This window comes from Mesorhizobium sp. Arg314 (assembly GCF_053714275.1).
This window is the reverse complement of the sequence record NZ_JBSKBP010000001.1, coordinates 102372-159616: the sequence shown is the minus strand read 5'-3', so window position 1 is coordinate 159616 and position 57245 is coordinate 102372. Positions and strand designations below refer to the sequence as shown.

The 57245-nt window shown below is 63.3% G+C and carries 51 protein-coding genes, 3 tRNA genes and 1 pseudogene (1 of these 55 only partly in view); 11 read left to right on the top strand and 44 right to left on the bottom strand.

What is annotated here, in order from left to right; translation table 11 throughout:
• The 17 genes from ACWGS9_RS00740 to tssA all read right to left on the bottom strand — a co-directional run.
• Positions 1–565, bottom strand: the 5' portion of a protein-coding gene (locus ACWGS9_RS00740; protein WP_454503424.1) for a DUF2169 family type VI secretion system accessory protein. It extends 521 nt beyond the left edge of the window; only the first 565 of its 1086 coding nucleotides appear in the window; its start codon is at positions 563–565; its stop codon lies beyond the left edge, outside the window.
• 4 nt (positions 566–569) lie between these two features.
• A complete protein-coding gene (locus ACWGS9_RS00735) occupies positions 570–1058 on the bottom strand; it encodes a hypothetical protein (RefSeq protein WP_454503423.1) in 489 nt (162 codons plus the stop codon).
• On the bottom strand, positions 1058–1450 hold the full coding sequence (locus tag ACWGS9_RS00730; protein ID WP_454503422.1) for a hypothetical protein: 393 nt from the start codon (positions 1448–1450) through the stop codon (positions 1058–1060). Before ACWGS9_RS00730 ends, ACWGS9_RS00735 begins: the two co-directional genes overlap by 1 nt.
• 6 nt (positions 1451–1456) lie before the next feature.
• Positions 1457–2290 carry a DUF4150 domain-containing protein gene (locus ACWGS9_RS00725; RefSeq protein WP_454503421.1) on the bottom strand — a complete coding sequence of 278 codons (834 nt, stop codon included), beginning with the start codon at positions 2288–2290 and terminating at the stop codon, positions 1457–1459.
• Positions 2291–2292: 2 nt separating this feature from the next.
• The gene (gene tagF / locus ACWGS9_RS00720; protein WP_454503420.1) at positions 2293–2835 is read right to left on the bottom strand and encodes a type VI secretion system-associated protein TagF; all 543 of its coding nucleotides are present in this window, start codon (positions 2833–2835) and stop codon (positions 2293–2295) included.
• On the bottom strand, positions 2817–6353 hold the full coding sequence (gene tssM / locus ACWGS9_RS00715) for a type VI secretion system membrane subunit TssM (protein ID WP_454503419.1): 3537 nt from the start codon (positions 6351–6353) through the stop codon (positions 2817–2819). The genes tagF and tssM overlap by 19 nt, the downstream gene beginning before the upstream one ends.
• A 1-nt stretch (position 6354) precedes the next feature.
• Positions 6355–7683 carry a type VI secretion system protein TssL, long form gene (tssL, locus tag ACWGS9_RS00710; RefSeq protein ID WP_454503418.1) on the bottom strand — a complete coding sequence of 443 codons (1329 nt, stop codon included), beginning with the start codon at positions 7681–7683 and terminating at the stop codon, positions 6355–6357.
• A 4-nt stretch (positions 7684–7687) separates the two neighbouring features.
• On the bottom strand, positions 7688–9022 hold the full coding sequence (gene tssK, locus ACWGS9_RS00705; protein ID WP_454503417.1) for a type VI secretion system baseplate subunit TssK: 1335 nt from the start codon (positions 9020–9022) through the stop codon (positions 7688–7690).
• A 92-nt stretch (positions 9023–9114) separates the two neighbouring features.
• Complete coding sequence (tssJ, locus tag ACWGS9_RS00700; protein ID WP_095765815.1) at positions 9115–9567, bottom strand: type VI secretion system lipoprotein TssJ; 453 nt, start codon at positions 9565–9567, stop codon at positions 9115–9117.
• Positions 9568–9570: 3 nt separating this feature from the next.
• The gene (tagH, locus tag ACWGS9_RS00695; RefSeq protein ID WP_454503416.1) at positions 9571–11028 is read right to left on the bottom strand and encodes a type VI secretion system-associated FHA domain protein TagH; all 1458 of its coding nucleotides are present in this window, start codon (positions 11026–11028) and stop codon (positions 9571–9573) included.
• Complete coding sequence (gene tssG / locus ACWGS9_RS00690) at positions 11025–12092, bottom strand: type VI secretion system baseplate subunit TssG (RefSeq protein ID WP_454503415.1); 1068 nt, start codon at positions 12090–12092, stop codon at positions 11025–11027. The genes tagH and tssG overlap by 4 nt, the downstream gene beginning before the upstream one ends.
• Complete coding sequence (gene tssF, locus ACWGS9_RS00685; protein ID WP_454503414.1) at positions 12056–13930, bottom strand: type VI secretion system baseplate subunit TssF; 1875 nt, start codon at positions 13928–13930, stop codon at positions 12056–12058. Before tssF ends, tssG begins: the two co-directional genes overlap by 37 nt.
• Before the next feature lies 1 nt (position 13931).
• Positions 13932–14684 (bottom strand): type VI secretion system baseplate subunit TssE, encoded by a 753-nt coding sequence (gene tssE, locus ACWGS9_RS00680; protein WP_320216158.1) that lies wholly within the window; start codon positions 14682–14684, stop codon positions 13932–13934.
• The gene (locus ACWGS9_RS00675) at positions 14671–15120 is read right to left on the bottom strand and encodes an Hcp family type VI secretion system effector (RefSeq protein ID WP_164772067.1); all 450 of its coding nucleotides are present in this window, start codon (positions 15118–15120) and stop codon (positions 14671–14673) included. The genes tssE and ACWGS9_RS00675 overlap by 14 nt, the downstream gene beginning before the upstream one ends.
• 72 nt (positions 15121–15192) lie before the next feature.
• On the bottom strand, positions 15193–16698 hold the full coding sequence (tssC, locus tag ACWGS9_RS00670; protein WP_010910844.1) for a type VI secretion system contractile sheath large subunit: 1506 nt from the start codon (positions 16696–16698) through the stop codon (positions 15193–15195).
• A 3-nt stretch (positions 16699–16701) separates the two neighbouring features.
• Entirely contained in the window at positions 16702–17238 is a 537-nt protein-coding gene (gene tssB, locus ACWGS9_RS00665; protein ID WP_320216159.1) for a type VI secretion system contractile sheath small subunit, read from the bottom strand.
• A gap of 6 nt (positions 17239–17244) precedes the next feature.
• Positions 17245–18408: a type VI secretion system protein TssA gene (gene tssA / locus ACWGS9_RS00660; protein WP_454503413.1), complete on the bottom strand. Its 1164-nt coding sequence runs from the start codon at positions 18406–18408 to the stop codon at positions 17245–17247.
• Positions 18409–18740: 332 nt separating this feature from the next.
• Here tssA and tssH point away from each other — a divergent pair, with 332 nt between their 5' ends.
• From tssH to ACWGS9_RS00645, 3 genes and pseudogenes are all read left to right on the top strand, one after another.
• A complete protein-coding gene (gene tssH, locus ACWGS9_RS00655) occupies positions 18741–21572 on the top strand; it encodes a type VI secretion system ATPase TssH (protein WP_454503412.1) in 2832 nt (943 codons plus the stop codon).
• Between the two features lie 902 nt (positions 21573–22474).
• Entirely contained in the window at positions 22475–27304 is a 4830-nt protein-coding gene (locus ACWGS9_RS00650; protein ID WP_454503411.1) for an autotransporter domain-containing protein, read from the top strand.
• A 245-nt stretch (positions 27305–27549) separates the two neighbouring features.
• Positions 27550–27994 (top strand): annotated as a pseudogene (locus ACWGS9_RS00645) (invasion associated locus B family protein).
• Positions 27995–28352: 358 nt separating this feature from the next.
• On the opposite strand, the gene ACWGS9_RS00640 reads toward ACWGS9_RS00645, so the two are convergent.
• From ACWGS9_RS00640 to ACWGS9_RS00595, 10 genes are all read right to left on the bottom strand, one after another.
• A tRNA-Phe gene (locus ACWGS9_RS00640) sits at positions 28353–28428 on the bottom strand.
• A gap of 391 nt (positions 28429–28819) precedes the next feature.
• Positions 28820–29041: a DNA gyrase inhibitor YacG gene (yacG, locus tag ACWGS9_RS00635; protein ID WP_454503410.1), complete on the bottom strand. Its 222-nt coding sequence runs from the start codon at positions 29039–29041 to the stop codon at positions 28820–28822.
• Complete coding sequence (locus ACWGS9_RS00630; protein WP_454503409.1) at positions 29038–29664, bottom strand: Maf-like protein; 627 nt, start codon at positions 29662–29664, stop codon at positions 29038–29040. Before ACWGS9_RS00630 ends, yacG begins: the two co-directional genes overlap by 4 nt.
• Before the next feature lie 130 nt (positions 29665–29794).
• The gene (infA, locus tag ACWGS9_RS00625) at positions 29795–30013 is read right to left on the bottom strand and encodes a translation initiation factor IF-1 (RefSeq protein WP_006200926.1); all 219 of its coding nucleotides are present in this window, start codon (positions 30011–30013) and stop codon (positions 29795–29797) included.
• A 311-nt stretch (positions 30014–30324) separates the two neighbouring features.
• Positions 30325–30777: an arsenate-mycothiol transferase ArsC gene (locus ACWGS9_RS00620; RefSeq protein ID WP_454503408.1), complete on the bottom strand. Its 453-nt coding sequence runs from the start codon at positions 30775–30777 to the stop codon at positions 30325–30327.
• Positions 30778–30877: 100 nt separating this feature from the next.
• Positions 30878–31363 (bottom strand): UPF0262 family protein, encoded by a 486-nt coding sequence (locus ACWGS9_RS00615; RefSeq protein WP_454503407.1) that lies wholly within the window; start codon positions 31361–31363, stop codon positions 30878–30880.
• A 2-nt stretch (positions 31364–31365) separates the two neighbouring features.
• Positions 31366–32658, bottom strand: coding sequence for a histidinol dehydrogenase (gene hisD / locus ACWGS9_RS00610; RefSeq protein WP_454503406.1), 1293 nt, complete (start codon positions 32656–32658; stop codon positions 31366–31368).
• A gap of 6 nt (positions 32659–32664) precedes the next feature.
• Positions 32665–33096 carry a DUF2948 family protein gene (locus tag ACWGS9_RS00605; protein WP_454503405.1) on the bottom strand — a complete coding sequence of 144 codons (432 nt, stop codon included), beginning with the start codon at positions 33094–33096 and terminating at the stop codon, positions 32665–32667.
• A 348-nt stretch (positions 33097–33444) separates the two neighbouring features.
• Positions 33445–34737, bottom strand: coding sequence for a UDP-N-acetylglucosamine 1-carboxyvinyltransferase (murA, locus tag ACWGS9_RS00600; protein WP_454503404.1), 1293 nt, complete (start codon positions 34735–34737; stop codon positions 33445–33447).
• Between the two features lie 140 nt (positions 34738–34877).
• Complete coding sequence (locus tag ACWGS9_RS00595; protein WP_454503651.1) at positions 34878–35174, bottom strand: hypothetical protein; 297 nt, start codon at positions 35172–35174, stop codon at positions 34878–34880.
• Between the two features lie 225 nt (positions 35175–35399).
• On the opposite strand from ACWGS9_RS00595, the gene ACWGS9_RS00590 reads away from it, so the two are divergent.
• Both ACWGS9_RS00590 and ACWGS9_RS00585 read left to right on the top strand, forming a co-directional pair.
• Positions 35400–35474: transfer RNA gene (locus tag ACWGS9_RS00590), tRNA-Thr, on the top strand.
• 77 nt (positions 35475–35551) lie between these two features.
• A tRNA-Cys gene (locus tag ACWGS9_RS00585) sits at positions 35552–35626 on the top strand.
• Positions 35627–35919: 293 nt separating this feature from the next.
• Here the strand turns inward: ACWGS9_RS00585 and ACWGS9_RS00580 are convergent.
• Positions 35920–36666: a GGDEF domain-containing protein gene (locus ACWGS9_RS00580; protein ID WP_454503403.1), complete on the bottom strand. Its 747-nt coding sequence runs from the start codon at positions 36664–36666 to the stop codon at positions 35920–35922.
• A gap of 265 nt (positions 36667–36931) precedes the next feature.
• Positions 36932–37639, bottom strand: a complete 708-nt coding sequence (locus tag ACWGS9_RS00575) for a thermonuclease family protein (RefSeq protein ID WP_454503402.1) — start codon at positions 37637–37639, stop codon at positions 36932–36934.
• Between the two features lie 207 nt (positions 37640–37846).
• Between ACWGS9_RS00575 and ACWGS9_RS00570 the strand changes: the two genes are divergently transcribed.
• A complete protein-coding gene (locus tag ACWGS9_RS00570) occupies positions 37847–38380 on the top strand; it encodes a hypothetical protein (protein ID WP_454503401.1) in 534 nt (177 codons plus the stop codon).
• A 25-nt stretch (positions 38381–38405) separates the two neighbouring features.
• On the opposite strand, the gene ACWGS9_RS00565 is transcribed toward ACWGS9_RS00570, so the two are convergent.
• The 11 genes from ACWGS9_RS00565 to ACWGS9_RS00515 form a co-directional block, all read right to left on the bottom strand.
• Positions 38406–38960 (bottom strand): hypothetical protein, encoded by a 555-nt coding sequence (locus tag ACWGS9_RS00565; RefSeq protein ID WP_454503400.1) that lies wholly within the window; start codon positions 38958–38960, stop codon positions 38406–38408.
• Entirely contained in the window at positions 38957–39550 is a 594-nt protein-coding gene (locus ACWGS9_RS00560; RefSeq protein WP_454503399.1) for a L,D-transpeptidase, read from the bottom strand. Before ACWGS9_RS00560 ends, ACWGS9_RS00565 begins: the two co-directional genes overlap by 4 nt.
• A complete protein-coding gene (locus tag ACWGS9_RS00555) occupies positions 39537–40700 on the bottom strand; it encodes an AAA family ATPase (RefSeq protein WP_454503398.1) in 1164 nt (387 codons plus the stop codon). Before ACWGS9_RS00555 ends, ACWGS9_RS00560 begins: the two co-directional genes overlap by 14 nt.
• Complete coding sequence (locus ACWGS9_RS00550; RefSeq protein ID WP_454503397.1) at positions 40697–41332, bottom strand: TadE/TadG family type IV pilus assembly protein; 636 nt, start codon at positions 41330–41332, stop codon at positions 40697–40699. The genes ACWGS9_RS00555 and ACWGS9_RS00550 overlap by 4 nt, the downstream gene beginning before the upstream one ends.
• A 1-nt stretch (position 41333) precedes the next feature.
• A complete protein-coding gene (locus ACWGS9_RS00545; protein WP_454503396.1) occupies positions 41334–41876 on the bottom strand; it encodes a TadE/TadG family type IV pilus assembly protein in 543 nt (180 codons plus the stop codon).
• A gap of 5 nt (positions 41877–41881) precedes the next feature.
• Positions 41882–43369 carry a pilus assembly protein TadG-related protein gene (locus ACWGS9_RS00540; protein ID WP_454503395.1) on the bottom strand — a complete coding sequence of 496 codons (1488 nt, stop codon included), beginning with the start codon at positions 43367–43369 and terminating at the stop codon, positions 41882–41884.
• Between the two features lie 109 nt (positions 43370–43478).
• Positions 43479–43772: a hypothetical protein gene (locus ACWGS9_RS00535; RefSeq protein WP_454503394.1), complete on the bottom strand. Its 294-nt coding sequence runs from the start codon at positions 43770–43772 to the stop codon at positions 43479–43481.
• Positions 43759–45204 (bottom strand): type II and III secretion system protein family protein, encoded by a 1446-nt coding sequence (locus ACWGS9_RS00530; protein WP_454503393.1) that lies wholly within the window; start codon positions 45202–45204, stop codon positions 43759–43761. The genes ACWGS9_RS00535 and ACWGS9_RS00530 overlap by 14 nt, the downstream gene beginning before the upstream one ends.
• Positions 45205–45261: 57 nt before the next feature.
• Positions 45262–46326: a Flp pilus assembly protein CpaB gene (gene cpaB, locus ACWGS9_RS00525; protein WP_454503392.1), complete on the bottom strand. Its 1065-nt coding sequence runs from the start codon at positions 46324–46326 to the stop codon at positions 45262–45264.
• Between the two features lie 99 nt (positions 46327–46425).
• Complete coding sequence (locus tag ACWGS9_RS00520; RefSeq protein WP_454503391.1) at positions 46426–46665, bottom strand: Flp family type IVb pilin; 240 nt, start codon at positions 46663–46665, stop codon at positions 46426–46428.
• 64 nt (positions 46666–46729) lie between these two features.
• Positions 46730–46969: a Flp family type IVb pilin gene (locus ACWGS9_RS00515; protein ID WP_454503390.1), complete on the bottom strand. Its 240-nt coding sequence runs from the start codon at positions 46967–46969 to the stop codon at positions 46730–46732.
• A gap of 498 nt (positions 46970–47467) precedes the next feature.
• On the opposite strand from ACWGS9_RS00515, the gene ACWGS9_RS00510 reads away from it, so the two are divergent.
• From ACWGS9_RS00510 to ACWGS9_RS00490, 5 genes are all read left to right on the top strand, one after another.
• A complete protein-coding gene (locus ACWGS9_RS00510) occupies positions 47468–48850 on the top strand; it encodes a CpaF family protein (protein WP_454503641.1) in 1383 nt (460 codons plus the stop codon).
• Positions 48850–49821: a type II secretion system F family protein gene (locus ACWGS9_RS00505; protein WP_454503389.1), complete on the top strand. Its 972-nt coding sequence runs from the start codon at positions 48850–48852 to the stop codon at positions 49819–49821. Before ACWGS9_RS00510 ends, ACWGS9_RS00505 begins: the two co-directional genes overlap by 1 nt.
• 78 nt (positions 49822–49899) lie before the next feature.
• Positions 49900–50790, top strand: coding sequence for a type II secretion system F family protein (locus ACWGS9_RS00500; RefSeq protein ID WP_454503640.1), 891 nt, complete (start codon positions 49900–49902; stop codon positions 50788–50790).
• Positions 50791–50844: 54 nt separating this feature from the next.
• A complete protein-coding gene (locus ACWGS9_RS00495; protein WP_454503388.1) occupies positions 50845–51393 on the top strand; it encodes a tetratricopeptide repeat protein in 549 nt (182 codons plus the stop codon).
• A complete protein-coding gene (locus tag ACWGS9_RS00490; protein ID WP_454503387.1) occupies positions 51390–51935 on the top strand; it encodes a prepilin peptidase in 546 nt (181 codons plus the stop codon). Before ACWGS9_RS00495 ends, ACWGS9_RS00490 begins: the two co-directional genes overlap by 4 nt.
• A gap of 11 nt (positions 51936–51946) precedes the next feature.
• Here the strand turns inward: ACWGS9_RS00490 and ACWGS9_RS00485 are convergent, their stop codons facing one another.
• The 4 genes from ACWGS9_RS00485 to ACWGS9_RS00470 form a co-directional block, all read right to left on the bottom strand.
• On the bottom strand, positions 51947–53179 hold the full coding sequence (locus ACWGS9_RS00485) for an ABC transporter substrate-binding protein (RefSeq protein ID WP_454503386.1): 1233 nt from the start codon (positions 53177–53179) through the stop codon (positions 51947–51949).
• A 503-nt stretch (positions 53180–53682) separates the two neighbouring features.
• Complete coding sequence (locus ACWGS9_RS00480; protein ID WP_454503385.1) at positions 53683–54363, bottom strand: lytic transglycosylase domain-containing protein; 681 nt, start codon at positions 54361–54363, stop codon at positions 53683–53685.
• Positions 54364–54695: 332 nt separating this feature from the next.
• Positions 54696–55064, bottom strand: coding sequence for a hypothetical protein (locus ACWGS9_RS00475; protein WP_224549243.1), 369 nt, complete (start codon positions 55062–55064; stop codon positions 54696–54698).
• A 72-nt stretch (positions 55065–55136) separates the two neighbouring features.
• The coding region (locus ACWGS9_RS00470) for a DUF5801 repeats-in-toxin domain-containing protein (RefSeq protein WP_454503384.1) at positions 55137–57245 on the bottom strand (2109 nt) is incomplete at its 5' end.

Sequence of the window (57245 nt, the reverse complement as noted above, 5' to 3'; positions counted from 1 at the left end):
TGCGGAAAGGTTCATTCGCATAGGTAATATTGGGCGCATGCGTCTTCACGGCCTTGTCCGCGGAGCGGGCATGATTGAAGCCGACGCCAAGCGGATTACGTGGATCGGTCCCCCCCTTGTTGTCGGTCCCGCCAAAGGCGCGTTCGTACATGACGGGCATCCTGGCGAATGGATATGGCTGGCTATAGGCGCCCGCATCGTAAAGGCGATCGCCAGTCACGTTGAGCACCTTGCGGATGCTAGCGAGCTTCAACCCTACCTGCATTTCATGAACACGTCCCTCGCGCGGCGCATGTGCTTGGCCGTTCAAGACGATGTCGACACCCGGCTTGATCCAAGCGATCTCGCCTTCATAACGGACCGACGAGCAGGCAGGGTCGCCGAACGATATGTCGCCGAAGCTTACAGGCAGTTGGTTGACGGCCGGCTGAAATTGCGTGGCTTCTTCCGGGATGTCGAAGCTGGCCGAGAAAATGGCCAGGAAAACTTCGTTGCCCTCGGCGTTTGCTTGCACAAAGGTGCTGGCAACGAACGGGGTGTGATTCTCGATCCAGACCGCATACATGTGGTCAGCACCAGTTGCCGTTTTCGTCCTGGCCGATCGGCCAATACGGCATGCAGGCGACCAGCTTGACCAACTCCTCATTGCCCGCGTCGATAAGCCATTGCAGCAGGAAGATCTCGGCCGCAACACCTGCACCCTCGCTGGCAGTGGCGTTGGCCGCGACGCATTTCAACCAATAGCGGCGTATGACCCACACCACATTCGGGCTGGATGCGGCACCTGCTATTCGGTCATTGAAGGCCTTCTCGAGGGCCTTTTCGCGGCCGCCTTGAAGTTCTTCCTCGGTGGAAATGATATCGGCCCACCACTCGGCCGCGATGTCGTAGGCTTCCTTCAGCTCCGCCACATACTCGACGAACAACGTTCTGTGTGCCGGGCTAGCCTCGTCGTGATTGTGAACGGCACGGATGTCCGATGCCGACGCTACGTCACGAGGCTGCGCGAGCAAGCGCCTGATGCCGAGTTCGGAACTGTAACGCGTGATCAGTGGCATTATTCGACCTCGTCTTCGAGATTCATAGCCATCGGCACGAAACACAAACCATCGATGATTGGTTGAAGCTCCGGCGCAAAATGCCGGACGTTGATGATGAGGATTTCGATGGGCCACTCGAAACTCTGGCTCTTGCCACCGCTGTCGATGCCCCACTTCTCCCCTGGCTCGTCACCCTCGGGACGTTGCGCATTGTTCCAGGCCACAATCTCGAGATAATGCTTGCGGAAAATCGCCATTACCCGCGGGTGCCCCGCTATTCCTGTCGGCCAGCGCTTCCAGACGGCCTGCCCTTCATCGGCAATCAGGTCATCCCACCAATCCTCCAGTTCGGGCTGGATAGCGAGCAGTTCGCCGATATAGCTGTCTCTGATTTCTTCTATGCTGCGCATGGCGCGTCACCCAATCCTCACCGGGATATCGTCGACGAAGTTCTTTGCGTAGCTTGCTGCCGGGGAGCCTTGCGACGTTGAGCACCTGCCACAATGGGGCTTGACCGACTGTGGCGTCGAAAAATGAGCTAGGAATGCGTCCGGTGATTTTTGCATGTTACATCCGCCCATCTCCCACGCTACGCAGAGCGGCGGTTGATGGTCATGAACCATCTCCTGTTTCATTTCGCCCGAAGGAGGCGTCGGAACCAGCTTCGAATAGCGACCCCGTCTGGTCTTTTTGCATTGCCAGCAGGCCTTGCCGTTAACCTTGGCCGCCTGGTCGTCGGTACGTGCGGGACGGTGTGCGACACGGTCATATTTCTTCGCGCACTTCGTGGTCTTCTGATCCTTGGTCAACGTCGCCAGGAACTTGTTGAATGCAGCCGGGTTGACGCAGTTGGGCGGTGGGTCGCTCGCGGTATTCTGGTCCATCGTATCGCCATGGCGGTCGACGCCCTTGCCTTCCGCCTTCACCGTGAACGACCAAAGCTTGAAGACGCCTTTTCCCTTGATCTTGTGGGTTATGACTCCTGCGCCGAGGCCTTGGGTGGCCGGCTCGTTACCGGTGCTGGTTGAGATTTCTGACGCATTTTCGATTGCTGTCGGCTCGCCATCGATCTTAACGCTCTTGGTGCCCTTAGTCAGGTCGGACGACGACAACATGTTGACGTAGGGTACCGGAACCGGACCCGCCGGCGGGGAGGGCGGCGAGAGGCACACGTCGCCGGGGGCAATGCCCTGGCCGTTGCTGCCCTTATGGAAGAAGCCCATTTTCTCGGCATAGACACTAAGACCCATGGTCAGAACTCCTGGGGTACGGCACGCGCCGCACGCATGGTCGGCAGGGCGTTGTCCGCAAGGTCGTGAATGTCGGTGAAGGCGAGTTCACGCACCTCCCAGTCATCTGTCCAGAACACGATGCGGTTTATCGTAGAAAATTCCTTTGGCGGCTCCAGCGCCTTCAGGCGCGCCGTGATATGTTGCTGGTCCCACAGTTCCTTCACTGTCAACTTGGCGATGTTGGCGATGCCGTCGAACCAGGGATCCGCTGTGTCCGGCATCGCGCCGACACTTACAACGGCGAACGGATAGCGGCGGCCGACCTTGTCCTGGCTCATACGCCAGGCTCCTGCGCATGGTTGTTCGCCAAAAATCGCACCCTGGATGACGAACCGCCAGGTCCGGTCGTCAACCTCCTCGCCCTCCTCTGGCCGCGCGCGCAGTTCCATCGACATCCATCGGTCCCAGCGGTCGATAAAGGTACGCGGCAGGTTCCAGGCCACGAAATCCCCCGTCGCTGGAATCTTGCCGAAAAAGCCGGTGTTCAGATCTGCGGCGGACATGTGAACTTCTTGAACATTTCGAGTGTGTAGGGGTTCTCGACGCTGGCCGCCTTGAGCTCGAAATCGGCCCACATCCCCTTGGTGCCGAGCCGCAGGCTGTAGACGTCGGTGAGCTTGGTCGCATTGAAGCGGCCGCCGCGCAGCATTCTCAGCCACGCCCAGCTGCCGGTTTCGTTGAGCATCACTTCGGGCGAGCCGTCGACCGGCTGGAAGGCCAGCGAGATCACGCCGGTGCCGTCCTTGCCCGGCCATGTCATCGGCTGCGGCCTGGTCGCGTTGTTGTAATAGACGAGATTCTGGCCATCGAGGTTGAGCGTTACCCGCGTCACGTTGGGCGACAGGTCCTTTGGCTCCAGCGTGAAGTTCATCACCGGGCCGGTGCCGCCGGGAAACAGGTCGTTACGGATATGCCTTGCCTGCTCGAACGCCGCGAGCGCTGCCGGATCGAGGCCGAAATCGGCGCGCCATTTCCAGGGCTCGCTGGCGGTGTCGACATAGTTGATCAGATGGTCGTTGGTGAAGGCATCGATCAGGCCGGTCGGCCCGAAGAGGCGTTGGAAGTCGCGCACATTGACGTCGACCGCGCTGTCGGGGCTGAACGGATAGCGGTTGTTGAGCGCCGCCTGGCAGAAGGGCAGGATGTCCGCCCGCCAGATGGCGTTGAGCTCATTGGTGACCGCCTTCTGCGACAGGCCGCTGGTGTCGCCGGCAATGCCGCCCAGCCAATCGTTGATCGGCGAAGCCAGGATCTGCGCCTGCCTGGCGACCGCGCCTGTCAATTCGGCCAGCCCGCCCTGCTTCTTGATCGCATCCTGCGGATTGGGATTGGCGGTTACCGTCTGCAGCACATTGGACAGCGCCGTCAGCGCCACGACGGCGGCGTCGAGCGCCGGCGGCTGGCCGTCGACCTGGGCGATCGTGCCCTTGAGCGGCTTGAAATGCTCGGCCACCAGGCTGCCGGTCATATCGACCTGGTTGGCGGAGCCGGCGCGCGGCAGGAGCTTCGCGCCTGTCGTCACCACCTTGCCGAGCTTGCCGAGCTTGCTCAAGAGCTTCGATCCGGTCTTGGCGCCGCTCTTGTCGTCGGCCGACGCGTCATCGGAGCGGGTGAGGTCGGTCTCCTGCACCACTGCCGTCAGCAGGCGCTTCAGCGCGGAGTCGGCGCTCGAGAGATCCTTGAGATTCTCGCTGGCGACGTTGAGGTCGGTCAGCGGCGCAAGCCGCATGTCGCGCAGGAAGCTATCCCACTGCGCGACATAGTCGTCGTAATAGAGCTTCAGGATGTCTTCCGACAGCGCCGAGACCGACGTCTCCGAATTTTCCGAACAGCCGCCGGCAAACACCGCGCGGTCGAGCGCCGCCTGGCCCGCGACATCCTCGACCCGGTCGAGGATCGCGTCATGGAAGCCGGCATAGGTGTAGGGGCCCGGAACGCCGACACGCAGCGTCTTGTCGGAGCGGCGCGCGAACACCTTCGCGCCGTTCGGCCCGGCGAAATTCGCCGGCACCCATTCCTTGACGGCTGCCACTTCCGGGTCTGCCAGCAGCTGCTTGTAGGCGCGCTCCGGCAGCGAGATCGTGCACACCGTCTTCAGCGCCTCGGCGACCAGCTCCTTGTCCGGCGCGATGTAGCTGTCGTCGACCGCCATGCGGCGGATCGCGGCGAGCTGGTGCTCTTCGGCGTCCGCGGTCGGGAAGGGCGGAGCCGGCGCGAATTGCGGCAGGTTGTTCACCCACCAGTTCTGGACGAAATCGGTGTCCATCTGCGACAGGCCGGTCATCATGCGGTAGGTCTTCAGCGCGCCGAGCATGAAATCCGGATCGCGGATCTGCCGCCACATCGTCGCTTCGAGCAGGGCGACCATATGCGGCTCGAGCACATTGCGCAGCGCATGGTCGTAGGTGTCGGTCTGCGCGCGCACCAACTCCGCCGAAGCCGTCGGGCCGAGGAGATTGTGGACGGCATCCGGCGGTGCGGTACGCGCCGTCGCCACCGCATCCATCGCCGCCAGCGCGCCGTCCATGGTCGGCTGCTCGACCGCGGCCGGCATGGCGGCTACGTCCGTCAGCGGCGCCTGCAACGCCTCGAATTGACCAGCCTGTTCGGTAATCGCATTGCGGTTGTCGAGATAGGACCAGGTGAACAGTCCGCCGGCGAGCAGGGCAGCGAGCGCACAGGCGGCGGCCGCCCCGCGCCAGATCCAGGCGCGGCGACGCTGCGCCAGCGGATCGAATGTACCGAGGCCGGCTTCCTTGAAGATCACTTCGGTCAGGAGATTCCGCAGGAAGAAGCTGCGTTTCTCGACACGCGCCGCTGGCATGGCGCGGCGCGGCGGCAGCCCGAAGGACGACGACAGCGCCGCGGTCAGCCGGTCGATGGGCGCGCCTTCCTGCGTCGCCGAGGTCAAATAGAGACCACGCAGCCAGGCGGCCTCCTCGTAGCGGCTTTCGCCGAACATCGCCTCGATCAGCACCTGGATCGGCTCGGAAAGGCTGGCCAACTGTGCCGGGAAGCGGAAGATCTCGGCACGCTGGCCAAGCTTGTCCTCGTCCTCCAGCCGCGGCACCAGCCGCCGCTCCAGTTCGGTGGCGAGCCTGGCGAGTTCCGTCTGGATCGTGCCGGCGTTGACGCGCGCGTCGAGCGGGAAAGTCGTTCCCCACACCTGCTCGCGCGCCGTCGTCGACAAGCCGCCGAAGAACGCTTCGAACCCTTTGATCAGGTCGGCCTTGGTCAGCATCAGGTAGACGGGCAGGCGAATCTCCAGCCGATCGTTCAGCTCCGCCAGCCGGCGGCGGATCTTGCGGCCATGCGCCTTGATCGCCTCGTCTCCCTCCGAAAGCGCATCGATCGACAGCGCGACGATGACGCCGTTGAGCGCGCGCCGGCCCCGGTGCTTCTTCAAAAGGTCGAGGAAGCCCAGCCATTCCGCCGCGTCGACATCCGGCTGGCTTTCCTGCTGGACATAGCGGCCGGCCGTGTCGATCAGCACCGCGTTCTCCGAGAAGAACCAGTCGCAATTGCGCGTGCCGCCGACGCCCTGCAAATCATCGGTGAGGTCGATCGGGAAATTGAGCCCGGACTGGCGCAACGCCGTGGTCTTGCCGGTGGCCGGCGGTCCGACGATCACGTACCAGGGCATCTCGCGCAGGAACTTGCGGCCGCCGAGCTTGCGCCGCTTCAGTTCCGCCATCACCTCGCCGAACTTGGCGCCGACCGCCGCGACGCTCTCCTCGCCGGGGGTTAGCTGCTTTTCCGCCACGGGCGCCGCGATCTCGGCGACGAACATGCGGTTGGCGCGGATCGCGCGGCGCTGCGCGAGGATCAGCCAGATCAGCCACAGGATGATCAGCCCCGCGATGATGGCGATGCGCACATTGTCGGATTCGAACGGCGCGTAAGGACCGACCTGCACGATCGGGCCGAATACCCAGATCAACAGCGAAAGCAGCGCAATGCCGATCAGCGTCCAAAGGAATCGCGAGGTGATGACGGCCCAGAGGAAGCGCAGGATGAACATCTCAGAGCCTCTTCTCGACCAGGACCTCGACGCGCCGGTTGAGCGCGCGGCCCTCGCGCGTCGAGTTATCGGCCACCGGTTCGGTTTCAGCGCGACCCTCGGAAGAGATACTCTCCTGCGGCACGCCGGCTTGCACCAGAAGCTTGGCTATGGTTTCGGCCCGCGCTTCCGACAGCCGCTGGTTGCTGGCAAACGGGTTGGACTTTTGCAGGCGCACATTGTCGGTATGGCCGACGACGGTGATTTTTCCGATCAGCTCCTTGTTGTCCCCGATCACCTTGGCGATCGACGCGATCAGCGGCTCGTAGCCTTCGGTCAGCGTCGGTCGCGAGGACTGGAACAGCTCTGGATTGGAGGACTGGATGATCAGCTTGGCCAGCGAGACGCTCTCGGTGCCGCTGAGCGCCCCCTTGAGGTTGTCCGGTGCTTCGGCCTTGAATTCCGGCAGCAGCGCGAAATCGACCGGCTGCGGCGCCTCGGGTTCAGGAGCATCCTGCTTGGGCGCCGCGCGGGTGACGTCGCCGCGCGAGGCCGGGGGCAGGGTGCGCACCAGTGCGGAGAGTTCGACCGCCTGGCTGCTCAAACCCATCGACAGGCCGATATAGGCAGCCGCGGCGACGACAACCGCGGCAAGCGCCATCACCCAGATCGGCACGATGAAGCGCTGTGGCTCGTCGGAGGCGATCACGCCTTTCCAGTTCGGCGACAGCGGCGCGCCCTCGGCATCCGCATTGCGCAGGAAGCGCGCCGCGGCCACGCGCACGGCATTGAGCGAACGGTCGCCGGCGCGGCCGGGGACCCGATACTTGCCGCGGAAGCCAAGCGCCAGGCAGTAATACTGCAGCTCCAGCATCTCGCGGTCGCGGTTCGGGTGACGCTCCAGCTCGTCAAGCCGGGTGAAGAACTGGGTGCCGGCATCGACGTCGCCGCGCAGCATGACCACAAGCGGCTGGCGCGGCCAGGCGCTCGCGCCGCCCCATGGCGTGTTGAGCGCGAGATCGTCGAGCAGCGCCGCCACCGCCCAGGCCGCCTGGTCGGCGCGCTCCAGCGACGAGCCCGCCGCCACCGCGGCGTCGCGGGCCCGCACCAGCTCGTCGAGCAGGCGCGTGCGCATAACCTCCGGGTTCTCGGGCGCTAGCGCACTTTCGAGCTCCGGTGCAAATTCGAGCAGCGGCGCAAAGATGTTGATGAGCGTGTTGGGATGCGCGCGCGCCCTCTTTGCCGGCGCTCCAGGCGCCAGCGGCGCCATCGGGCGGGGCGCGGCACCAGTCAGCCGGATGCGTGTGCGCTCGCGATCCTCCGACAGTCCGAAAGGATCATCCCGGCTCATGGCCTCACCTGTTCACCGAATAGCAGTCGACCTGCGGCTCGCTCGGCAGCACACCGGAAACGCCGATGACGAAGCCGGGGGCGTCGAGCAGCGAGGCCCAATGCTCGCTCTTCTGGTCGAGCTCCAGGCACAGCCGGTCGCCGTCATAAGGGATTTCGCGTGGCTGCGAATGGAGCGGCTTGAGCGGAATGCCGGGCAGGCGCGACTTCCACAGCCCTTCGAACTGGTCGGCGGCGCCGACCGTCGCCTGATTGACGAAGATCTTGCGCAGCGCGTCTTCCGACAGTTCCGATCCGACACGGATGACGATGCGGCTGGCGACCAGGAGCTTCGGGTTGTCGATGCGCACCTTCCAGACATTGGTCGCGTGCCGCATGACCGGCAATGCCCGCGATTTCGGCTCGATGTAGCGCAGGCTGAGGATGAGCGAACGCAAGGCGTCGGCCAGTGCCACATAGGCGGGGCCGGGCGCCATGTGGTCGTAGGCGGGCAGTTCGCCGAGCCGCCGCGAGCTCGAGCCGTAAGTGGCCATCTCGCCGGCGAGGCCGGCAAGTTCGAGATAGAGCTCGGCCGGATGGAAGACATCCTGCGCCAGCATATGCGCAAGCCGTGGCCGCGCGGCGTTGGCAAGGTGCAGCATCAGGAGGTCCTCCACGCTGCGGCCGGCCCCGCCCATCACCATCTTGCCATGCGCTTCCGCGATCTGGTCGAGGCCGGTGACGACCTCCTGCAGCAATTGCCGGTACCAATGGACTGCGCCGGTGATCAGTGTCGGCGGCAGGAACGTCTCATCGAGCGAGATGCCGCCATCGGCGCGGATACCCTTTATGTCGGCGATCGGCAAAGCGGTATAGCCGCCGACCGATTTTCCGGGTGCAAGCAATATCGCTTGCGGCCGGGCGATTTCGATGTCTTCCGGGTCGGCACCGCTCAGGACGGCGTCGCGCACCGAGACGATCTTGCCGTGATAGCGCGCGCCTGTCGAAGTCGCATGCGCCGGATCGAACCCGACGCCGCCGGGCGGTTCGAGCGGCAGGGCGACCAGCACCGGTCCGGCACCGGTGTCGGCCGTCACCTGCAACGGCTTTGGCGCGTCCATCAGCTCCGGGATGGAGAAAGGCGTGCCGTCCGGGAAGATGCCCCGGGCGGACACGATCGAGACTTGCCCGGCATCGAGCAGCGACTGGTCGAGCGTCAGTTGCTGGAAACCGAACGTATGGAGTTGGCCGGCCTGCAAGGCGCCGCGCACCATTCCCTCGAAGAACCGGTCCTGCTGCTGGAAGTGCTGGGTCCTGAGAAACAGGCCCTCCGACCACAGCACCCTGTTTGCATCGCTCATGCCGTTACTCTCTGCACGGAACCATCTGCTGTCGATTGGGTCAGGAGCATGATCTTTTCCAAAAACCGGTTCCCACTTTTTGGGATCATGCTCTAAGCGGAAATGCCGCCCTTGCCGAGGCTGACATTGATGGTGAATTTCGACCCCGGCGATACCGACTTTGTCGTGCGCCAGTTGCGTCCGCCGGGTTCGCGGATCAGCGCGACGAAGCCGAGCGCCGTCGCGTTCGGCTCGACCGTGATGGTCTTTGCCGCGGTCTTGCCCGGCGCGACCGAGATCGCGTCCGAGCCGATCAGGTCGGCGCCGAGCGCCGAGCCGGCATCGCCCTGCAGCGCGAAATAGTCGGCCGAATTGAACTTGCCGGTGCTGGCCAGCCGCATCACCAGCACGGTCACCGGCCGGTCGCCGCCGCCCGGACCCGGATTCATGCCGGCGCCACCGGTCACGTTGACCGATATGACCGATGGTTTCGGCGGGCCGCTCTGGCAAGCTGCAAGCAGCCCCGTCGCGCCGATGGCAACGATGAATTCGCGTCTATCGATCATGTCCTACTCCTCTTCATATGCGTCCCTGAAGTCGGCGCCGATCTCGCCCAGGAAGCTCGATTCCGCGCTCTGGGCGATGTCCCGGTGGCGTTTCTGGTAGAGCTCCCACAGCTTGGCATTGCGTCCGCCGGACAGCAGGTTGCCGATCGCGGAATTGGATTTGAGCTCTTCCTCGATCGCGGCAGGATCGAAGCGGTCGATCATGCGCCGCAGAGCTGCCTGCACGCCGCGCCACGCGCGCACGTGATGTTGCGCGAGGTCCTTCACCGCGTCGCCGATCGCCGCCTCGCCGGAGAGGAAACCGGGGCTGCGTTCCGCGACGATGGTGACGATGACATCCTCGACCGTCGGCAGGAATTTGAGCGGGTTGACCTCGGAGGCGCCGACCATCGTCTGAGCGACGCGCGCGCTTCCCTTTTCCTCGGCGCGCTTGCGCAGGAGTTGCATCAGGCCATCCAGCATAAGCCTGTATTCCCGCCCGAACTTTTCCATTTCGGCGATCGCGTCGCGCCCGGGAAAATCGGCTTCCTCGATGCCCATGCCGCGCAGGAACGCGGCGCGCAGCGCCATGTCGCTGGGCGCCGGTTGCGTCGGACGTGATGGCTTGGGCGGCTTGGGCACGGGGCGCGGCGGCGGAGCAGGGGGATCGGCCACCTGCACCGATATCTCCCATGGGCGAGCGGCTTGCGGCTTTTCGGCGGGGCGCTCGACACGACCAGCTGGATCGGTGCCGCTGCCGGAAGAGGGCGTCGCGGCTGGCCCGAAGCTGAAATCGTCATCGAAGCCGGACGGTTTCGGCGCGGGCTCGGCCGTATCGTTGCGTGATGGCATTTCGCCGAACCCGAACGGATCCGATCGGCCAGGCTCTTCGTTCGAGGCCGGCGTCGCCACCGGATCGAGGCTGAACGGGTCGTCGAAGGCCGGCGAGCTGCGCTGGCTGGAAGCTCGATCGTAAGCCCCGGGCACAGGTTGCTCGAACGGATCCGGCAGCCCGGCAGGGCGCGGCCGCTGCGGCTCTTCGTCGGCCTTGGCCGAGAAGAAGTCGTCGCCGCCGATGCTGGGTGGCGTCCGCGATCGGGGCGGTGACCATGCCGGCGCGGCATGGTTGGCGATCGGCGCCTGACCGACCGAAGTGTGGCCAGCGCCTGGCTGGACCTCGACATGGAGCACATAGTCGCCCATGCGCAGCCGCATGCCGCTTTGCAGCCGCGTCGACCTGCCGGTCCCCAGAGGGCTGTCGGAGTCGTCGATGAACAATCCGCTGCTCGACGTGTCGGTGACGAAGTAGCCGTCGCGGCCGCCGCTGATCTTGCAGTGGGCGCGTGAGACGAACATGTCCGGATCGTCGATCTGCCAGCCGGCATCGGCGCTGCGGCCGATCACCAACTCGCCCTCGTCCAGCCGGGTCTGCCTGATCACCTGCGAGCGCGGGCCTTGTTCCAAGGTCAGAAGCAGACTCATGCGGCTGCCTCCGCCATTTCCGGCCGCCAGCCGACGACGGTGTGCAACCTGAGATCGTCGGCGTCCCCCTCTTCGGCGGGGCGTGAAAGCCAGGAGGTTCGGCCGAGCTGGATGGTTCCCATGCGCGGCGGAGGCACGGCGTCGCGCGCCAGCACGAGGCGCAGATCGACGTCGAGCGCTTCCCCGATCATGTCGCGCACCGCCTTCTTGAGCAGGGCGAGGCGCCGTTCTCCGGGCAGGAACGACTTGAAGTCGTCAAGGCTCAGGGGTCCGATGCGCAATTCGATCCGGCTCTGCCGGCTGAAGACGCGCGGGCCGATCGTTGCCCCGCCGCCGAGCCCCGCATAGGCCTTGCCGATGCGGCTCTGCAGCGCCGTCGGTATGGTGATCCAGGCGGCGACGAATTCCTTGATCTGCACCGGCACCTTGAAGGCCGTGGCGAGGAACAGCGTCAGCCGCTCCGCACCGTCGACCTGGTTGGCCAGCGATCCAGCCTGGCGCAGCCGCACCACATCGAGCTCGGGATCCTGTGTGCCGGGAAGGCCGATACCGGCCATCGCATCAAGCATGGCGCGAACGCGCCCGCCGACCGAACGTTCGACCTGCACCGCCGGATGGGCGTCGGCCCATGCGCGGTAGTAGAGTGCGATCATGCGATGCTGCAGGATGTTGACGAAGTCGACGAAGGTCGTGTCGCTCGTCTGCTCGGCGTCGGCGCCGGTGAACCAGCGCTGCGACAGCCGGTCGAGCACCCAGCGCGTCAGATGCAGAGGCATTGGCCCTTCCGGCCCGAGCAGGCCGAGATTGGCGACGGTCACCCGTGCCGGAGCCTTGTCTCTGGCATCCTGGAATTTGACCACGTCCCTCGCCGAGAAGCTCAGGCGTACATGCTGGCCGAGCCTTGCCGGCTCGCGGTCGGCCTGGCCGGAATGGCCGAACAGTCCGCGTCGCTGCTCCAGGCGGCGCAGCAGCTCGAAGAAGTCGAAGCTCTCCGACAGCGCCTCGCCTTCGTTCGGCGCAGGCCGCGCTAGATCAGGTAGCGATTGCCGGGCGTCATCGGCCATGGCACATCCTCCTGCTTCTGCAGCAGCCGCGTACGGGTACGCACGAAACCGTTTATCCCGGCATGGCGGGCAAAGAGCCGCGCAAGCAGAGCCGAAAGCAGCAGCGAGCTTTGGCCTGCCAGCACCGACTGGTCGACATGCAACGTCACCTCGGTGCCGCGCCCGAAGCACATCGGCCCGTCGATCTTGAGCCGCTCGATGACCGGGCGCGAGTCGATGCGGGTAATTGAGTGCACGTTGCGGGCAAGGCTCGGATCGCCGCGGTCGGCATAAAGATCGAGCAATGCATGCAGCGGATCGACGCCGCGGCCTTCCTTGGCGAGGCTCAGGAAGTTGAGCGAGAGTTGCGCCACCAGCCGCCAGGCGAGATTGTCGGCGCGGGATTCGCCTTCCGCGCCGGCCGGCAGCGCCGCCGGGATCGCCGGCTGCGGCGGCCGTAGCGCGCCCAGAAACCGCACCGCTTCCACCGGATCGGCGGTCTCCAGCGTCAGCGCCGGCGTGTCGTCCAGGATCGGCAGATCGCGGTTGGTGCAGAGCGCCATCACGTCAAGCCGCTTCAGTGGCCGGTTGGGCTGGCTGCCGGCCGGACGCGAGATGGCGAGGAACACATCGTCGCCCGTGTAGGAGGTGCGGGTCAGGCCGTCGCGCCGCTCGTCTTCCGTTGCCCGGCGCGGGCGCCGCTCCGTCGAATAGACCCAACCGCTGCCGCGGTTCTGACCCAGGCTGAACAATTCGGGAATTATCGCCTCGCTGCCTTCCGCGTCGGCGTCTTCCACCCGGGTAATCCGGAAAATCTCGAAATCCCGCGCACGGGTGCGGTCGGCGTGCAGCACCTGGCGCGTCCGGCGCGGATCGATCTCGATGACGTTGCATTCGCGTTCGAAGAGATTGATGATCGGGGTTGCGAACAGCTCGAAATCGGCGACCGTCACATCGGCGAGCTCCGGCGCCGGACGCCGGAACAGGAAGATGATCTCTAGTCCCCCATCGCACTTGCGCACCACAGGCTGCAGGCCGGCGATCCGCACGTAGTGGAAGCGCTCGGGGATCATGAAATACTCGCGCAGCAACCGGTATCCCTCGAAGGTCGGGCGGGTGCGCGGCATCAGCGCTTCGTCGTCGCTTATGCCGATCATTTCGGGCTCGAGCAGCGCCGTGAGCGGATTGGTCTTGCCTTCCGCGCGCGCGCCGACGGCCGAGCAGGCGCCGAAGATGGCGTCGAAGATGAGCGGCGCCTTGGTGCGCCCGGCGAAATAGAGATCGAGACGGTCGAGCGACAATTCGCTGAGCTTGCCCTTTCCGGTTCGGGCGAGCGCGATGCGAAAGGCCGCTTCGCCGCGCACGCCGCCGACCGGCGCGATGCCGGCCGCCGCCAGCGCGCTGCGGTCCTGGAAATAGCTGACCGAATTGATCGCGATCGGCCACAACGTGACTTCCTGCGCGGTGGTGAAGGTCGAGCGCGTCGAGAGCCCTGGATGCAGGCTGGAGACCAGCCGCGTGCCGCGCGCGACGGCATGGCCGGCGATCATCGACTGCACCTGCTGGCCGGGTTTCAGCACGGCCATCGCCACCGCCGGCGCCGGCGTCACCAGGTCCGGATAGAGCACGTCGAGCACGGCGCGCGAAAAGCGCGAGCGCTCGGCGTCGACCTTCAGCCGCGTGCGCGCGGCAAGAAAGGCCACCCCGTCGAGCAGCCGCTCGACATAAGGGTCGGGGCAGGGGACCGTGTCGAGGGAAAGGTTGCGGGCGACCGCCGGATGCATGTCGGCGAATTCCGCGGCCAGCGCGCGGATATGGGTAAGTTCCTCTTCGTAATACTCCACGAAGACCCGATCCATCTCAGGTATCCCTGAATTCGGTTCGCGCCAAGCCGTTGTCGAGGTTGATCGTGGTGCGCAGCCGCATGCGTTCCGGCGTCGGCGTCATGATCAGCACGGCGTCGATCTCGATCTTGAGGCCGACGCTCTTGTCGCCAAGCGTGACATTGACCGTCGTGGCGCTTTCCTTGAGACGCGGCTCGAAGGTGGCAAGCACCGCGCGGATCTCGCGCGCCAGGGTATCGCGGTCGAAATCCCGCGACGAGCGGCCCGAAAAGGACGGCACGCCATAATTGACGACGCTGCGGCGCACTTCCGGAAAATCGGCGAGTGGCGGCAGTTCGTCCAGGGGCTGTTCGTGCTCGGCGTCGGAAAGCATCGGTACGGACTCGAAACGCTCGGTGTTGAACAGGGCCTCGATGTCGCGCCGGACGGCTTCCCGCAGCACACGCGCCGACACCACCACGCCCCGGCTTTCGATTTCGGTGCGATGCTCGGTCTGGAAGACCAGCCGGTGAAGGCGCCTTTTCTGCTCGGACGTGAGTTCAGCATCGGCATCGATGGCACGCGCGCTGCCGGCTAGAAGTGCCTCGACGCGCTCGGCGCCGAGTTCTTCTTCCAGCAGCCGGCGCAGCCCGTCGATCTCCGACGTCAGCCCGGGCAAGTCGTTGACGAGGCGATCCCAAAGGGAGGGCTGGACCGCCTCGCGCTTTGCCCGGGAACTGCCGGCAAGCTGCGCTTTCGCGCCAGGCCGCTTGGCCTCACTTGCCGACATAGACGTCCATTTCGATCTCGTCGTCCTTGTCGTAGACGAACTTGATCTTCTTGTAGGCGAAGCTGACTTCTTCCTCGATCAGGTCTGCCTCATCGCGAGCCTGCCGCATGTCGTATTCCATGATCGAAGCGTCGGTGAGCGTCACGACCAGATAATCGCTGGTCTCGCCGTCGATTGTGCGGCGGGCCGAAAACACCACCTCGTCGAGCGCCTTGTTCTCGAACAGCGCCTTCTTCAAATAGGGCGACGACTTGTCGTAATGCTTGAAGAATTTGATCATACCCATCGATACGCGGCCGCGCCGCGACAGCGAATTCGGGTCGTAGGGCGCGATCATCTTGTAGTCGACGCCATGGATCTCGATCTCGTCTTCATGGCCGTCGCGTTTGCTCGGGCCCTTGATGTCCGGGACTTTCAGGAAGCCGTCGATCTTCATCGAAGGCGCATCGGTTCTGTCTGGCATTGTCTTTCTCCACCGCTACGAAACAAGATGACTTTGCTTAACGATTCAGCCCTTCACCGACGGCAGTTCCGACACCAGCCGGAGCGAGGCGTTGATGCCTTCCAGCTGGTAGTGCGGACGCAGATAGAAACGGGCATTGTAGTAACCGGGCCGGCCTTCGACGCTGTCGACCTGGACCTCGGCGGCGGCGAGCGGGCGCTTGGCGCGCGCCTTGTCGTCGGCAAAGGCAGGGTTGGCCAGCACGTATCGGTTGATCCATTCGGTCAACCAGATCTCCATGTCGGTGCGTTCCTTGAACGAGCCGATCTTGTCGCGCGCGATCGCCTTGAGGTAGTGTGCGAAGCGCGAGACCGGGAAAAGGTAGGGCAGGTTGGCGCTCAGTCGTTCGTTCGACTGCGCGTCGGGGTCGACCAGACGCCCGGCGCGCGTCTCGTCATCCTGCAGCGAATGCGCGCCGATGAACGCCGCCAAGTCGGTGTTCTTGCGGTGCAGGATCGGCATCAGGCCGAGCTTCGCCAATTCTGCCTCGCGCCGGTCGTCGATGGCGACCTCGGTCGGGCATTTCATCGCAATCGATCCGTCGTCGGTCGGGAAGGCGTGCACCGGCAGGTTGAGCACCGTGCCGCCGTTTTCGACGCCACGGATCTGCGTGCCCCAACCGTAGAGCTTGTGGCTGCGGTTGATGTTTACCCCCATCGGGAAGGCAGCGTTCATCCAGACATATTTGTTGTGGTCGCCGCCCACCTCTTCCTCGAACGTGAACCCCTTCACCGGAACGGTTTCGGAGCCGTAGGGCAGGCGCGCCAGCACCCGCGGCATGGTGAGGCCGATGTAGCGGGCGTCCTCGCTTTCGCGCAGCGACTGCCATGATGCATAGGCCGGGTTGTTCACGATCATCTGCAGGTCCTGCGGATTCGGCAGTTCCTGCCAGCTGTCCATGCGGAACAGCCGTGGCGAGGCGGCGGCGATGAACGGCGTATGCGCCGAGGCGCAGACGCCGGAAATGTTGCGCAGCAGGCCGACGTCGCGCGGATGGTTGGAGAACTCGTAGGCACCGATGATGCAGCCGATCGGCTCGCCGCCCAGCATCGAATACTCGTCCGTGTAGACTTTCTTGAAGATCGGGCTCTGGTCCCACATCTGGCCTTCATAGTCTTCGAGCGTGTCGGCCAGCTGCTCCTTGGAGATGTTCATCACCCGGATCTTCAGCTTGGTATCGGTCTCGGTGTTGTTGATCAGGTACCAGAGGCCGCGCCAGGTGCCTTCCATTTCGCGCACTTCGGGCGCATGCAGGATCTCGTTCACCTGCGTCGTCAGCATCTTGTCGATGCCGGCGATCAGCGACTTGATCGACTTGATCGCATTCGACGAGATGGTCGTGGTCTCGGAGCGCGATTGCGCGGCAAGCGCCAGGTTGCGCACCAGTTGCTGCAGCTTCTCGCTGTCGTCCTTCTTGACCTTGAAATCCTTTTCCAGAAGTCCGCTGAATTCGCCAAGATCGATGGCTTCCGCCTCGGCGGTGGCGGCTGCGGTCTTTTGCTGTTCGGCCATGACTTACTCCTCGCCCTTGCCGTCATCCATCGCCTGGCTGGCGATCTTGCTCAGCAGCGGCTCGTTGTTCAGAAGCTGCGCGATGCGCTTTTCCGCGTCGACGCGGCCGTCCATGAAGCCGAGCAGCTCCTCGAGCTGACGGCGCATCTTCAGGATTTCGGCCAGTTGCGGGACCTGCTCGGCGACCTTGTCCGGCGCGAAGTCGCCCATCTTGGAGAAGGTGAGATCGACCATGAGCTCTTCGTCCCGCTCCTGGCCCTCGGCCTGCGGCAGGGTGTTCTTCACCCGCGCCTTCACGCGCGGCCCCATCGCTTCCATGAATTTCGGGAAGCGGTTGGCGTCGGTTTCGACGAAGTTGCGGTCCAGGACCGACTTCGACGCTTCCCTGGTCTGTGAAGCGCCGGAAAGGTCGGCCATTACGGCCATGACGAACGGCAGTTCGATCGTCGTCGGGCTGCCGTAGGTTTCAACGTCGTAGGCGATCTGCACGCGCGGCGCGCGGTTTCTTTCGATGACCTTCGCTTTGCTCTCTGCTGGCATGCTTTTCTACCTTTCATCCTTCTGGGCCGGCTTCTTGGGATCGGGGACACCGGCAAGCTGCCGGAACTCCTTCAGCCCCGACGGGGCGAGATCTTCCATCAGTTCCACGAAATCCATATGCACCATCCGGCGCACGCGCCGGGCGAGATGCGGGATTGGGCTCGACGGTTCGGTGCGGTCGTAGAAGGCGACGACGAGGTCGAGGCATTTGACGACTTCGTCGCGCGAGTTGATCCGGTCCGGCAGACCGGTGCTCGCTTCCAAAGGGCTTGCCACACTTGCCATCGTTTCGGCTCCATGACCGTTTCGGGCGGGCATTGCTGGTTCCGCTGCCTGCGGAGCAGGCTTCGCGGCGCCGTTCGCCACGGCGCCGGAATTCCGTTCCAGCGTCGTCAGCAAACGCTGCAGGAACTTCTTCAATTCCGGGACGGTGGCCCCATTGCCTTCGATACGGGCGTTGAGCGCGGCGTCGACCGCGTCCAGGGCTGCGATCGCGGCACGCGCGTCGGCCAGCAGCGACGTCATTGCGTCCGCCGCTTGATCGATTTGCGCCGCGCATCCGGTGCGCACGCGGTTCAGCAGCTGGTTGTGGGCGCTGGTCAGCGCCGCCTTTTCGGCGGTCCCCAGGCCAGAGGCTGCTTCCTGCAGCATGACGCGTTCGTCGAGCGCCGCCTGTTCCAGGTCCCGGCCGCTGATCGGCCCGATCGCGCGCGGAGAGAAGAAGACCACCTGCCTGAGGTTCGCCAGCAAGCCTTCCTGGCCGTTCTGCAGATCGAGCAGCGCGTTGATGCGGCGTAAGGCGGCCTCGCGCGGCGCGCCCGTCCGCAGCGACGGGTGCATCGTATCCCAGTACTGCTCGAAGGTCCGCGCTATCAACGCCAGCCCCTGGGCGAGGCCGGCCAGACCTTCTTCATTGGCGAGAGCGCGCGTGACGAGAACCAGCAGACGCAAGTCCCGGCCGCGGAGCCGCAATTCCTCCGCCTTTTCCAGAACGGCCGGCCAGTCTACCGGGACGGTAGTCTGCGAGGTCTTGTTGCCGCCATCGTGGACGACCTTGAGCTGGGCTTCGGCCAGGCGCTCCAGCTCATGAAAAGCCGGGTCGTTGCGCAAGTCCTCTCCCGACGGATTCTCACCGTTTAGAGGATTCAGCCAGAGTGCGAGATCAGTCACACCAACCCCCAGCCAGCGGCCTTGAGACCCTATGTGACGTTACGTTATCACCGGCCTCACGCGACGACAATTGAGCACCTGCGCAAAAACTAACGGAAGCTAAACGCGACCGTTTTCTTCGGCGAAACCCATTGCGCGATTGTCAGACCCGGTATGTGAAATGGCTCGCATAGCCCGGACGGCAATCCAGTGTTTGCTGCCACGAGTTTGCAAGGCTTGTGTAACCGGGCGGTGCCGCCCGGATAAATTCAAACGCCTTATCCGTCGCACTGCTTTGTCAAGCAGCCGCTTATATGGCAGGGTACGGTCGGCAGGTTGCGGGAGCAGGTTCGATGGAACAGCGCCGGTCATCGCAGAGCTTCAAGCGTAAGGAACTGGTCGCCAAGCTTAACGCCACCGGGGTGCGCGCCTTCAAGGCTGCGGCCGACACGGCCAAGCTGCGCGGCAATCCCTATGTCGAGCTCGCCCATTTCATCCAGCAACTGGTGCTGTCCGAGCGCTCGGATGTGCAGATGATCGTCGCCGACGCCGGATTGGATGTCAGCCGGCTGACGGGCGACATGACCCGTGCCATCGACAAGCTCCCTTACGGCGCCACCTCGGTGGAGGAATTCTCCGACCACATCTTCCACGCCATCCAGGAGGGCTGGAACCTTGCGACGCTGGAGTTCGGTGTCGAGGAGGTGCGCAGCGCCCATATCCTGCTTGCCTGCCTGAAGACTCCGGTGCTGGAAGGCCTGGTGTCCAAGATCAGCGCCGAGTTCGACAAGATCGACGCCGATGGCGTCATTTCGCGCTTCGCCGATGTCAACGAAGGCTCGCTCGAAGCCGGCTCGCCGGCTGTCGCTCCTGTCGCCGAGGCGCAGGTGAAGCGTGGCCCGGGCGGGGATTCGGCGCTCGCCAAATACGCCACCGACCTCACCCAGCGCGCCCGCGACGGCAAGATCGATCCAGTTGTCGGCCGCGATCCGGAAATAAGGCAGATCGTCGACATCCTGATGCGGCGCCGGCAAAACAATCCGATCCTGACTGGCGAGGCAGGCGTCGGCAAGACGGCGGCCGTCGAAGGATTTGCCCTGCGCATCGCCCAGGGCGACGTGCCGCCGACCTTGCAGAATGTCAGCGTGCGCATGCTCGATGTCGGGTTGATGCAGGCGGGCGCCAGCGTCAAGGGGGAGTTCGAGAAGCGGCTGAAGGCGGTCATCGACGAGGTCCAGGCCTCCGAGGTGCCGATCATCCTGTTCATCGACGAGGCGCATACGTTGATCGGCGCCGGCGGCGCGGCCGGGACCGGCGACGCAGCCAATCTGCTGAAACCGGCATTGGCGCGCGGCGAGCTTCGCACCATCGCCGCCACGACCTGGGCCGAGTACAAGCAACATATCGAGAAGGACCCGGCGCTGACACGTCGCTTCCAAGTGGTCAAGATCGACGAGCCCTCGGAAGCGGTGGCGGTGCTGATGCTGCGCGGCATTGCCGGCGTGCTGGAGCAGCATCACAAGGTGCAGATCCTGGATGAGGCGATCGAGGCGGCGGTCTCGCTTTCGCACCGCTACATCCCGGCCAGGCAATTGCCGGACAAGGCGGTCAGCCTGCTCGACACCGCCTGCGCCCGCGTCGCCGTCTCACAGCATGCGACGCCGGCCGAGGTCGAGGACATCTTACGCCGCCGCCAGGCCTTGGAGGTCGAGCGGGGCATCATCGGCCGCGAGGCGGCAATCGGCATCGAGGTGGCCGATCGGCAGGTCCGCGTAGACACCGGGCTGGCGGAAACCGAGACCACTTTGGCCGCCGCCCAGACCCGCTGGGACCGGGAAAAGGCGCTGGTGGCCGAAATACTCGACCTGCGCGCCAGATTGCGCGGCGAGGGCGTGCCGCTCGATGAGGCGGCGGCAGAAGAGGCCGCTGCGGAGACGCGGAGCGCGGAGCGCGCAGCAAAGGCGTCCGAGCAAAAGCTGGCCGAGCTAAGACCAGCCGAGGGCAAGGCGGCCGAGGCCAAGAAAGCCAAAGCCTCGAAAGCCAAGGGGGCCAAGGCTGCAAAGGCCGAAACAGCTTCCGCTGAACCCGTGGATGAAGCCGGCGCCGACCTCACGCGGTTGCGCGAACTGATGGCCGAACTCGCCGCCGCGCAAGGCGAGACACCGCTCATCTTGCCGTCGGTCGACCGCAACGCCGTGGCTGCGGTCGTACAGGACTGGACCGGCATTCCGACGGGGCGGATGCTGTCCAGCCAGACCGAGAAGGCGCTCAAGCTCGCTGACACGCTGTCCGAACGTGTCGTCGGTCAGGACCATGCGATGGAGATGATCGCCAGGCGCGTTCAGACCAGCCGCGCCGGCCTTGGCGCGCCGGAAAAGCCGGTTGGCGTGTTCCTGCTTTGCGGCCCCTCCGGCGTCGGCAAGACCGAAACTGCGCTGGCGCTTGCCGAGACGCTTTATGGCGGCGAGCAGAACCTGATCTCGATCAACATGTCGGAGTTCCAGGAAGCGCACACCGTCTCGACGCTGAAGGGCGCGCCGCCCGGCTATGTCGGCTACGGCAAAGGCGGCATCCTGACCGAGGCGGTGCGGCGGAAACCCTATTCGGTGATCCTGCTCGACGAGGTCGAGAAGGCGCATCCCGACGTGCACGAAATCTTCTTCCAGGTCTTCGACAAGGGCATGATGGACGACAGCGAAGGCCGCCGGATCGACTTCAAGAACACGCTGATCCTGCTCACCTCGAATGTCGGCTCGGACGTCATTATGAGCCGCACCAAGAACGGCACCGTGCGCACGGGCATCGACGATCTGGATTTCGCCTTGCGCGCGCCGCTGCTGAAAGTGTTTCCTGCCGCCTTCCTTGGCCGCGTGGTGACCATTCCCTACTATCCGCTCTCGGACGCGATGATCGAGGCGATCGCCAGGCACCAGTTCGGCAAGATCGCGCGCCGGCTCAGGGCCACTAACGACGCCGAGTTGGTGATTGGCGACGGCGTCATGGACCTGGTCAAGGCGCGCTGCACCGAGATCGAGTCCGGCGGGCGCATGATCGACGCCATCCTCACCAACACGCTTCTGCCGGAACTCAGCCGCGGCGTGCTCAATCGCTCGCTCGAGGGCAAGAAGATGACAAAAGTCATCGTCGACGCGTCGGCGGATGGCTTCACCTACTCGTTCGAATAGACGCCAGGGAAGCGGGATCGTTGCTTGCCTGGCGTTGGATCAGCCGGCGCTTTCGCCAGCCGGTCCTGCTCGCGCTACATCCACGCGGAAGCATCCGGATTCTACTCCTGGATGCATATTCCAAAAATGCAACACCGGGCCTGACCGGTTGGGGCTTAGCGCGAGGACTCGCTAAATACGGCACCGGCTGATGAAGAGATATACGCTTCTTCCAATATGACAAAAACACCTCCGTAGCGACGAAGCCGGGAGTAGCGCAACGCAGCTTGGTCTCGCCGGCAGCACAAGTGCCACAATCGCCAGACCGGCCATCACCGAGCCTTTCGCCATTTCCGGTGGACTGTGCGTTCGCTCAGATCTTCGACGCTGCGCTCGATAGGTTCAGTTCGCCCGCCGAGACGCCGCTTCGTGAACATTCGCCGAACCGGCGGGCGCTCGCAGACGATACGCGCAAGGGCAGACGTAACGCGCAGAAAAATGCCGAGCGCGCGTACCGGCAACAGGCGTTCTTGGAGCGGCCTAACTCTTTCTATGCAAACATGGAATCGCGGCGCTCGCGCTTTGCTTCCGGTGGGTAGATTCGAGAAAACTGCAAGGAATGCCAAGTAACGGAGCCGCATGACATGGCGTTCGGTTGCCAGCAATTAGCCTAGGTCAAGAAAATCAGAGCCTTTAGTGGGACGCAATCTGCCGCGCGCTCGCTGCAGCAGGGGAAGAGATTTATTGTGCGGGATGCATCAAGGGGAAGGGTATCAGTCGAGCGGACTGTAGACCCTGCGAAAGAAAAACTGGCGGCATTCGCCGTGGGGCGCGGCAATAGCAAGAGGTTAGGGACCGGGTCATTCCTGCTCGCCTGCAGGCTCGCACTGCGCATCAGCCGCGCATTGCTTGGCGCCACGTCCATGGCCGCGCTCGGGCTGGCACTGGCGCCGATGACGCCCTCGCTCGCCACCGACTGGACCGGCGCCGTCTCGTCCAACTGGTTCGACGCCGATAACTGGTCGGCCGGCGTTCCGAACAGCAGCGTCGGCGCGGTTGTCGACACGGACACTCCCTATGCGACGGTGGTCGACAGAGCCGGCGCGGAAGCGGACCTGCTCTACGTCGGCAATTCCGGCACCGGCGAGCTGACGATCCAGAGCGGCGGCACGGTCAGCAACACCATTGGCTATCTCGGCTACAACGCCGCCTCGACCGGCACCGCGACGGTCGACGGCGCCGGCTCGTCCTGGACCAATTCCGGCGATCTCGTTGTCGGCTATCTCGGGACCGGGACGCTGACGATCCAGAACGGCGGCAAGGTGAGCAACTCCTCCGGCTTTATCGGCTACGGTTCGAGCTCGACCGGCATCGTGACGGTCGACGGCTCGTCCTGGACCAATTCCCGCAATCTCTATGTCGGCTATTTCGGCACCGGCACGCTGATGATCCTGAACGGCGGCAAGGTGAGCGGCACCGACGGCCATCTCGGCACCGATTCCGGCACGACCGGCACCGCGACGGTCGATGGAATGGGCTCGTCCTGGACCAACTCCGGCTATCTCTATGTCGGCGTTTCCGGCAGCGGCGCGCTGACCATCGAGAACGGCGGCGCGGTCAGCAACACCATTGGCTTTCTAGGCTACTACGCCGGCTCGACCGGTACCGCGAGGGTCGACGGCTCGTCCTGGACCAATTCCAGCAATCTCTATGTCGGCAATTCCGGCACCGGCACGCTGACGATCCGGAACGGCGGCACGGTAAGCAACACCATTGGCTATCTCGGCTACAGCGCCGGCTCGACCGGCACCGCGACGGTCGATGGCATGGGCTCGTCCTGGACCAATTCCCGCAATCTCTATGTCGGCGTTTCCGGCAGCGGCGCGCTGACCATCGAGAACGGCGGCGCGGTCAGCAACACCATTGGCTTTCTAGGCTACTACGCCGGCTCGACCGGTACCGCGAGGGTCGACGGCTCGTCCTGGACCAATTCCAGCAATCTCTATGTCGGCAATTCCGGCACCGGCACGCTGGCGATTCAGAACGGCGGCACGGTCAGCAATACCGGCGGGTACATCGGCAACATTTCCGGCTCGACCGGCACCGTGACGGTCGATGGCGCCAGGTCGTCCTGGACCAATTCCCGCGATCTCCTGGTCGGCGTGTTCGGCACCGGTACACTGGCGATCCAGAACGGGGGCACGGTCTCCGCTTCAAGCATGGAGATTGCCAGCCGGGCCGGCTCGACCGGCACGCTGAACATCGGCGCGGCCTCCGGCCAGCCGGCAGCGGCGCCCGGCACGCTGAACACAGCATCGGTTGCGTTTGGCGCCGGCACCGGCCGCATCGTGTTCAACCACACGGCCTCGAACTACATTTTTGCGCCGACCGTTTCGGGCGCCGGGTCGGTAACGGTCGAGGCCGGCACGACGATCCTGACGGGATCGAACTCCGTCGGCAACCTGTTCCTCGGAACCGCGAACGTCAATGCCGGCACGCTGCGCGTCGACGGCCGGTTCGGCGACACGGTCGGCAACGCCGCCACCGTCATCGTCAACAGCGGCGGCACGTTGTCGGGGACAGGAACGATTGCCGGCACGGTGACGGTGAACAGCGGCGGCACGCTCGCCGCGGGCCACAGCCCGGGGACGCTCACCGTGGGCTCGCTGACGCTCACGGCCGGCTCCATCTCGAATTTCGAGCTCAACACGCCCGGCGTCGTCGGCGGCCTCGATCCTGTGACCGGCAATGATCTCGTCAAGGTCACCGGCAACCTGACGCTCGGCGGCACGCTGAACGTGCAGGGCGCGCCGGCGGCCGGCTATTATCGCCTGTTCAACTATGGCGGTGCGCTCGCCGGCAGCTTCGGGACAGTGAATGCGGCCGGGTTCTCGAACGCCGATGTCCTGACGAGCATTCCCAATCAGGTGAATTTGTCGCTGCTCAATGCCGGCCAGCACATGCAGTTCTGGGACGGCACCGATGCGACCGGCAACGGCACGGTCGACGGGGGCAGCGGAGCCTGGAGCACCGCCGGCACCAACTGGACCGGCCAGCCGGGCCAGGCCGAAATCAACGGAAGCTGGATCGGTTCGGTCGGCGTGTTCGCCGGCGCGGCCGGCGGCGCCGTCACGGTCGCTGGTGCGCAGAGCTTCGACACGCTGCAATTCTCGACGAACGGCTATGTGCTGAACGGCGGCACGCTTGCCTTCAACCCGGCCGCGGGCTCGGCCGCGACGATCCAGGTCGATAACGCCGTCTCGGTCGTCATCGGCTCGGCGCTGAGCGACGGGGCAACCGGCAACAGCCTGACCAAGACGGGCGGCGGCACGCTGACGCTCGACAACGCCAATACCTATACCGGCGGCACGACGATCAACGCAGGCACGTTGAACATCGGCAACATGGGGGCGCTCGGAACAGGCGAGGTGACGCTGACCGGCGGCGGCGCGCTCAATTCGACGGTGACGGGGGATCTCGCCAATGGGGTGAATTTCGTCGCCGGCTCGTTCGCCACTGTCTCGGCTTCGACCGGCCGGACGCTGACGTTGGGCGGCCGTGTCAATATGGGATCGGGCGGCGGTGCGACGGTGCATTTCGGCTCAGCCACGAACGCCGGAACGGTCGTGCTGGACCCCGGTGGCGGAGTCATCCATCGCGCCTCATCCATCGCCATCGACGGCGGCACGCTGCGGCTCGGGAGGCACGGCAGCGATTACACACAGCCCGCCGCCGGCACGAGCATTGCATCGGGGGCGACCCTCGACATCAACGGCAGTGCCAGCGTGAATCATCTTTCCGGCGCGGGCATCGTTACCAATGACAGCGGCGCAGCGGCGACATTGACGGCGATCAACGATTCCGCCTCGACCTTCTCCGGCGTGATCGGGGACGGAACCGGTTCGATCGCGCTGGCGAAGACAGGTTCCGGCGCCCTGACCTTGAGCGGCGCCAGCACCTACAGCGGCGGCACGACGATCTCGGCCGGGACGCTGCAACTCGGCAATGGCGGCACGACGGGGTCGATCGTGGGCAACGTCGTCAACAACGGCACGCTCGCCTTCAACCGCAGCGATGCGCTGACCTTCGGCGGCGGCATCTCGGGCAGCGGAGCTGTGCGCCAGATCGGTGTGGGCAAGACCGAACTCGCCGGCGTTTCCAGCGGCTTTGCCGGCACGACCTCGGTTGAGAACGGCATCCTGGCGGTCAATGGCAAGCTCGGTGGGACGCTCGATGTGCGTGCTGGCGGCCGCCTGCAAGGCATTGGCACGGTCGGTGGCACCACGGTGTCGGGCACCATCGCGCCGGGCAACTCGATCGGCACGCTCAACGTCGCGGGCAACGTCGCCTTCAATGCCGGCTCGATCTACGAGGTCGAGGCCAACGCGGCGGGTCAGGCGGACCGGATCGACGCGACCGGCACTGCGACGATCGACGGCGGCACGGTGACCGTGCTGGCGGGGGCCGGCAACTACAAGCCGCAGACCGACTATACGATCCTGAGCGCCGGCGGCGGGGTGAGCGGCACCTTCGCGGGCGTCACCTCGAACCTGGCCTTCCTCGATCCGACGCTCGGCTATGACGCGGGCAATGTCTATCTGAGGCTGAGGCGCAACGACATCACCTTCCATGGGATCGGGCTGACCCTGAACCAGATCGCGACGGGTGCCGGGACGGAAAGCCTCGGCTGGAACAATCCGGTCTATGACGCGGTGGCCAACCTGTCGGCGGATCAGGCCCGCACGGCCTTCGACCAACTCTCGGGCGAGATCCACGCCTCGGCGAAGACGGCGCTGATCGAGGACAGCCGCTTCCTGCGCAATGCGGTCAATGACCGCCTGCGCGCGGCCTTCGAGGGTGTCGGCGCGGCGAGCGCCCCGGTGATGGGCTATGCCGACGGCGAACCCGTGCTTGTGCCCGCCACCACCGACCGCCTCGCGGTCTGGAGCCAGGGTTTCGGCTCCTGGGGCCATAGCGACGGCGACGGCAATGCCGCGCGTCTCAACCGCTCGACCGGCGGCGTCTTCATCGGCGCCGACGCTCCGGTGTTCGAGACCTGGCGCTTCGGCGCGGTCGCCGGCTACAGCCGCACCACCTTCAACGTGAGGGATTGCAGGTCATCGGGCACGAGCGACAACTATCATGTCGGCCTCTATGGCGGGACGCAGTGGGGCTCTCTCGCCTTCCGCACGGCCGCGGCCTACACTTGGCACGACATCTCGACGGACCGGACGGTTGCCTTCCCTGGCTTCAGCGACAGCCTGAAGGGCGACTACAACGCCGGCACGGCGCAGGTCTTCGGTGAACTCGGCTACGGCATCCGCGCGGGGAACTTCGCCTTCGAGCCCTTCGCCAACCTCGCTTATGTGAGCCTGCACACGGATGGCTTCACCGAGCCGGGCGGTGCCGCGGCCCTCACCAGCGCGGCGGCGAACACGGAAGCCACCTTCGCCACGCTCGGCCTGCGCGCCTCCAACAGCCTCACGCTGGGCGGCATCCACGCGACCGCCAAGGGCACGCTCGGCTGGCGGCATGCTTTCGGCGACGTCACACCGCTCTCCACCATGGCCTTCGCGGGCGGCGCGCCGTTCTCCATCGCCGGCGTTCCGATCGCGCGCGATGCGGCAGTCATCGAAGCGGGTCTCGACTTCGCGCTGACCCCCGCCACCATGCTCGGTGTGTCCTACAACGGACAGTTCGCCTCCGGTGTCTCCGACCAGTCCGTTCGGGCGGTCTTCAACATGAAGTTCTGACGTCTGCTCAGCGCGGGGGGCGGCAAACTCAAAAACCTGCCCCGCCTGATGGAACATTCCCGAACCGGGTTTTCGCAACCGGAGGGCCGCACTCGCAAGCGAACGGAAGATGATGGCATAGTGAAGAAGCTTACGTTGAGTGGCCACGCAACAGGGGCGTCGCTGGTTGCCGTTGCGGCCATCGCGATTTATGTCGTTCCAGGGCCCTTGCCAGGTCGCCGCGCGGCTCTGGCGCTTCATCGGAGGTGAATCGACCCGATCCCGCCGCAGCGCCTCCCAGCTTGCACAGGCGGCCTCTACGCTTCTCGGCGGGGCCGTCGTCGCTCAACGAGACCTATCAGAATTGGGGTGTCGCCTGTCAGCAGCAGGGAGCCACCAAGCGCTGCGTGCTCTCGCAGACCCAGGTTCAACAGAACGGTCAGCGTGTGCTGGCGATCGAACTGAATGCACCCTCCAGCAACTCCGTGATCGGAACTTTGCTGCTTCCATTCGGGCGCCGTGTTCCAGATCGGCGAGAAGCCGGCCATGCAGCCGCGACGGTTCCGGACCTGTGTGCCTGCCGGCTGCATCGTGTCGCTGACGTTCGACCCGCCGACGCTGGAGGCCCTTCGCGCGGGATCGGCGCTGAAGGTCAAGACGATCGCCGACGGCGGCAAGGAAACGCCATTCTCGATCTCGTCGTTCGAATAGACGCCAGGGAAGCGGGATCGTTGCTTTCCTGGCGTTGGATCAGCCGGCGCTTTCGCCAGCCGGTCCTGCTAACGCTACATCCACGCGAAAGCATCCGGATTCTACTCCTGGATGCATATTCCGAAAACGCAATTATCAATTGCAATACTTTTGGCTTACTCGCGGTCAGCACGCCGCGGTCGGACAGTTTCTGGAAGCTTGGACGCGGGCCGAGTATTGCGGCATTTCGAAATTTGCCGAACCGCGATGAAATTCGCTCAAGCGCATCTTTCGCGCCGAAAAGATAAGAAAATTCAGCTAGTTGCAGGTACTGAAGCGTAGAAGCTTCGTCGAAACGGGGTGTGGGGAGAAAAGGGGATGGTGCCCAGAGGCGGATTCGAACCACCGACACGCGGATTTTCAGTCCGCTGCTCTACCAACTGAGCTATCTGGGCCTGCGCCGGCCAAGGGGCATCGCCCGCCGGGTTTCACGAGAGCGCCGGGCGGCGCCCCTTGAAAGCGCGTGGGTTATAGCACGGGTATCCTGCCTGTCCAGAGCAATTCCAGGAAAAGTGCGTAGCGGTTTTCCGCTCCGGAATTGCGTGAAACAAGCGCAATTCCAGGAAAAATGCGCAGCGGTTTTCCGCTCCGGAATTGCGTGAAAACAAGCGCAATTCCAGGAAAAGTGCGTAGCGGTTTTCCGCTCCGGAATTGCGTGAAACAAGCGCAATTCCAGGAAAAATGCGCAGCGGTTTTCCGCCCTGGAATTGCGTTGAAACAATCGCTTGGCCGTTGATTTCGTCAGGAAGGAAAAATCGCGGTGAAAGGGCGGCCTGCCGCCTACACTCACCCCTCGTCCTTGGGCCCCGGGCCGGGCTTCGGGCTGTCATCTTCTTCCTCTTCGCCATCGCGGACGGGAATGACATAGGCGCCCTTCAGCCAGCGATTGAGGTCGATGTCCTTGCAGCGCGCCGAGCAGAACGGATAGTGCTCGCGCGCGGAAGCTTTTCCACATTCGGGGCAGGGCCGCTTTGGCCGAAGCGGCGTTACCTTGTCGTCCAGGCTCATGAGCGCGAAGCGTGCCAGTTCTGGTGGGCTTTGAACCCTTCGCCCGAAAGCAGCGCGACGCTTTCATAAAGCGGCAGGCCGACCACGTTGGTGTAGGAGCCGACCAGCTTGACGACGAAGGAGCCGGCCAGACCCTGCACGGCATAGCCGCCGGCCTTGCCGCGCCATTCGCCCGACGCGACATAGGCGTCGATCTCCTCGCGCGGCAGCCGCTTGAAGCGCACCCTGGTTTCCACCAGCCGTTGGCGCAGCTTGCCGCCCGGCGTGATCAGGCAGATGCCGGAATAGACCCGGTGCGAGCGGCCGGAAAGCAGGCCGAGGCAGTTGATGGCGTCGTCGATCGTCTCGGCCTTGGGCAGGATGCGCCGCCCGACCGCCACCACTGTGTCGGCGGCGAGGATGAAGGCGGGCGCATAATCGTCCTCGCTTTTCAGCGAATCCAGCGCCTTCTCGGCCTTGTCCTTGGACAGGCGCTTGGCCAGCGAGCGCGGATGCTCGGCGCGCAGAGGCGTCTCGTCGACATCGGCGGGCAACACCCGGTCCGGCTCGATGCCGGCCTGCTGCAACAATTCGATGCGACGCGGCGAACCCGAGGCAAGCACGAGCTTCTGCGGGAAGCTCATGGGAGCATGATGCCGAAAAGTGTGAAGCGGTTTTCGGACGACATCATGCTCCACTCTTTGATTTGGAGCCGGATTTGGATTTCAGGTCGAACAGACCTGGAAATCATCCGGCTAGGTTCGCGCCGGACTGTTACTTGAAACGATAGGTGATGCGGCCCTTGGTCAGGTCGTAAGGCGTCATCTCGACCAGAACCTTGTCGCCGGTCAGCACGCGGATGCGGTTCTTGCGCATGCGGCCGGCCGTGTGGGCGATGATTTCGTGTTCGTTTTCGAGCTTCACCCGGAACATCGCATTGGGCAGCAATTCGGTGACCACACCTGGAAACTCGAGGACTTCTTCCTTCGGCATTCGATACCTTTACTTGGATGGGGCGTTCCGGCGCCTAGAGCATGATGCCGAAAAGTGTCAAGCGGTTTTCGGACGACATCATGCTCTAAGTCTTTGATCCGGAGTCGGATGATTTCCGGCCGAGCAGACCGGAAATCATCCGTCGCCTAGAGCATGATGCCGAAAAGTGTCAAGCGGTTTTCGGACGACATCATGCTCTAAGTCTTTGATCCGGAGTCGGATGATTTCCGGCCGAGCAGACCGGAAATCATCCGACTCCGGCCGGAATTTGCGGCGGAACCTATATGATAATCGCCCGCTTGTGAACAAGCTTAATCCGGGGCGCTTTCAGCTTTCGGCGCCGCAAAACGCCTGTTGATTCGGGCTTTCAGCCGCTCCCGCACGTCGCGATAGGCGGCCATGATGTGCTCGCGCGTGCCGCCGGTGTCGGTTGGATCTGGCATCGGCCAATATTCGACCTCGACGGCCAGCGAGCGGGTGAGCTCAAGTGCTGCATGATGCGCCTCCGGCGCCAACGTGACGATCAGGTCGAAATAGTCGTCTTCCAACTCCTCCAGCGCCCTGGGCTGGCGCTCGCCAAGCGAGAGACCCTCCTCGGCCAACACGGCATCGACGAACGGGTCGCGCTCGCCGGCGCGCACGCCGGCCGAAGCGACGAAGGTGGTGGCGGGCAGCATCCGCCGCGCCAACTGTTCCGCGATCGGCGAGCGCACGGCGTTCATGCCGCACAGGAACAGGATCGAATGCGGCAAGGCAGCCAGCACTAGGGCATGATCCCGAAAAGTGGGAACCGGTTTTCGGAGAAGATCATGCTCCAATAAAGAGTTAGATCAGGATGGCGATTCAACGAAACGTCATCCTGATCTAGCCCCGCCAGTGCAGCACGCAGACCAGCGTGAACAGCCGGCGCGCCGTGTCGAAGTCGATCTCGATCTTGCCGGCGAGCCGGTCCATCAAGGTCTGCGAGCCCTCATTGTGCAGGCCGCGCCGGCCCATGTCGATCGCCTCGATATGGCTGGGCGTCGAGGAGCGGATGGCCTCGTAATAGCTTTCGCAGATCAGGTAATAGTCCTTGACGATGCGCCTGAGCGGCGTCAGCGACAGGATGTGGGTGACCACCTCGGCGCCGCTCTCGCGGCTGACGGCAAAGACCAGGCGCTGTTCGGCCAACGAAAGCTTCAGTCTGTACGGCCCCCTGCCGTCGTCGCTGACCGGCCGAAAGCTGTTCTCCTCGATGAGGTCGAAGATCGCCACGGCCCGCTCGTGCTCGACGTCGGGCGTCGAGCGGCCGATCGTTTCGTCCAGCTCGACGTCGATCAGCCTGTTGGGGATTTGGTCGTGGCCGGACATCGCTACATGTTCAACCTGATCGCGACGGAGCGGGCATGCGCGTCGAGCCCTTCCGCCTTGGCGAGCGCGATCGCGGCGGGCGCCAGCATCTTGAGCTGCTCCGGCCCGAGCTTCAGGATCGAGGTGCGCTTGACGAAATCGAGCACGGACAGACCCGAAGAGAAACGCGCCGACCGGGCTGTCGGCAAAACGTGGTTGGAGCCGCCGACATAGTCGCCGATGACCTCCGGCGTATGCCGGCCGATAAAGACGGCACCGGCGTTGCGCATTCTGGAAAGGAACGCCTCGGCATCGCCGAAAGCGAGCTCGACATGCTCTGCCGCGATCCGGTCGACCAGCGGCAATGAGGCTTCGAGCGTCGGCACCAGGATCACCGCGCCGAAATCGCGCCAGCTTGCGGCCGCCGTCTCGGCGCGCGGCAGAACTTTCAGCTGGCGCTCGACCGCCTGCTCGACCGCCTGGCCGAATTCGGCGTTGTCGGTGACCAGGATCGATTGCGCCGATATGTCATGCTCGGCCTGCGCCAACAGGTCGGCCGCGATCCAGTCCGGATCGTTGTCGGCGTCGGCCACGACCAGCACTTCCGACGGCCCGGCGATCATGTCGATGCCGACCGTGCCGAAAACTTGCCGCTTGGCCGCCGCGACATAGGCGTTGCCCGGTCCGACGATCTTGGCGACGGGCTTGACCGTCTCGGTGCCATAGGCAAGTGCTGCAATGGCCTGTGCGCCGCCGACGCGGTAGATTTCGGAAACGTCGGCAAGGTCGGCCGCCACCAGCACCAGCGGATTGACGACGCCGCCCGTGGCCGGCACGACGATGACGATGCGCCCGACCCCGGCGACCCTGGCCGGCACGGCATTCATCAGCACCGAACTCGGATAGCTCGCCGTGCCGCCGGGCACGTAGAGACCGACGGCTTCGATCGCCGTCCAGCGCGAGCCGAGCTCGACGCCGGCGGCATCCGTATAGCGGTCGTCCTTCGGCTTTTGCCGCTCGTGATGCGAGCGGATACGGTCGCGCGCGAATTTTAGCGCCTCGATCGCGGCCGGATCGGCCGCTTCATAGGCCTTGGCGATGTCGTCCTTCGAGACGGCGATGCCGAGCGCGCCGAGATCGGCTTTGTCGAACTTGAGCGTATAGTCGATGAGCGCCTTGTCGCCTTCGGCGCGCACGCGGGCGACAATGTCGCGCACCACCGCCTCGACATCGGCCGACACCTCGCGCTTGGTGGTGAGGAAGGCCGAAAAACGCTGCTCGAAATCGGCGTCCTGCTGGCGGAGCGTAATAGCCATTGCTCCTCAACCCCTGTGCACGGGTCGCGAAGTGGCTTCCCAGGAGCCGCCGACATCGGCAAGCCGTGCCTCGACGCATTCGACGTCGAGCATGATGGTGCCGCCGCCCGAAAACACCAATTCGACGATGCCGGCCGGCTTGCTGATGGCGATGAAGCTGATCGCCATCAGCGACAGCACCTCGGCCGGCTTGTCGCGCGGCACGCCGCTGGTCTTGGCGCCGAGCACGCGGTCGAAATGCAGAACGCTCTGCCGCCGCTCATTGTGCTGGCGGAACAGGCCGGATTTCGCTTCCCAGACGAAGCGGTTCATGGTCAGCACGAAGCGCTTGGCCGCCGGCAGGTATTCGAGGTCGGAGACCTTCATCACGGCGTCCTGGACATGCGCCGAGACAATGCTCAAATCCTGGTCGTCGAGCGCGATGAGCTTGAGAGCCATGCGGAATTTGTACCTAAGGTTGGTTTCAGCCTTCTGTTAGGCGGTCTTTCTGGTCCGTGCAACCTCGACACGGATCCTGCCCAAGGCAATTGCCCAAGGTTTGCGCTGCCCCTCATCGCCCTGCCGGGCACTTCTCCCCGTATGGTGACGGGGAGAAGGATCGCCCTCGTCAGGGATTTCGCCAATCTCGAACGTTGCGGGAAAGGCGCCAAGGCTGTGAATAGCCCCTTCTCCCCGTTCACGGGGAGAAGATGCCGGCAGGCAGATGAGGGGCAGCGCCTGCTTCAAAAATTGACCGCCCCAACGCGCGAGAGGCTTATTTTGTCTCGAGCACCCGCTTCTTGCGAATCAGCCCGAAATCCGCTCGATCACCGCGCCGCAGCCGGAAAGCTTTTCTTCGAGCCGCTCGAAGCCGCGGTCGAGGTGATAGACGCGATTGACCGTGGTTTCGCCCTCGGCGGCAAGGCCGGCGATCACCAGCGACACCGAGGCGCGCAGGTCGGTCGCCATGACAGGCGCACCCTTGAGCCTGGCGACGCCGTCGACGATTGCCGTCTGGCCGGAAAGTGTGATGTGGGCGCCGAGGCGGGCGAGCTCCTGCACATGCATGAAGCGGTTCTCGAAGATCGTCTCGGTGATGCGCGACTTGCCCTTGGCCATCGTCATCAGGCCCATGAACTGCGCCTGCAGGTCGGTCGGGAAAGCGGGGAAGGGGGCGGTCGTGACGTCGACCGGCGCAATGCCCGCGCCATTGCGCTTGACGCGTATGCCTTCATTGGTCGGCGTGACCTCGGCGCCGGTCTCGACAAGCACGTCCAGCGCGGTCTGCAACAGATCGGGCCGGGCGCCGGCGAGCATCACGTCGCCGCCGGTCATGGCGACGGCCATGGCATAGGTGCCTGTCTCGATACGGTCGGGGATGACCCGCACGCGGGCGCCGGAGAGCGCCTCGACGCCATGGATGGTGACGGTCGAGGTGCCGGCCCCATGGATCTTGGCACCCATGGCGATCAGGCATTCGGCGAGATTGACGATTTCCGGCTCGCAGGCGGCGTTCTCCAGCACGGTCTCGCCTTTGGCGAGCGAGGCCGCCATCATCAGCACATGGGTGGCACCGACCGAGACCTTCGGAAAGACGTAGCGGTTGCCGATGAGGCGGCCGTTCTTGGTCTTGGCCATGACATAGCCATTGTCGACGTCGAGTTCGGCGCCAAGAACCTGCAGGCCCTCGAGGAATAGGTCGACAGGGCGCGTGCCGATGGCGCAGCCCCCGGGCAGCGAAACCTTTGCCTCGCCCGTGCGGGCAAGCAACGGCCCGATCACCCAGAAGGAAGCGCGCATCTTCGAGACCAGCTCATAGGGAGCGGTGGTGTCGACGATGTTGCGGGCGGAAAAATTGATGGTGCGCGAATAGCCTTCCTGCTGCTTTTCGCGGCGGCCGTTGACGGAATAGTCGACGCCGTGATTGCCGAGGATGCGGATCAACTGCTCGACATCGGCCAGATGCGGCACGTTTTCGAGTGTCAGCGTGTCGTCGGTGAGCAGCGAGGCGATCATCAGCGGCAATGCCGCGTTCTTGGCGCCCGAGATCGGAATGGTACCGGCCAGCTCGTTGCCGCCGACAATTCTTATGCGATCCATGAGAAAACGTCCCCTCGGCCAGAACAGGCCGGTTTCAATCGGTTGATGCGCCCGGCTTAGACCATTGGCCGGCTTGGTTCAAGAAATAGGATTTCCCCAGACCCTGACCAAGAGTGGTCGGTCACTGTGGCTGATTTCGGTTAGTCCTTGTGCATTTTTCCAGCAGCCGGCAATCCTTCGGGCCGATCGTCTGGGTCGCGGGCGCGCTGCTTGTCGGCGTCGCGGGCGCGCTGCTTGTCGGCGTCGCGGGCGCGCAGCTTGTCGGCGTCGCGGGCGCGCAGCTTGTCGGCGTCGCCGGCGCGTTGGTTGCCAACGTCGCCGACGCGCCGCGAGCGGGCCTGCGCCTTGCGCTTCTGCAGATTGGCGCGCAGCGCCTCGGCCAGCCGGCCCTTGCGCTCGCCGTCGCCTTTTTTCGGTCGATTTGCCCTGTCGCTCATCATCCGGTCCCTGGCCGATGGTCAGCCGGCTGCGATTCCGCAATGGCTAGCATTTTAGCGCGGCCATGTCATGAAAGCAGGCCGCCAGGCGGGTTTCACTCTGTGGATCAGCCACGCATGCCGCCTCAAACCGCATAATGGTTGGCAAGAATCACATGCGACGCTTTGGGTTTTTCTTGGCCTTGCGCTTGCCGGTTCGATATGGCAGAAGCGCCGCCATCGCCGGCTGCGGTAGCTCAGTGGTAGAGCACTCCCTTGGTAAGGGAGAGGTCGAGAGTTCAATCCTCTCTCGCAGCACCAGATTTCCCAGTAGTTGTTACATCGGACAGCGCTCGACGACGTTCCGGCGCAAACCTGTTGCGATGCCTCGCATACGAGGCCTCGTGGCGGAATGGTTCACGCAGAGGACTGCAAATCCTTCAATCCCGGTTCGATTCCCGGCGAGGCCTCCAATTCCGGCACCACTAAGAGCAGTTCCGGGAAAAATGCGTAGCGGTTAGGCTCGGCGACTTCGCCGTAGCCTTCCGTCCGGAATGCGCAGAAACAACAACTTGGAGCGGTTCGGCGATTCTGTGAGACGTTGAACCGCTCTAGCCCAGCCGCATGCCCCGGCGCGACTAAATGCATGTCGCCCAGAAGTGTGCAGCGGTTCTGGGACAACGGCATGCATCAAAACAAAGACTTAAAAGCGCGTCGCTTGAATTCGGTTCAGCGCGACGCGCTTTAAGGCGCGGACCGATTGCGCTCAGTTGTTGACATGCGACAGCCGCAGGCCGGCTTCGTCCGGGGCCTCGGCCATGCCTTCCTCGGCGAAGCGGAACATGTCCTCGAAATCCAGCTCATGTTCGAAAACGACGCCGCCGACGCTGATCGCGAGCACATCCTTGTCGCCTTTCGGCGCGAAATAGATCTCGCCGACCGCGCCGCGAATGCGCTCGCCGATCTCCTTGGCGTCCTCGTCGCTCGCGCCCGGAAGGAAAATGCCGAACATCGAGGTTCCGAGCCGGCCGATAAGATCGTCCTTGCGAACCGAGGATCTGATGGCCGATGCGATCAGCCGCAAGGCCTCGTCGCCCCATTCGAGACCGAAGCGCAGGTTGATCGATGCCAGATGCTCCGGATGGATGACCAGAAAGGCGCCGGAGCGCGGGCCGGCCGGTCTCGCCGCCCTCCTGTCGACCATCGATGTGAACACTTTGCCGTTCAGGCACCCTGTCAGCTGGTCATAGGTGCCGGATTTGGTGAGCTCCCGCCGGTAGCGGCGGATCTCGATCTGTTGCCAGCCGAGCAGGACAAACAGCGGCAGGCCGACGGCGATCGGCACGATGATAGCCGTAACGGCCCCACGGACGAACGGCGTCAGGCTGTCACTGAACATGAGCAGGTAGTTCAACCCTAGCGAAAGGCCGACGCAGACGGCGGTGCCAAGCAGGGCCAGCCAGATAACCTGCTTCCATGTCTGAACCGGCGCGGTCGGCGTTTTCGTTATCACGGGCCAATCTCCTATTCGACGCATCGGCTTACAGGAGGTCCGTTACGATTTCGGTTTCAGGGAAGCGTACAATTTGATGCAAAATCGGCATCTTCTCCATGGGAAGCGCTGGATCCGACCACGCAGGCGCCCCCGCGGCTTCCGCGTTGATGACCTGCCCGCTCGTTGCAGCAGTCCACGGTTTTTAGAATCGCCGAACCGCTCTGACCATTCTGCTTTCACGCAATTACCTGGCGGAACCGGCCATGGGCTTTCCCTAACAGCGCTATTGCGGTGGGCCGAAAATGCCCATCCCGGCGTCTCTCGCCACCGCTTCCGCCTTGCCGTAGGTGCCGGTGGGAGCGGCCATCGCCCAGCCGTTGGAAACCAGCCAGGCGCCGACATCCTGCTTGCCGAGCGCGCAGGGCGCGGCGATGGCGAAGCGGTCGGCATCCGGCGGCAGAAGGCATTTCAGCGCCCGGCCGCGCAGCCAGGCGTTGAAGGCGGCGCGGGCGCGCTGGCCGCAGGGCCAGGCGGCGTTGTCGGACGAACAGATCCGGTCGGGGTCTATGTCGACCGTCCCGCTGATCGCGACTGTGCGTCCCATGGCTTCGAAGACCGCCGAGGAGATCGCGACCGGACGGAAAAGCAGCGTCTCGCGCCAATCCTGCGGCATCGGCGTCTTCGGCGGCGGTGCGAGCCCGAGTTCGCTGAGCGGAGGGCGCGGCTCGACGCGCTCGATTCCGGATGGGTCGAGTGGCGGCGGTGCGATGAGATGCTCGGCGATCTTGCGCGCCGGCTGGCCTGGCCGCGCGTCATAAAGCGGGGTGCGGGAGGCCGGCATGTCACCGGCGTCCTGGACCGGTGCGATCGAAGCCGGGTCGGGCGGCAGCCAGCGCCCGCCCACGGCGATCAGCAACACGCCGGCAAGCAGACCAAGACCGCCGAGCACCGGCGCCAGCAGCGGTCGACCGGGCGGTTTCGCCTGGCTCACGCGCGGGGCCCCGCGGGATCGTGCCGACTGTCGGTGATGCTGCTCGAGCCCAACCCGTTAGCTCCTGTCGACACGGCGCCACCCGGCCGTTGAACCGGATCATACATTAGGCACGAGCGACATTCCTTGAAAAGCAAGGCGTTGCGTTAAGTCTCGCGCAACCAATGCGTCCTAGAATCGGCCATCGGATGTCGAGGGGATGACGTGATGCGCAAGCCGATACTGCTTTTTGCCTTTCCGGCCCTGATGCTGCTTCTGCTGGCGGCTGAGCGAGTGGCGGCAATGCTTCTCGGCTCCTATCCGGCCAGCCCCGCCATGTGGCACATCTGGCTTGAGCTGCGTCCGTTCTCGACGATGTTCTGGCAGCAGGTGCACGTCTATCTCGGCGGGTCGATGGCCATCGACGCGGCCATCATTGTCCTTGCGGCGGGCGGCTGCTGGATGGCCAGCCGGTCCAAATGGTCCGGCGGTTTCTTCCTCGCCAACCATGCTGCAATGATTTTCGCCGGGTTCATGATGGCGCTGAGCAGCCACGCGGAAACGGCGAGCACTATTGCCGCCTTCGTCACGCCTCATGGCCTTCAGTTCTCAGTGATGGTCGACCTCAGCTTGCAGAACTGTCTGGTGCTGTGCCTCGGTCTCGCGGCCTGCGCTTACTGCCATGTCGCGTTCCTGCTCGAGGCCAGGGCGCGCGCCGAAACCCGCGCGGTCCGCGTGCTGACGCTGCAGCGCGATCTCTGATAACCAGCCGATTTGGCCCGCGTGCTCAGTTGATCTTCTTGTAATAGACCTTGCCGTCGGGCTGCTGGATGCGCTGGTAGGACGGGTTGGGGCCTGGAGGCGCGACCTTGCGCCTGAACGAGCGCTGCGCGTCGCCGGGGCCGCTTTCGTCGGCCGCGGACGCATCCGCCACCGTGGTATTGCCTGTCATGGCCGGCTCGGGCGCGCTGGGCGCCGGCTCGCTGGCGGCGACGGGCTGGCCTTGCTCCAGCTTGGCGATATTGCCGTTGATCTGGCCGAAATTCGCCTGCAACTGGCGGTCCAGCGTCTCGAACCGGCTCTGGAAACCATTGTTGACGGTATCGATGCGGGCGCCGATCCGCTGCTCGAACTGGCCGAGCTGTTCCAGCCGCGCCTCCACCGTCTTGAGGTCGTTGACGCCGCGATAGAGATAGACGGCGGCCGTCACATTGACGACGGTGACGAGCGCGGCACCCACTGCGGCGACACCGATGGTTCTTGCCCGGCTCGGCCTGCCCGGTGCTTTTTCCCGTTCGCCAAGCTCGATTGCCGGAGCGTCCGGCTCGCTGATCATCGTCATTCAACCACCACCTTTGCGCCCACCGCGACGCGTTTGAAGAGATCGATCACATCGGTGTTCGTCAGCCGGAAGCATCCGGACGTGCCGTCGAAACCGACGCCCTTGGGATCGTTGGTGCCATGGATGCGATAGAGCGTGTCGCGCCCCTCGCGTGACAGATAGAGCGCTCTCGCGCCGAGCGGATTGTAGGGGCCGGCCGGCACCATCGCCGGCAGCTCCGGCCGGCGCGCGCGCATTTCCTTGGGCGGGCGCCATTCCGGCCATTCGGTCTTGGACGCGACCTTGACCGTCCCCGTCCAGCCGAAGCCGTCGCGGCCGACGCTGATCTGGTAGCGCAGCGCCTGGCCCTGGCCTGTCACCAGATAGAGCGCCTTCTCGTTTTTGCGGATGACGATCGTGCCCGGCTGCTCGCCGGTCTGGAAGGCGACCGCCTTGCGCAGGCTGGGCCCCATAGCCGGCAGCGGCGGCAGGGCCGATCCGGCCATTGCCACGTCGCAGCCCAGCGCCACCACGACGCCGATCAGCAAGGCACCGACTAGGCCGGCGCTGCCGCCGCGCGCTTTCCCGGCCGTGGCTCTAGCACTGGGCATTGTCCAGCCGCTCCTTGAACATCGCCTTCAGATCCTTGTTGAAGCGCGCGCGCTTGTCCACCTCGGAAGGCAGGATGGCGCGGTTCAGCGCGTCGGCCAAAAGCGCGTTGTCCAGCGCCAGCGACTTGATGTGCGGCGCCTTGAAGATCTTCTCCAGCTCGCTGCGCGAGAAGTGGTTGCCGAACCATTTGCGCTTGTGCTTGTTGGCGACCAGTGTGATGTTGACCTTGTTGCCGCGCAATTCGCGGATCTTCCTGTAGAGCCGCTTGCCTTGGCGGAGCGAGGCGACGTTGAGCTCGAAGACGATGAAGATCTCGTCGCTCGTGCGCAGCACCGAATCGTGCCACGGCGTCTCGATGTTGGGCAGGTCGATGACGATGTCGTCGAAGCGGTAGGCTACGAGATCGAGCAGCCGGAAGACGAAGTCGGAACCGTGCGGCTCGAACGGCAGTTGCGGTCTTTCGAAGGAATAGAGCGTGAGGCCGGACGGTCGCGACAGCTTGATGACGTCCATCAGCTCGACGTCGAGCCGGTCCGGCTGGCCGATGATCCCGGAGAGATCGAACTGGTTGAACTGGTTGAGATAGGCGCCGCAATTGGCGCTCTGGAAGTCGAGGTCGACGAGGCAGGTCGAGCCCGCCCGCTCGGCGGACTTCGAGGCAAGGTGCTCCGCCGCAGAGATCGCCAGCGTGGTGGCGCCGGCGCCGCCGCTCGCTGCGATGAAGGTGATGATGCGGCTCTTGGTGCCCTGGCTGCCGGTGTCGTGGAAAGTGACGGCGTTGAGCAGCTCCTTGGCGTCGAGCGGCTTGTGCAGCCAGTCCGACGCGTTCATGCGCACCAAAACGCGCGTCCGCTCGGAGGTGAGCTCGTCGGAGATCGCGATCAGCGGCACCGAGGCCCACTTTGATCGCGCTTCGACGATACCGGGCTGGCCAAGTATTTCCCCATTGCCGAGGTCAAGGATGACGATACCGGGGCGCGTGTCGGCTGGCGGCCCGTTGAGGAAGTCGGTCGTCTCCGAAACTCCGACGTCGTAGATCGCCAGCGCGTCGAGCCTTGCCGTCACATCGCGCTTGAAAATCGGATCGGACGAAAACAGCGCCACCTGCTTGCGCTTGGTCGGGAGAACTCTGGTGTCGATGGCGTTCATGGCGACGTACTCTTCAAATCTTCGCCCGTTACCGTGCTCTGCATGGATGGCACCGTGAGGTTTGAGAACCCGAGCAGGCCGCCCAGGAAGAAGAACTGGAAATTGATGTTCTGCAAGGAGACGGTGATGGTCGGCACCGGGCCGCCCAAACGCGTCTGGTAGCCAAGGCCGGTGGCGGTATAGGTCACCACAACGTTGGCGCGCTGCAGGCCCGGGAAGAAGTGACACATGCCAGGTCGTTGCCCGGTCGCCTGGTTGGGACATGCGTCATCGTTGGTATTTGCGGTGTCACCGCGAAATATTCGGCTGAAGGCGGCGGCACTGAATGCGCCTCCGTTGCTGCATGAGCCGGTAGTCCCGCTGTAGCTGCAGACAAACGGTCCGTAGGCGCCAGCCACCACGGGTGCCCCGGGCGTCGTTGTCGGTGCGGCCGTCGTCAGGGCCGAAGCAACCGGGTCGGAGATTGAGGCCATCCTTGCGCCGATCTGAACCGCCTTCGTCGCAGCGTTCCATTGATAAAACGCAAAACCGAAATCGACAAAGCCGAGAGTCAGGACCAGCAGCAACGTCAAACTGATGGCCAATTCGACCATCGTTGCTCCCTCTTCAGATCGGATGAACTGCTTCAGCATATTAAAATCGGAACAACCGCTCCTGATGGCTGGCCCCGAGTGTAACGGCGGTGATGTTGAAAAGGGAGAGCAATCCGACGCTGTCGAGAGTGCTGTAAGCATAGCTGCCAGTGGCCGTTACGATGCAGACCTGCGACGTGGTCGAGAGATAGAGGACAGTGCCTGTGCTGGGGTCGATCGCGTTTTTGCAGGTGGTCGGATCGGCGATGTTGATCGTGACATCGGACGTTTTCCAACCTATCAGACGGGCAGGTGTTGTCCCTGCCACATTGCCGAACACCGTGATGTTCTTGGCGAGGCCGGCGCAGTCGATCGCGGCAAGCCCGGCATCGGTGTAGAGCTGGCTGTTGCATCGCGCGGCAAACCGCGCTCCGTCCGTCAAGCCGGCCTCCATCAACAGCTTGTCGTGGATGAGGTTGCCGAACTCGAACACGCCTACGGATAGGAACAACACCAACGGGCCGACGATCGCCATTTCGATCAGCACAGTGCCGCGCTGGTCGCGACGGAATCTTCTTAGATGACGAGCAATCAGCCGAACCATTGTCGTCACCGATAGAGCTGCGCTTCGTCGCGCAGGAAGTTGTCGAGAGTTCCCGATCCCCCGCGCCCTGTGATGTCGACAAGCTCGACGAAGACAGACCCTCCATTGTTCGCGCCCGGGACAGGCTGGGTCATGAAGAAGCTGGCGAAGGCCTCGACCGGAAGATTGGTGCTGTTGCCGCTGAGGTTGTTCCCTGCGGCCTGCAGCGCATTGCAGTTCAGGATTGCGCCGTAGAGCAGACGGCGATCGACGGTCGTGACCGGCGCAAGACAGGCGTTCGGCGGCGTTCCCACTTCGCCTCCGTTGGAGGCGTGGCCGACGAGGTTGTTTGCAATCTCGTACTTGTAGACTTGGTATCTGGTCGGCTTCGTCGTGTCCCAAGCGGAGGGATGGGCGGTGGCTTGGAAATTGGTGCTCCAGTAGGTGGAAAGATTCCAGTTTCCGTCACCCATGCGCCCGCCCATATACGGCGTGGTGGCGTCATTGGGCAGGCCCATGTTGCCGGTACCGTTGAACGTCAGCTTATTGTAGGTGGGGCACTGGTTTCCATTGCCATTGCCACCCGTAGACGCTCCCTTTCTTACATTGGTGGCCGGACCGTATTCGGCGCTGTTGAAAGCATTGCCGTTGGCGTTGATGCCGAAACGGACGTTGAAGGCGTCCTGCACCGGACCGTTGTTCTGGCCGGTCTTGGTGCTCACGCCTTGGGCCGAATAGCAGCCCTGAGGCTTCGAGGTAGCGATTGTCTGGGCGAGCGCCTGGGCGCCATTGCCCACGCCATCCGGCGGTTGCAGGAAGCCGAAGTTGCCAGGCCCGTACGAGGCATTGTTCCCCACCAGTCGAAGTTCGATCAATCGGCGATGAACGGCTGGATCGGATACCGCCTGTTCAAGTGTGGCGCCGCCGGCCGTGTTGGTGCCGTTCACCATTTCATACGGGTTGCACATGAAGACCGGCGTGTAGTTGCATACGCCTGACGTGAAGCCGGCGACCGAGACGGCACTGACATTGTAGTTGGAGTCGGTCTTGCTGCCGGAGGAAGCGACCGAAATCGGAAACATCGCGCTGAATGTCTCAGGTGCCGTCTTCACCTGGATGAAGCGGGTCACGCTGGCAGATGCGGCATAGTTGGATGACGTGATCGGATCGGAATCGTTTGCCGGCAGACTGGCAAGGAAGCACCACGAAATCTGCCCTTTCGACCGGCAGGCGGAATAGGTCGGGTCCACCGTGGCGGCGCCGCTGCCGGTGGTCAGCGATATCTGCCCGCTGTCGGAGAACAGGGTGTTGTTGGACACCAGGTTGGTGAGGGCGTTCTCGGAGCGGGTCCATGCATCCGACCTGCCGTTCAACTCTGCCGCGGCTGCAAGGGCCAGAGCATCGGTTCCCTTTTGCAGATCGTTATGCAGATTGTTCATCCGGCTCATGTCGATCGCCAGCAGTGACAAACCGATGATCGCCGGAAGCATGACACTGACGAGGATCAGCGCCAATCCACTCTGATCGTGCCAGAACGCGCGAATGATTCGCAGCATGGCCCTACCCCTTACCCTTCGTGTCGGGCTCCTCGCATGCCCGATACACCGAATCCTTTCGCTCAGTTCACTGCGTGCTCGTACCCGATGGACCGACGTTGACCGTCATGTTCGTGCTTGGCGGCGGGGGCGGCGGAACTTTGTACCGCTGCACGACTCCAACGGACCGTGCCCCGTTGCCTTCAATCTTCGTGTTGTTGGAAGCCGGGTTGTACGGATCGACCGTCTGCAGCAGCTGATTGGCTTTCTGCGAGTCGCCGGCGGCCAGCGTCATCGTGTCGTAATTGTGCAGATAGTCGGCCGCGCAGCCCGCGAGCATGCCGGTGCCGAGAAGGACGAGCAGGAGCTTACTTCTTGACATAGAGCAGCTTGTCCTTCGATTTCACATCCAGCATGTGGCCGTAGGGGCCGGTGACGCCTTCGCCCAGTTCATACTTCCTGATCATGTCCTTGTTGACTTCGAGCTGGCCGAGCAGGAAAAGCTCCGGATCGTTGGCAGGCTTGGTCTTGTCGAAAGGCGTGGCCAGTTGCTCGCCGGGCTTCACCGGTCGCACGAGATGCGGCGTGACGATGACGACCAGTTCGGTCTCTTCCTTCTGCGTGCTCGAATTCCTGAACAGCGCGCCGACGATCGGCACCTGGCCGAGCCATGGCACCTGGTCTTGCTGTATGGTGTTCTTGCTCGAAAGCAGACCGCCCACGGCAAAACTTTGGCCGTCACGCAGGTCGACTACGGTCGAAAGCTTGCGATTGGTGAAGATCGGATCGCCAGCGGCGGTGAAGCCGGTCAGGTCGCTGACTTCCGGCGCCAGCTTCATGTGAATCTTGCCGTCGTCCAATACCACCGGCGTGAAGTTCAAATTGACGCCGAACTGCTTGAAGACAATCTCGACTTCACCCTGCGCGTTGACGCTGCGCACCGGCACCTCGCCGCCGGCATTGAAGCTGGCGGTCTCACCGGAGACCGTGGTTAGGTTCGGTTCGGCCAGGGTGCGAACCACGCCCTTCGCCTCCAGGGCTTCGATAATCAGATCGACCTTGATGTTGCTGTCGATGATACGGGTGATCAGCGCTGCGAACGGGTTGGTCTTGGAAAGAAGACCTGTGACCAAATCACCCGCGCCTAACTCGGCTCCGTTTTTATCTATCGTGCCAATGCCTGTCCCGACCCGCGTCGTGCCACGACTGTTCGTGCTCCTGAACGACACACCAAGATCGCGGCCGGCATTCCGCTTGGCCTCAAGGATGCGCACCGACAAATTGACCTGCTCACTTTCGTCGATAGTGACGGCGTTGATGATGGCTTCGGGGCCATATTGCTGGGTGACTTCCACGATGGATGCCAGCGTTGCGGCATCCTTGACGTGGCCGGAGAGTCTGACTTTGCCGTTGATGGAGCCGATCTCGATGCGAGCCTTGGGTGCCACCTGGCGAATAGCGACCGCCATGTCGCTGACATCCTGGCCGACCTCGATCTGGATGGCGCCGAGCGAGCGCTTGTCCTCGGAAAACAGATTGACCGTGGTGGTGCCGACGCTCTTGCCGATAATATAGAGCGTCTTGTCGGTCATGGGCTGCGCATCGGCGATCTTCTCGTCACCGACGACGATATCGCCCAGCGTGGCGTTGACCTGGATCGTTGCGGATTGAGAAACGGGCACGAACACGCGGTGCAGCGACGGGCTGGACACGTCGATGAAGCGATCGGCGGCATGAACCGCGGGGCTCAACGTCAACAAAATACAGGACCAGGCCAAAGCGGCGGCGGCCAGTGATCCTCGAAGAATTCGCATCTAGATCGTCCCCCTTGCGGACCCATCCGGATCCCCTTAATCCGAATGCGCCGTTCGCTATCTCTGTCGCGGCACGTCATATGTTTCGAGCTTCACGCCGCGAAATACCCCGATTGTAGCGCGGGCCGGCGGCTCAGGCTGCACATATTTTACTACTTCCTTTACAACTTCCTGCACTTGTGGTGCGGCTGCCACAGCGGGAGCAGGCTTCACCTTGCTCAATTGGTCGATCTGGCTGCCCACCCGGTCCACGGCCTGAGCCAGACCGGCGATCTTTTCGTCCGAGCGCTTGCGCTCGTCATCGGCGCGCTTGCGATCCGCTGCGGCTGCGGCGTCAGCGGCCTTCTGCCGGTCGAGCTCGGCCTGCCTCTTGGCGACGTCTTCAGGAGTGTCGCCGGTCAAATCCGAAAGCGTAACCCGCTCGGTCGTCTCGCCGTTGCCGGCCGCAGCCTGGCGAAGCGCCAGCGACAGCTGCCCTGCACCCGCGGCAAGCGTCAGCTTCTGCGCATCCTTAGTATTGACCTCGACGGTGACGGCCTTGACGACGGTCGGACTGTCTTTGCTCTCGTCCGCCACCTGGTCGACGGCAAGAACCTTGACGCTTTGCAGCAGCACATCGACGAAGCTCTTTGGCGCGTTGCCGCCGTCCTGGGTCGTGCGGGTCAGCAGGATGTCAACCCGGTCGCCGGGAAAGACGAAGCCGGCGACGCCCAGAACGTCATTGACTCTGATGGAAACAGCCTTCATGCCTTCGCCAAGCACCGCCGAAAGCGTTGCGCGTTGGCCAGGGCCTGTGATCTTGCCCGCGAGAACAGGTTCATTGACGCCGATCGTCTGCAGGGCTTGCTTGCTGCCTTGGCCAGCCAGCAAGTCCTTGGTCGTTTTGAAGGCTCCGGCCGGAACGGCGCCCGCGGGCCAGGCAATTTCCTGAAGCTTGTCGGCGGTCAGCGTGTCGCCGAACTTCAGCGCTACCGCCGCCACCACCACCGTGTCGTGCTTGACATTGTCGGTCTGGGCGGCCATCGCGTTTCGCTGGTTGGCGAGCCAGATGTTGGCGAGCACAACCGCGAGAACGCCGAATACACAGGCGAGGACGATCATGATGACAGTGTTAGCGCGCATAAGCCCAACCCCAAAAAAGGCTTGTTAAGATCTGCCGCGTCAGCCCATCGCGGCGTAGCGCCAGGCCCGGGCCTTGGACCCGGGCCTGAGCAATAACCATCAGGTGCCCGCGCCAGTACCCTTGACGCAGGTACCGTTGGTGCCGGCGACAGCCGTCGCGCCCTTGCCGTCAAGGATGTCGCACAAGCCGCCAAAGCGTCCGCTGACCCAGAGGCCGATGGCAACGATCGCCAGGATCGCCGCACCGGCGATGATGCCGACCAGGATGGAATATTCGACCATGGCAGCGCCGTTTTCGTCATCGCGGAACAGCTTGACCATACTGATAAGCTTTTCCATTTGATTCTCTTCCTTGGTGAATCTCAGGCCCGGGATCGAGGATGCCAGGCCTGAGGAATAACCATCAGGAGCCGGCGCCAGTGCCCTTGACGCAGGTGCCGAGAGTACCAGCGGTGCCGGTCTGGCCCTTGCCGTTCAGGATGTCGCAGAGGCCGCCAAAACGTCCGCTGACCCAGAGACCGATTGCAACGATCGCCAGGATCGCCGCACCGGCTATGATGCCGACGAGGATGGAATATTCGACCATAGCAGCGCCGTTTTCATCATCGCGGAACTGCCGGGTCATCGTCATGAGCTTCTTCATGCCAATTTCTCCCTTTGGAGGTTTGAACCCGACGAGACGAGCCTAAGGATGAACCCCATACCCAAGCATCCCCCGTCACTTTCAATCCTAGGTCCCGCAAAAAAGCAGAGTCAAACGGATTAACAGTCCCTTAACCTTTCAATACCTGAGAGGCGACGATTTAGATTTGGACAACAGCTTGATTCGCTTCACTTTTCAAGCGATCTTAACCATTCATTCACAATTTGGACACGGTGGTGCCTTTGACCTGTCCATATTAGATAAGTTACATATCTATTTATATCTAATGGGTTAGAAGGCATATCTGCTTGTGCTACGACAAAGGTCCTAGGACTTTGGTCGGCTGATTGGTATGTGACGGAAATAAAACGATTTTCTGGAGATCGATTTTTTAACTATGTTGCAAGTAACACACGCTTCCGGCCTGCTAGCTGCTTGTGCGCCTCGTGGTTAACGCTTAGTTTCGATCGTGGGGATTTGGCAGGGGGCTCGCGGAGCATGTTGGGTCGCTTCATCAAAGGGCAGAGTGAGCAGCGGGCGCTGCAGCCAACGGCTGTAGCCCAGGGGCTGAATGGAGCGGCGACCGTTCCGGCGGCAGAAGTCGAACAGAACGACGATTTCCTGACGCTCAAGGTGGAACTGCATCGTCACCTGATCGACCGCTTCAACCTGACGGCTCTGGAAAATGCGTCCAAGGACGAGATCCTGAATGAGATCAGGCCGATCGTTCGCGAATTCGTTCGCGCTCGCAATGTGCCGCTCAACGCGCGCGAATTGGATCAACTGACCAGCGATACGGCCGACGAGATGCTGGGCCTCGGACCGATTGAGCCGCTGCTTAAGGACGATTCGATCGCCGACATCCTGATCAACACGCACAACCACGTTTTCATCGAGCGCCGGGGTGTGCTGGAGGAAACCTCGATCCGCTTCCGTGACGAGGCGCATCTGTTGCGGGTCGTCAACAAGATCGTCTCGGCAATCGGTCGTCGGGTCGATGAATCCGCGCCGATGGTTGACGCTCGGCTCGAAGACGGCTCACGCGTCAACATCGCCGTGCGACCGATCTCGGTCGACGGCCCGTTGGTATCGATCCGCAAATTCTCGAAGAACCCTTATTCGCTGGAGCGGCTGATCGCCTTCAACTCGATCCGACCGCCAATGGTCGACTTGCTTCGGATTGCGGTGCAATCACGCAAGTCAATCCTGGTCTCGGGCGGCACCGGCAGCGGTAAGACGACGTTGCTCAACGCGCTGTCGAGCTACATCCCGGTCAAGGAGCGGATGATCACCATCGAGGACGCGGCCGAGCTGCAATTGCAGCAGCCGCATGTCGGCAGGCTGGAGACGCGCCCGCCCAATGTTGAGGGCAAGGGTGAGGTCCGTCAGCGCGAGCTAGTCAAGAACGCTTTGCGCATGCGGCCGGATCGTATCATAGTGGGTGAGGTTCGTGGCGAAGAAGCCTTCGACATGCTGCAGGCCATGAACACCGGCCATGAAGGTTCGATGACTACCATTCATGCCAACACGCCCCGCGATGCCATATCGCGCCTTGAGCAAATGGTTGGCATGGCTGGAATGCCGATGACGAACGAATCCATTCGTGCCCAGATCGCTTCGGCCATCGACATCATCGTGCAAACACAGCGGCTCTCCGACGGCGGTCGGCGGGTTATTTCGATATCGGAACTGACCGGCATGGAGGGCAATGTCGTCCAGTTGCAGGAACTCTATCACTTTGTCCGCCGTGATGTTGGGGCGGATGGCCAGATCATCGGCGAATTTCGCGCCACCGGCATCCGTCCGCGCTTCGCCCAGGAAGCAGCTACTCTGGGCCTTCATTTCGGCAAGGATGCATTCAACCCGCAGGTGCCACTCTGATGATGACAGGGCAGACTCTGCTCTACTTTATCTATGTGCTGGCAGCGGCATCTGTGATCCTCGCCGCCGAAGCGCTTTACGTTTCCTATTCCAGAGGCCGCACGCGAGCCGGCACCATTAATCGGCGACTGAAACGCCTGGCTGATGAAGCGCCTGCAGAGCAGACCTTGAAAGGTTTGCTGCGCGAACGTGGGTTGACCGACTCCGGCGACTATATCTTTGGCGCGGTCGCACTGAACAGGCTTTACACCCAGTCGGGCATCACCGGAAACCCGTTGACATTTGCCGCTATCTTCATCTTGGCTGGACTGGTTGTGGCGCTGCTCCTCAAGCTGCTGGCGGGATTTTCGGCAGTCCCGGCCTTCGCCGCCTTCGTTGTTGTGGGCTTCATCCTGCCGATCCTCTTTCTTCGCCGGGCCCGCGACAAGCGGATCTTGAAATTCGCCAAGCAATTGCCCAATGCGCTCGACATGATCGTGCGTTCGCTGCGCGCCGGCCACCCAGTCTCGGTAGCGGTCGGTCTTGTAGCTCGCGAAATGCCTGACCCGCTCGGCACCGAATTCGGCATCGTTTCCGACGAAATCACCTTCGGATTGAGCATCGAGCAGGCGGCGCGAAAGCTCTCGGAGCGTGTCGGCTTTGAAGGACTGCATCTCCTTTCAGTGTCGCTTTCCATTCAGTCCAAGACCGGTGGCAACCTCACAGAGATCCTTGCAAATCTGTCGGCTGTGCTGCGCGAACGGCAAAAGCTCCGAATGAAGATCAGGGCGCTCTCTGCCGAGGGTCGTTTCTCGGCATGGTTCATCTCGCTCTTCCCGCTCGTCATGTTCGCGATCCTTTGGCTTTCTGCCCCGAGTTACTATGGAGCGGTCTGGGGTAACCCGCTTATCTTCCCAGTGTTCACGATCTTCGGCGTGTGGGCTCTGCTCGGTGACATCATCATGTATCGTATGATCAACTTCGATTTCTGATAGGAGCGGGTGATCAACCTCGTTTCGGACATCCTGAGTTCTGGGCTCCTCATCTCGCTTACGGTTTTCCTGGCGGCGATGGCGCTATTCCTGTTTGGCGGGCTCGTCTTCCTGCCTGCCTTTCAGACCCGCAAGCTCGTCGGTGAAAGCCTGCTGTCGGAAGGAGGACTGAACCGGCGTTCGCTGGACGCTCAACAGCAACTCGTCAAGATTGCTGCGCAGCGACCGGTCGATGCCTATTTTCGAGCGATCGAGAAGGAGCGCGGCGAACCAAATGCGCTCGAAGCGCGGCTTTTTCGGGCGGGATTTTATCATTCCAGCGCACCTGCCTTCTACACCTTGTCGCGCATCGCTGCCGTCGCCATCGGTTTTCTCGGGTGCTATGCTGGGTTGGTTGCTGCTGTCCCCCCGCAAATCCCTGGCTTCATACTGTTCGGTGGCGCTGCCTTGTTCGCACTCGCTTGTCTGGTCATTCCAAGCATCGCGCTAGACCGTTTCGAGAACGCGCAGAAACAGACCTATCGTCGCGGTTTCCCCGACTTCATGGATATGATGATCACCTGCGCCGATGCCGGCATGAGCCTGGAAGCTGCGGTCGAGCGGGTGAGCCAGGAGATGGCGGGCACTCACAAATGGTTGGGCATCCAGCTCTCGATCATGAATCTGCAATTGCGTGCCGGCAAGCCGCTGCGCGAGGCCCTGCGTGAATTGGCGGACCGCATCGGACTCGAGGAGGCGCGTTCGCTTGCCGTACTGTTTCGGCAGTCGGAGGAACTTGGCACCAGCCTGACAGAGGCCCTTCGTGTATACAGCGACGAAATGCGCACGCAGCGAATCCTCTACGCAGAGGAGAAAGCCAATGCGCTGCCGGTCAAGATGATGATCCCGTTGGGCATCTGCATCTTTCCCGTGGTGCTCATGATCGTCCTTCTGCCGGTGGTCATTCGCATGAGGGGCATTTTCTTCTGACCCGTCATATGGTTATCTTCTAAAATTGAGTCGGAGGGCTCCTTGGGGCACAAAATGATAAGGCCGATGCGCCTCGCCGCCGCAGCCAGTGTGCTGCTGGTTCTGCTCTCCGGTTGCCAGTCGACCGGCAGCACCGGCGTCGTGCGCACCAACGAGCCGGCCAAAGGCGATTTCACCGCCTTTGGCGATACCTTCGATGGGCTGAAGACGATCAGCGATGTCGACTACTATGCCTCTGACCAGGCGATAACCGAGGCCAAGACACAATTCCGTTCCGAAAATTACGGTAATGCCGGCGCTTTGTTCTACAAAGCCACCCGGCTTGCGCCGAATGACGGCGTCGCCTGGCTGGGCCTCGCCGCCTCCTGTGACCGTATTCGCCGTTTCGATCTGGCCGATCTCGCCTATGGCCGCGCCCATCGGCTGCTCGGCGCCACGCCCGAATATTACAACAACATCGGCTATTCCTATCTGCTGCGCGGCAAGCTGCAGGATGCGCGCAGCAATTTCCTCAAGGCCTATGAACTGGCGCCCAATGATCCGACGGTGGCCAACAATCTGAAGCTTCTGTCCTCCAGCGTGCGGAACATAGAGCGGTCATGAGTCTTTTGCTCACCGCTTCACTCGTCTTCAAAGGGCTAGCAATCCTGTTGCTCGGGCGTATCGCCTGGACCGATTTTTCCACGCAGCGTATCTCAAACCGTGATGTGCTACTGCTGCTCTGCCTCGGTCTCGGAACATTGCATTTCCATTCATTGCAGACCGGCTCGTGGCTGGAGATGGGCATCAGTGCGATTGGAGGCGTGATCCTTTTTGCCGCACTCTTTCCGTTCTGGCTTTTGCGAAAGGTTGGCGCCGGCGACGTCAAGCTGATGAGCGTTATGCCATTTCTGATCGGCGGAACCGACTTGGTCGTATTTTCCGTACTACTGCTGGCTTTCGCCATCGCCACCGCAGCCGTGGTCAAGAATCCTTTTCTTCTGCCGGCAGGCATGTTCCGCCACTACGTGCAACACCTGGACCGCAAAGGCGTCGTGCCTTTCGGCGTGCCGATTTCGGCAGCTGCCATCTGTGCAATAGCTTTGCAAATGTACTACGCACTGATGGTAGCGACCAGTTCTGGGATTTTGCAGCAGCTCAACTGAGCTTATTTCCCTCAAAACCCCGCCGTCTGCTTCTCCACCAGCTTCAGCTGGCCCTTTTCCACCTTGAAGAACGGCATCGACCTCTGGCTCGAGCCGTCGGCGCGGAAGCGGAACAGGCCGGTCGAGCCGCGGAAGCCGGTCGCATTCTCCAGCACCTGCTTCGAGAAGCCGTCGGGTCCGACCGAGCTGGCGATGCCCGCGCTCAGCGCCACCATGTCGTAGGCGTAGGCCACGTTGACGTCCGGCTGATAGTTGTAGGTCGCCTTGAAGCGGTCGGCGATCGGGCCGGTCTCGCTCTGGTCGAGCGTCGCGATATAGGCGCCCTCGTAGAGCGGATCCACGGGGCGCTCGAGCCAGCGGTCGGTGCCGATCAGCGTCACCGCCTTTCCCGGAATGCCTTTCGCCTTCAGCGCCGCAAGCACCGCGGTCGGGCTGCCATCGCCGCTGGCGACGACGACGGCATCCGGCGCGTCGACCAGCGAGCCCATGTCGGACACCACCTTGGCGCCGTCGTCGCTCGCCGAATAGGGCAGCGTCACCGCAAGCGTGGCGCCATAGATGCTGAGCGCGTTGGCGACCCGCGATTCGGCAGCGCTCGAGTCCGCGCCCGCCGGCACCATCAGCACGAATTTCTTGGCGCCCTTGCTGGCGATGGCCGCCGCACCCGCCGCCGCACTATCGGCTTCGCTGAGCCGCACGGAATAGACGCCGGGGCCGCCGGCGAAATTGTCGGCCAGCGCCAGCACGGGCGGCCGCTTCGAGCCGGAGAGCTTGGCAAGGCGCTGCGTGGCCGCAAGCTCGGACGGGCCGATGAGGACCTTCACCGCGCCCGACGTGATCGCCTTCACCGCGAGGTCCTTGGCGTAGCCGCTGTCGCCGCGCGTGTCCTCAATCGTCAGCGTCAACAGCTTGTCGCCGAGATCGGCCATCGCGAGCCGCGCGCCGTCATACATTTTCCTGCCGTTCTCGCCCGTGCCTCCGGGGGCCGAAAGCGGCAGCAGCATGGTCACCTTGGTCGGCCCCGTGCCGAATGTCAGCTTGGCCTGCGCGGCGGTGGCCAAGGTCGGGCCGGCCTGGGTCGGACTGCCCACGGTTGCGCTGCCTGCCTGCTGGGAAGGGGCTGCCTCGCTGCCCGCCTGGCCGGCGGGTGCCGCGATCGCCGACGGATCGAACACGCCCGGCGCGCCGCTCTTGGACTGGCATCCCGACAGCATCGCGACGAGCCCTAAAGCGATCGCCCCCAATGCATGTCGCCCAAAAGTGACCTCGGTTTTGGGAGAACGACATGCATGAAACAAAAACCCATGTCGCCCAAAAGTGATCTCGGTTTTGGGAGAACGACATGCATGAAACAAAAATGCATGTCGCCCAAAAGTGACCGCGGTTTTGGGAGGACGACATGCATGAAGCAAAGACCCATGTCGCCCAAAAGTGACCGCGGTTTTGGGAGGACGACATGCATGAAGCAAAGACCCATGTCGCCCAAAAGTGACCGCGGTTTTGGGAGGACGACATGCATGAAGCAAAGACCCAAAGCGCGTCGCCCGGGTCTGTTTCGACGCGGCGCGCTTTGGACGCGGACCGTGGGCTTGCCGTTCAAGCTTCATGATGCTTCCACTCATATGCCGCCGCCAGCTATTCTGTCCCGGTCTGTCTTCCATTCATCTTAACGTCCGGCTTGCCCTTGAATCAAAGAGACAGCGCATGATGTCGCCCGAAACCGCTTCACACTTTTCGGCATCATGCTCTATCCATCGAAGAGCCGCGCTCTGAGCGCCTGTATCGTCCTTGCTTGTGCCGGGCTCCGATACTCGGCGCATCTCATGTATCGCGGCCCGGGCACGAACAGGCGGCGCACGCAAACGCGTTTTTCCTGGGCGGGAACAACATCGTCCGAAGAGCCAACCGACAAGCCGACCGTCGCCACCGGCAGCGGCCCGGTCACCTCGAGGCCTTCCCTGGCCAGGATCGCGCGGGCGCGCTGGCAGTAGTTGACCGAGCGCACCGAGAAGCGGGTTTCCCCATGCCCGGCGCGGTATTTCATCACGGTGGTGCAAAGATCGCCCGCGGCAAGCCTGTTTGCCTGCGCCAGATATCTGACGCCCAGCGCAATGTTGGTGGCCGGCTCGCCAAGCTCGTCGAGCGAACCGCGAAAGCCGAGCATCCGCGCCGTCGCCGGCATGACCTGCATCAGGCCGACTTCGCCATCGGCGCCGCGCACGCCGGGGTCGAACCCGCTTTCGATCTCCATCACCGCATGCGCCAGCACCGGCTCGAGGCCATAGAGCGACGCCTGGCAGGTTGCGAATGCCTTGAATGTCTCGCGGGTTCGTTCCGGCGCCGCATCGCAGCGCACTGGCCGCGCCAACTGCGACTGCGGCCGTTCCAGCCAGTTGGCGTGGACGGGCGTCTCACCAAGGCAAAGCAAGGCGACCGCTAAAGCAATTCCAGGAAAAGTGCGTAGCGGTTGGGCTCGGCGACTTCGCCGTAGCCTTCCGTTCGGAATTGCGTCAAGACAAAGCGATAGAGCGGTTCGCCGTTTCTGTGAAACGGTGAAACGCTCTAGGGCAATTCCAGGAAAAGTGCGTAGCGGTTGGGCTCGGCGACTTCGCCGTAGCCTTCCGATCGGAATTGCGTCAAGACAAAGAGATAGAGCGTTTCGCCGTTTCTGTGAAACGGTGAAACGATCTGGCGCGATCGCCTTCGGCAGCTTTCCGTCGGCCACCGTCGCTGCCAGCCCGTGCCGGCTTGCCTGTCAGCTCAGTGCATATACTCGACCATGCGGTCGTGGAAGCACTCGCATTTGTTGAGCGTATCTTCGTCCTTGTAGTTCGTCTTGAGGTAGCCGTAGGCCATGCCGCAGGCGACCTTGGCTTCCGAGGCCCAGACGAAGGCGGGGCGCGACGAGTTGATCCACTCCGGGCTGTTGGCGACGGCGACGGATTCGTCCATCAGCTTCACCACATGGTCCTTGAGCTCGACCATGTTGTCGGTCAGCACCAGGTCCGAAGTGCCGACGGTGCGGCAATAGTTCACCGCCGGCTCGCCGATGATATCGGCGGCAAAGCCCGTCGATCCGGCTACGAGCAGCGCCGCGGCCGAAGCCAGCAATCTTGCGGAATGTTTCATGTAAGCCCCTCTTCGAATTGCGAATTCACGGTTGGCTAATGCTTAGCATGGAAGCGCGGCTGTGCATAAGTGCTAAATGGTGACAGTGTGCTGTGCATGTGTGTTGTCGTCGTAAAGGATGGTGATGCTCCCGGTCGCCGGTGGGTTCGTGAACTGCGCTACGTCCACAAAATTGGCCGGATTGCCCGAGCCGCTGGCGTCCACACTCAGCGTGTTCGTCGCGCTGTTAAAGTGCACGTAGTTGTTGATGTCGCCGGCAGGCGCTGCGTCGAACAGCGCGGTCAAGTCGATCTTGTCGCCGTCACCGCCTGCGCCACTGTAGTCGGTGATGAGATCCTTGATGTCGAGATGATCAAGCTTGAACGTGTCGGCCCCTGTGCCGCCGGTCAGCGTATCCTGGCCAGCGCCGCCGATAAGCACGTCATTGCCGCCGCCGCCATTGAGTGTGTCGTTACCCGCGCCGCCCGCGAGATAGTTGTCGCTGGCGTTGCCGAACAGGAAGTCGTTGCCCGAACCACCAATGATCCCTTCGATGCCGGTAAGGGTATCGCCGTGGGCATCGCCGCCATCGATCGTCCCGGCGGCCGGATTGTTGAAGACGGCCGGTGCGCCGGACGCATGGCCGTCGTCAGCGAGATGGATCGAGATGGCCGCAACGCTTCCGGTATAGTCGACAATGTCGGTTCCAGCTCCGCCCGCGATCGTATCGGCATGGGTGCTGCCGGCGAGCACGTCGTTGCCTGCGGTTCCGGTGAGGGTGTAGTGGCCGCTGCTATCTGATGCCACCTGGTGGATATTGAGCGTCGACGTCGACGTCGTGTCTCCGTCGCGGTCAGTTGCTGATACCTGGAAGGCAAGGTTCAGGTCGGCCGGCAAAACGGTCTTTGAGTAGCTCAAGTTGTCGAGGCGCATGTCGCCAGAGGTGCTGGCTATGGTCATGGAGTTGAACTGGATCGTCGGGTCTATGGCCAACTGCCCGTTCACGACGGTGGCCGTTCCGGTCTGCTGGTTCAAGATGGTCGTGCCGTCCGCAGCGTAATTGTAGGCCGTCCAGCTGACGGTGCCCGAGCCGTTGGCGGTGAACGTTATCGAATCGACGAGCTGCCCGTTCACGCCATGCGCGTCATTCGTTGCCGTGTTGCCAGGAGAGTGGAACTCGACCCAGAATGACTCACCAGTCGTGAAGTGGTTGTTTGCGACGCCGAAGCCTTGGGTGGATGCGTTTATTCCTCCGCCGTTCAGAGCTTCGAGCTCAATTGTCCCGCCAGCTACCTCAACGTGATTTTGCGGACCTCCGGCAGTGATGCCACCGAGTGCCACAGGGACCGACGTGGCCGCTTGCGGCGTGACCAGATCGAACTCGTAGGTTCCGTCCGTTCGCACGGTGAGATCAAAAACATCGGTCGCGCCGGCCATGGCATGGAGTGTTGTAGTGCCGTCCGCGTCGGTCGTGGTGTTATAGGTGATGCCGGTGATTGTCGGGCCTGTAATGTTGAAGTGGTTGATGCCGTCCGCGCCCGGTACCAGCGAGAAGAAGCCCGCCACCGATCCAACCTCGTTCGGGATGGTGCCCGAGGTGAAGGAGCCCAGCGAGGGACCATCGTCATGGAAAACAGCCTTGGAGCCGAGATCGATCGATTGGGAGGCCGTGTCGCCGTCGCCGTCGGTCACCGTTGCGGTCAGCGTCACCAGGCCCGAGGTCAGGCTGATGCCTTCGGAGGTGTCCGTCGGGTTGTCGGCGGTGTTCTCGTGCACTGCACGGAACTCCGTCAGCGTCGCCTGGCCGCCTGCTGCGTTCACCGCGAGTGTGAACACCAGGTAGGCCGCGTCGCCGCTGTGGCCGGTCACGTAGCCCGAAACAGTCCCGCCACTTTGCGTCAGCACCACTGCCTGACCAGTCGCCGAGTCGATCAGGTTCGAGGTCACGCCCTGCGAGGAGACGCTCACGCCGTAGCTGGTGGTGGCGCCGTCTGCACCCTGCACCACGGTGAACATCGCCGCAAAGGCGGCCGTAGCTGACGTCAGCGCCGCGTTCGGCGTCGAGCCGTTCGCCAGGTAGCTTTCATCGACCTCAAGCGTTGGGGCCGTGGCCCCGCTCAGCGCGATCGAGGGACCGTCGTCGTTGATGGTCAGCAGGTTGCCGATGTTGATCGCCTGCGAGGCCTTGTCGCCGTCGCCGTC

Coding starts and splice junctions, on each gene's coding strand:
- tagH (WP_454503416.1), bottom strand. CDS start 11,028: ATGAGTCTGCTTCTGACCTTGGAACAAGGCCCGCGCTCGCAGGTGATC.
- ACWGS9_RS00605 (WP_454503405.1), bottom strand. CDS start 33,096: ATGGCTCTCAAGCTCATCGCGCTCGACGACCAGGATTTGAGCATTGTC.
- ACWGS9_RS00560 (WP_454503399.1), bottom strand. CDS start 39,550: ATGCCCAGTGCTAGAGCCACGGCCGGGAAAGCGCGCGGCGGCAGCGCC.
- ACWGS9_RS00495 (WP_454503388.1), top strand. CDS start 50,845: ATGATAAGGCCGATGCGCCTCGCCGCCGCAGCCAGTGTGCTGCTGGTT.
- ACWGS9_RS00550 (WP_454503397.1), bottom strand. CDS start 41,332: ATGCTGAAGCAGTTCATCCGATCTGAAGAGGGAGCAACGATGGTCGAA.
- ACWGS9_RS00520 (WP_454503391.1), bottom strand. CDS start 46,665: ATGGAAAAGCTTATCAGTATGGTCAAGCTGTTCCGCGATGACGAAAAC.
- ACWGS9_RS00565 (WP_454503400.1), bottom strand. CDS start 38,960: ATGACGATGATCAGCGAGCCGGACGCTCCGGCAATCGAGCTTGGCGAA.
- tssF (WP_454503414.1), bottom strand. CDS start 13,930: ATGGATCGGGTCTTCGTGGAGTATTACGAAGAGGAACTTACCCATATC.
- ACWGS9_RS00545 (WP_454503396.1), bottom strand. CDS start 41,876: ATGGTTCGGCTGATTGCTCGTCATCTAAGAAGATTCCGTCGCGACCAG.
- tssG (WP_454503415.1), bottom strand. CDS start 12,092: ATGGCCGATGACGCCCGGCAATCGCTACCTGATCTAGCGCGGCCTGCG.
- ACWGS9_RS00555 (WP_454503398.1), bottom strand. CDS start 40,700: ATGAACGCCATCGACACCAGAGTTCTCCCGACCAAGCGCAAGCAGGTG.
- tssM (WP_454503419.1), bottom strand. CDS start 6,353: ATGTTCATCCTGCGCTTCCTCTGGGCCGTCATCACCTCGCGATTCCTT.
- murA (WP_454503404.1), bottom strand. CDS start 34,737: ATGGATCGCATAAGAATTGTCGGCGGCAACGAGCTGGCCGGTACCATT.
- ACWGS9_RS00570 (WP_454503401.1), top strand. CDS start 37,847: ATGCGCAAGCCGATACTGCTTTTTGCCTTTCCGGCCCTGATGCTGCTT.
- tssH (WP_454503412.1), top strand. CDS start 18,741: ATGGAACAGCGCCGGTCATCGCAGAGCTTCAAGCGTAAGGAACTGGTC.
- ACWGS9_RS00535 (WP_454503394.1), bottom strand. CDS start 43,772: ATGTCAAGAAGTAAGCTCCTGCTCGTCCTTCTCGGCACCGGCATGCTC.
- ACWGS9_RS00725 (WP_454503421.1), bottom strand. CDS start 2,290: ATGGGTCTTAGTGTCTATGCCGAGAAAATGGGCTTCTTCCATAAGGGC.
- yacG (WP_454503410.1), bottom strand. CDS start 29,041: ATGAGCCTGGACGACAAGGTAACGCCGCTTCGGCCAAAGCGGCCCTGC.
- ACWGS9_RS00490 (WP_454503387.1), top strand. CDS start 51,390: ATGAGTCTTTTGCTCACCGCTTCACTCGTCTTCAAAGGGCTAGCAATC.
- infA (WP_006200926.1), bottom strand. CDS start 30,013: ATGCCGAAGGAAGAAGTCCTCGAGTTTCCAGGTGTGGTCACCGAATTG.
- tssE (WP_320216158.1), bottom strand. CDS start 14,684: ATGTCGGCAAGTGAGGCCAAGCGGCCTGGCGCGAAAGCGCAGCTTGCC.
- tagF (WP_454503420.1), bottom strand. CDS start 2,835: ATGTCCGCCGCAGATCTGAACACCGGCTTTTTCGGCAAGATTCCAGCG.
- ACWGS9_RS00675 (WP_164772067.1), bottom strand. CDS start 15,120: ATGAAGATCGACGGCTTCCTGAAAGTCCCGGACATCAAGGGCCCGAGC.
- ACWGS9_RS00730 (WP_454503422.1), bottom strand. CDS start 1,450: ATGCGCAGCATAGAAGAAATCAGAGACAGCTATATCGGCGAACTGCTC.
- ACWGS9_RS00530 (WP_454503393.1), bottom strand. CDS start 45,204: ATGCGAATTCTTCGAGGATCACTGGCCGCCGCCGCTTTGGCCTGGTCC.
- hisD (WP_454503406.1), bottom strand. CDS start 32,658: ATGGCTATTACGCTCCGCCAGCAGGACGCCGATTTCGAGCAGCGTTTT.
- ACWGS9_RS00500 (WP_454503640.1), top strand. CDS start 49,900: ATGGCGCTATTCCTGTTTGGCGGGCTCGTCTTCCTGCCTGCCTTTCAG.
- tssJ (WP_095765815.1), bottom strand. CDS start 9,567: ATGATCGATAGACGCGAATTCATCGTTGCCATCGGCGCGACGGGGCTG.
- ACWGS9_RS00735 (WP_454503423.1), bottom strand. CDS start 1,058: ATGCCACTGATCACGCGTTACAGTTCCGAACTCGGCATCAGGCGCTTG.
- cpaB (WP_454503392.1), bottom strand. CDS start 46,326: ATGCGCGCTAACACTGTCATCATGATCGTCCTCGCCTGTGTATTCGGC.
- ACWGS9_RS00595 (WP_454503651.1), bottom strand. CDS start 35,174: ATGAGCGACAGGGCAAATCGACCGAAAAAAGGCGACGGCGAGCGCAAG.
- ACWGS9_RS00505 (WP_454503389.1), top strand. CDS start 48,850: ATGATGACAGGGCAGACTCTGCTCTACTTTATCTATGTGCTGGCAGCG.
- tssL (WP_454503418.1), bottom strand. CDS start 7,683: ATGAGCCGGGATGATCCTTTCGGACTGTCGGAGGATCGCGAGCGCACA.
- ACWGS9_RS00650 (WP_454503411.1), top strand. CDS start 22,475: ATGGCCGCGCTCGGGCTGGCACTGGCGCCGATGACGCCCTCGCTCGCC.
- ACWGS9_RS00615 (WP_454503407.1), bottom strand. CDS start 31,363: ATGTCCGGCCACGACCAAATCCCCAACAGGCTGATCGACGTCGAGCTG.
- ACWGS9_RS00475 (WP_224549243.1), bottom strand. CDS start 55,064: ATGAAACATTCCGCAAGATTGCTGGCTTCGGCCGCGGCGCTGCTCGTA.
- tssB (WP_320216159.1), bottom strand. CDS start 17,238: ATGCCAGCAGAGAGCAAAGCGAAGGTCATCGAAAGAAACCGCGCGCCG.
- tssC (WP_010910844.1), bottom strand. CDS start 16,698: ATGGCCGAACAGCAAAAGACCGCAGCCGCCACCGCCGAGGCGGAAGCC.
- ACWGS9_RS00515 (WP_454503390.1), bottom strand. CDS start 46,969: ATGAAGAAGCTCATGACGATGACCCGGCAGTTCCGCGATGATGAAAAC.
- ACWGS9_RS00630 (WP_454503409.1), bottom strand. CDS start 29,664: ATGAGCTTCCCGCAGAAGCTCGTGCTTGCCTCGGGTTCGCCGCGTCGC.
- tssK (WP_454503417.1), bottom strand. CDS start 9,022: ATGAGCGATGCAAACAGGGTGCTGTGGTCGGAGGGCCTGTTTCTCAGG.
- ACWGS9_RS00510 (WP_454503641.1), top strand. CDS start 47,468: ATGTTGGGTCGCTTCATCAAAGGGCAGAGTGAGCAGCGGGCGCTGCAG.